The organism is Gordonia sp. GONU, assembly GCF_024733855.1.
GTDB classification, from domain to species: Bacteria; Actinomycetota; Actinomycetes; order Mycobacteriales; family Mycobacteriaceae; genus Gordonia; species Gordonia amicalis.
This window is the reverse complement of the sequence record NZ_JANRHB010000022.1, coordinates 1-57671: the sequence shown is the minus strand read 5'-3', so window position 1 is coordinate 57671 and position 57671 is coordinate 1. Positions and strand designations below refer to the sequence as shown.

The following is a 57671-nucleotide window of genomic DNA, read 5'->3' as shown; positions in this document are numbered from 1 at the left end:
TTCATGGTCGTGGCTCAGTTCCAACGTGAACGCCCTGAAGGGTGAGCCGTGTGCGCTCGCCGACGCCGTGCTGGTGGAGGGCGATCCGACCGCCGGGCTACTGGCTCCGGCACGCGTTGCCGGACAGAACAACCCGTCGCCCGGTTCCGCACTCACGGGCGCCGGCGCGGTGGGCTTCGATCCCAACGGCGTCGCCTCGGACCTCTCCGAGGACACCGAGGCAGAGTCCGACGACTCCGCCGGCACGTCGACCGCCGAAGTCGATCGCACACAGTCCGATCCGACCGAGGACAGCAGCAGCAGCTCCGACGACACCACGGCGTCGAGCGACACCAGTGGCGGACGCACCGCTCAGGCGGGCGTCAACGGTTCGACGGTGAAGCTGCCGTTCGGACTGTCACCGGCCAAGACCCCGGTGCTGGGTACCTACAACTCCCCCACCGGAACCGGCAGCCTCACCTCCGAGTGGTATCAGCTGCCCGGGAAGCGTTCCGACGACCAGCCGCTGATCACCATGTCCGTCGCGGGTTACGTCGAGTACATCGACGACCTCGCGGTGGTCCGGCCGGGCCAGAAGGTCAGGCTGCAGTTCGGCCGCGTCGCGCCGGACGGCACGGTCGCCCCCGCCGGCCAGATGGTCCCGCTGGACATCGGCGGCGCTCCCGAGTGGCGCAACCTGCGCTTCCCGCTGGACCAGGCACCTCCGGGCGCCACGGTCGTCCGGGTGCTCGCCGAGGACACCTCGCCGCTGCGCGATCAGTGGCTCGCGGTGACGCCGCCGCGGGTCTCGTCGATGGAGACGCTCGATTCGCTCGTGGGCAGCGAGGATCCGGTCCTCATCGACTGGGAGGCCGGACTCGCGTTCCCGTGCCAGCGGCCGGCTCAGGTCAAGCACGGCGTCCTCGAGACACCGGCCTGGCGGATCTCCCCGGACCGTGAGGGCGAGCGGGTGAACTCGCAGCGCTGGATGTCCGGCGACGCCGGTGGTCCGCTGGGCATCATCGAGAACGAGATGCGCGGTCGCGTCTACCCGTCGTATCTGCGCAACGACTGGGCGAAGGACTGGGGCTCGCTCCAGGCCCTCACCCCGATCCTGCCGCAGACCGACGCCGAGCTGACCCTGTCCACCGAGACCCACAACGGGCTCTGGACGCCGGGCCCGATGCGGGCGATCGGCAACTAGGGGTCCGTAGATCCACCACAAATGGGCAAACCCAGCACCCCGAGAGGTGCTGGGTTTGCCGAAAAGGGGTGGGCCTGCGCTAGATCGGCATCAGTAAGTGCTTGCGCGGGGTCTTGAGGACCTGCTTGTCGCGCAACTGCGCCAACGCCTTCCGGAGTTGCAGCCGGGTCTCGGCGGGCTCGATGACCGCGTCGACGTAGCCGCGTTCGGCCGCGAGGTAGGGCGTGGCCATCATCGTGTTGTAGAAGTCGATGAACTCGCGGCGGACCTTGTCGGCCTCCGCGGCCGAGAGTCCCTCGGTCTGACGACGGGTCAGCACCGCGGCCGCCGATTCGGCGCCCATGACGGCGATCTTGGCGGTCGGCCACGCGAAGTTGATGTCGGCACCGAGGTGCTTGGAGCCCATCACCGCGTAGGCGCCGCCGTAGGCCTTGCGCAGCACGACGGTGACCTTGGGTACGTCGGCCTCCACGTAGGCGTAGAGGAAGCGTCCGGACCGCCGGATGGTGCCCTTCTGCTCCTCGGCCAGGCCGGGGAGGATGCCCGGGGTGTCCACCAGGAAGACCAGCGGGATGTTGTAGGCGTTGCAGATCCGGACGAAACGCGTTGCCTTCTCCGACGAATCGGTGTCCAGCACACCGGACATGACGCTCGGCTGGTTGGCCACGATGCCCACCGAGCGGCCGTCGACGCGCGCGTACCCGGTGATGATGTTGGGCGCGAACAGTTCTCCCACCTCGTGGAAGGCACCGTCGTCGAACAGCCGGATGATGATGTCCTTCATGTCATAACCGGCGTTGTCGTTGTCCGGCATGAAGTCGTTGAGCGACAGGTCCGACTCGGTGATCTCCGGCTCGAGGCCCGGATTGATCACCGGCGGTTCCTCATACGCGCTCGACGGCATGTACTGCAGGTACTCGCGGACCCACTCGAAGGCGCCCTTCTCGTCGGGCGCGATGTGGTGGATGTTGCCCCAGCGGGCCTGGTTGTGCGCGCTGCCCAGGTCCTCGGCGGAGATCTCCTCGCCGTTGACCTGCTTGAGCACATCAGGGCCGGTGACGAACATGTACGACTTGTCCTCGACGGCGACGAGGATGTCGGTGTTGGCGGGGGTGTACACGGCACCACCCGCACACTTGCCGAGGATTACCGAGATCTGCGGGGCGAGACCGGAGAGCAGGTCGTTGCGGCGACCCATCTCGGCGTACCAGGCGAGCGAGGTGACCGCGTCCTGGATACGGGCGCCGGCCGAGTCGTTGATGCCGACCATCGGGCAGCCGATCTTGCCCGCCCACTCCATCAGCGAGGCCACCTTCCGGCCGAACATCTCGCCGACGGTGCCGCCGAAGACGGTCTGGTCGTGCGAGAACGCAGCGACGGGGCGACCGTGAACGAGGCCGTGGCCGGTGACCACACCGTCGCCGTAGCCGCTCTCCGCGGCACCCGGCATCTTGGCGAGCGCACCGATCTCGACGAACGTCCCGGGGTCGAACAGCATCGCCAGACGTTCGCGTGGGGAGCAGATCCCCTTCGCGGCACGCTTGGCGAGTGCCTTCTCCCCTCCCGGTTCGCGAGCAGCCTCCAGTTTCTGCCGGAGGTCGGCGAGCTTGCCTGCGGTGGTGTCAGTCACGGTCCTTCACTTTCTACGCGACCACGATGTCTCGTTGAAGCTACTTCTTACCAAGCTCGCCGAGACGCGTGGCCAGATCTGCGCCGATCTTGGCGATGTAGGGCTCGTCGACGATCGACAAGTGGTCGCCGCCGATGTGGATGATCTCCAGGTCGTCGACGACCTCACCCCACCGGCCGTCCTCGTCGATCTCGGCCCACTGCGGTTCCAGCTCGATCGCACCCGCATGCATCTTGTCCGCGCGGTACAGCACGACCTTGCCGTCGTAGGGTTCCGGCGCGATGTTGCTGAGCACCCGGTTCTCGATGAACGAGGTCCGCTGGTGTTCGATGATGCCGCCGGGGATCTTGGTGCCCGACATCGACATCATCTCCATGATGATCGCGAACTGACCCTCGTCGTCGGCCTCGACGAGCCGCTCCATCGGGATCGGCACATCCGGGTCGAGGTCGTAGTTGCGGATCGCGAAGTCCTTCCACCGTTCCAGGCGGGCCCGCTTGGTCTCCGGCGTCTCGGTCATGTCCTCGCGCGGACGCACGACGTCGATGAGACCGACGAAGGCCACGTCCTCACCGGCTTCCCGGAGAACCTGGGCGACGCCGTAGGCGAGGGCACCGCCGAACGACCAGCCCACGAGCACGTACGGGCCGTGCGGCTGGAGTTCACGCAGACGCGGGATGTACTCGCGCACACGGTCTTCGATGGTTCCCTCCACGCCGCGGTCGAAACCGACGACCGGCTGGTCGTCGGGCAGGCGCTTGAGCAGGGCCTCGTAGGCCGAGGTGTTGCCGCCCGCGGGGTGGAAGAGCAGGATCGGGGTCGGGTCGCCCGCGGACGGGTCGTAGACCTTCTTGCCCTCGGGAACCAGACGCAGGTAGCGCAGGAATCCGTCGGTCGACGCCCCGGCATCGAGGTGATCGCGAACGTAGTTCGACATCTCCTCGATGGTCTCCGAGTCGAGGATGTCCTCGACGTCGATGTCGCCACCGGTCCGCTCGTTGAGACGATCGGTCAGCTGCTGGGCCAGTTCCTCCGACAGCACCGGCAGCTTGTTGAAGATGCCGCCGGCGGACTTCTTGGTCACGACCGCGTAGGTGCCGAACGTCAACCGCTCGGCCGCATCGCGCGGCGGGACATCCGAACCGGCGGCCTCCGCGACAGCCTTCTGCGAGGTGATGTCGGTGGCCGGCTTGACGGGCTCCGGCGCCTTCACCGGTTCGGGTTCGGTGCCAGGCGAGGTGGCGACCGCATCCTCCACGTCAACCACGTCCTCGGCGACTTCCTGCTTCGGCTCCGGGGACTCCTCGACGACCGGCACGTCCGAGGTCTGATCCTTGGCGTTCTGCTCGTCGATGTAGGCGTTGAGCGCTGCGGTGTCGAGTTCACCTCCGCCGGAGGCATTCTCGGCGAGGTCGTCGAGCTGGTCGCGATGGGTGACCGCGAACTCGACGAACTTCTGGACATCGGCCAGGTTCGCCTGGCGCATCGCCTGCAGCTGCAGCTGCGGGATGTCGAACTCGTACTCGACGCGGTTCTTGATCCGCACGGCCATCAGCGAATCGAGGCCCAGCTCGATCAGCGGGATCTCGCGCGGCAGGTCCTCGGGGTCGTAACCCATCGACTCGCCGACGATGATCGCGAGGCGATCCCCCACGCTCTCACCGGATTCCGGATTCCACCTGTTGCCGATGTCGTCGACGACCTCGTCCTCGACGACCACCTTGTCGTCGGCGAAGACGGCCGGACCGGACTCCGGGGACGCCGCCGGCGCGGTGGACACCGAACCCGCGGCCTCGTCGAGGTCGCCGGTCACGACGGCTTCGAAGAGCAGACGGAAGTTATTGCCTGCCTTGACATGCACGCTCACCGACGCGCCGCCCGGATGCGGGCTCAGCGTGGTGGTGACGGTGCCGGTCGTGGGCATCTCGCCGTGTGAGACCGCCGCACCGACGGAGGCGTTGGTCAGCACCTGTGCGGCGGCGGCGTGCACCAGCGCGCGCGGGTCGCTGACGGCTGCGGCGTTGACCTCCCACGCGTGGCGTCCGTCGGGCAGCGCGACATGCGAACCCGGGACGGAGCCGGCCGAGCCGCCCGAGGAGACCTGCGCCTTGAGCCAGAACTCCTTGCGCTCGAAGCGGGTTCGCGGGACCGCCGCATAGTCGCCGGTGCCGAACAGCGACGCGACGTCGACCGGGTGGCCGTGCACGTACAGCTTCATCAGCGCGTTGACCAGGCCGAAGCTCTCGTCCTCCTTGCGACGCAGCGTCTCGATGAGCTCGGCGTCGTGCAGGCCGGCCGAGAAGGTCACGGCCGCAACGGAGATCAGGACCGCCGGATTCGGCGACAGCTCCAGGAAGGTGCGGTGACCGTTCTCCACGGCCTTCGAGATGGCCTGACTGAACCACACGCTGTGGCGCAGACCCTTGAGGAAGTAGTCGATGGTGTGGACCGGCTCGTGTCCCGCACGGTAGAACACCTCGCGGTCGACCGAGCTGTAGAAACCGGTGGTGAGGCGCTGCGGCTCGATACCGGTGAGCTCGTAGGCGAGCTCGCCCAGGATCGGGTCCATCTGAGAGGTGTGGCTCGCGCCCTTCGTGGCCAGCTTGCGCCCGAGCTTGCCCTCGCCCTCGGCGCGTTCGACGATCGCGTCGACCTGCGCCTCCGGGCCGCCGATGACGGTGTGCGTCGGTGCCGCGTAGACACAGATCTCGAGGTCGGGGTAGTCGACGAGGACGTCGTTGATGTCCTCGGCGCTGTACTCGACCAGCGCCATCAGGCGGATGTCGTCGCCTTGCAGCATCGACTCGCCCTCGCCCATCAGGCGCGAACGCTGGCAGATGACGCGGGTCGCGTCCTCCAGCGACAGTCCGCCGCTGATGTAGGAGGCCGACGCCTCACCCATCGAATGCGGCACCAGCACACCGGGTTCCGCACCATGGTGGCGGAGAGTGTCGGCCAGCGCGACCTGGATGGTGTAGATGCCGACCTGGCTGGTCTCGATGCCGTAGGTCTGCTCGTCGTCGAGGAACATCTCGGCGATCGAGTAACCCAGTTCGTTCTGGACGTATCCGTCGACGCGGTCGACGTACTTCGCGAAGATCGGGTTCTCGGTGTAGAGCTGCTTGGCCATCTTGCGGTGCTGCGAACCGAAGCCCGACAACAGCCACACCGCCGAGGCGGCGTCGGGCGAATCCGCCGAGTACACGAGGGGATTGCCCTTGCCGTCGGCGATCGCCCGGACACCGGTGATGGCATCCTCGTGCGAGCGGGCCATCACGACGGACCGAGAGCGGCCGTGGTTGCGGTGCGCGAGGGCGCGGCCGATGTCGGCGAGCGGGGTCGCCCGGCCCTCGTCGGACTCGAGCCACTCGAGCAGGTCGGCGGCGGTCTTGCGACGCCGCGACGGGAGGAAGCCGGAGATCACCAGCGGTACGACCGAACCCTCGACCGCGCACGGTGCGAAGCCCTCGGCCGGGTCCACCGCGGTCTCGGTGACCACCGGCTCGACGTTCCGCGCCCGCGCGGCCAGCACGGCGCGCTCGGCCTCGGTCAGGAATTCGTCCTCGGTTTCGAGATCCGGTTCCCCCGGCAACGATTCGGTGGCCGGGAGTTCGGAAGCCGAGGCGTCGACCGGAGCCGTCTCCGGCTTCAGGTCGCTCGGCAGGACCTCACGGACGACGACGTGCGCGTTGGTGCCGCCGAAGCCGAAGCCGGAGACGCCGGCGACGGCGTGGCCCGAGTAGCGGGGCCACTCGGTGGACTCCGGGATCACCTTGAGGTTGTTGGCGTCGAACTGGATGTACGGGTTGGGGCCGCTGTAGTTGCGCGAACCCGGGATGACCCCGTGCTTCAGCGCGAGCACGACCTTGGCGATCGCGCCGGCTCCGGCCGCCGACTCCATGTGGCCGTAGTTGGTCTTGACCGAACCGAGGAGCATCGGCTTGTCGGCGGCCCGGCCGCGTCCGACGACGCGCCCGAGAGCGTCCGCCTCGATCGGGTCACCCAGAATGGTGCCGGTGCCGTGGGCCTCGACGTAGTCGACCGTGCGCGGGTCGATCGACGCGTCGGTGTAGGCCGAGCGCAGCACCTCGACCTGGGCCTCGGGATTCGGGGCCGGCAGACCGTTTGACCGACCGTCGGAGTTGACGGCCGAACCGGCGATGACCGCGAGCACCTCGTCGCCGTCGCGGCGGGCGTCGGCCATCCGCTTGAGCACGACGAGACCGCCGCCCTCGGCGCGGATCATGCCGTCGGCGTCGGCGGAGAAGGCCTTGATGTGGCCGTCCTTGGCCTGCGCGCCGATCCGGTCGAAACCGAGGGTCGCAGCAGGCGTGATCAGCATGTTCACGCCACCGGCGAGGGCGACGTCGGACTCGCCGGTACGTAGGCTGCGGACCGCCTGGTGGATCGCCACCAGCGACGACGAACACGCGGTGTCGATCGCGATCGACGGTCCACGGAAGTCGTAGAAGTAGGAGACGCGGTTGGCGACGATGGCCGTGGAGGTACCGGTCAGCGCATAGGCCGCGGTGTCCTCGGCGCCCTCACCGAGGCCGAGGGTCGCCAGCAGCTGATAGTCGTTGGTCGACGAACCGATGAACACTCCCACCGGCGCACCCTTGAGGTCGCTCGGCGGGATGTGCGCGTGCTCGAGCGCCTCCCAGGTGAGTTCCAGGGCGAGCCGCTGCTGCGGGTCGACCATCTCGACCTCACGCGGACTCATCTGGAAGAAGTCGGCGTCGAACGACCGCACGTCGTCGAGGTAGCCGCCCTTGATGTTCGACGACTCCAGGATCTCGGCGAAACGCGGATCGGAGGTGAACTCGGTCCAGCGGCCCTCCGGCAGGTCGGAGATGCCGTCGACGCCACCGATGAGCGCGTCCCAGGTCGACTCCGGTGTGGTGCCGGACTTGGGGAAACGGGTCGACAAGCCGACGATCGCGATGTCGTCGTCCGCGCTGCGATCACGCCGCCAGAACGTGTCGGCGGTGTCGTCGAGGCCCTCGTCGGGATCGCCCTCGATGATGCGCTGGGCCAGGGATGCGATCGTCGGATGGTTGTAGACCACCGTCGCGGTCAGGATGACCCCGGTCTTGTCCTCGACGTCGGCGGCGAGCGCCACCGCATCGCGCGAGGACAGTCCCAGCTCTTCCATCGGCCGGTCGACGTCGATCTGGCCGACCGGGACACCGGTCGCCTGCGACACCCAGTCGCGCAGCCAGTCACGCAGTTCATCGACGGTGAGGTCTCCGGCGGTCTCTCCGGGGGTGGCCTGACCGGTCGAGGGTGCAGTGCTCGCGTCGGCGGTCGCTCCGTCTACCGAACCGGGGGTTTCGAGGGACGAATCGTCGGGCAGATCGGTGCTGCGTGACTCGTCGGTGTTCAGTTCAGACATCGTTTCCAGACTACTGCTCTCGTCGGCACCCGAAACCGGGTGCCGGGTGACTGTTGTGGACGATCACCGACACCGCGGCCGTGAACGGGTGCCCGGCGCGCTATTCCGCCGCGTCCGGGAACGCCGTCTGCTTGTAGCCGCCGCGCAGGCTGCCGTCGATGTAGGCGGCGCGGGTGGCCCGGCGGGCGATCTTGCCCGACGAGGTGCGCGGGATCGAGCCGGCGGGAACCAGCAGGACGTCGCGCGCCATGACGCCGTGACGCTGCGCGATGGCGGCACGCACGGTGTCGGCGACCTCCTGCGGATCGGCCTTGCGACCCGGGCCGCGCTCGGCGACGATGACCAGCTGCTCGGAGGCGTCGTCGGGGTCCGGGGTGAGACCGCTGCCGGCGAACTCGAAGACCACGGCGGGCAGCTGGTTCGCCGGTACCGAGAAGGCGGCGACGAAGCCCGGACGCAGCGCGGTGCTGGCCTCCTGGGCGCTGTACTCGAGGTCCTGCGGGTAGTGGTTGCGTCCGTCGACGATGACCAGGTCCTTGACGCGGCCGGTGATGTAGAGCTCGCCGTCGAGCCAGACACCGTAGTCGCCGGTCCGCATCCACAGGGCGTCGGCCGGGGCACCCTCGGCGTGGCTGTTCTCCGCCAGCGGCGAGACGAGCTTGTTGTGGAAGGTCTCCTCGGTCTCCTTCGGCTTGTTCCAGTAGCCGGCACCGATGTTGAGCCCGTGCAGCCAGATCTCGCCGACGTGACCGTCGGGCTGCTCCGTCGCCGTCTCCGGGTCGACGATGGTGGCCCACTGGCTCACCGCGACCTGACCGCACGACACCTGCGCGACCGCGTTCGGCGCACCCTCGTCGACGACGGTGAGCTTGCCCGCGTTGAGATCGTCACGGTCGACGTAGATGACCTTCGCCTCGTTGTCGCGCTGGGTCGCGGAGACGAAGAGGGTGGCCTCGGCCATGCCGTAGCAGGGCTTGATGGCGGTCTTCGGCAGGCCGTAGGGCGCGAAGGCCTCGTTGAACTTCTTCATCGAGCTGACCGTGACCGGCTCCGAGCCGTTGATCAGGCCGATGACGTTCGACAGGTCGAGGGTCTCGCCCTCCTTGGGCAGACCGCGCGCGGCGGCGTGCTCGAAGGCGAAGTTCGGGGCCGCGGCGTAGGTCTCCGCGCCGTCGGCGGCCGCGGCGAGTTCCTTGATCCAGCGGCCGGGCCGGCGGACGAACGCCTGCGGGCTCATGATCGTGATGTAGCGGCCGCCGAGCGCGGGCAGGATCACGGTCAGCAGACCCATGTCGTGGAACATCGGCAGCCAGGTCACGCCACGTGCGTTGCGGTCGATCTGGATGGTGTCGGAGATCTGCAGGACGTTCGCGGCGACCGCCTGGTAGGTGATCTCCACGCCCGCCGGGACGCGGGTCGAACCGGACGTGTACTGCAGGTACGCGACGGTGTCCTTGTTGTGGTCCTTGCCCGCGACTGGGGCGACCCAGCTCGACCCCACCGAGTCGGGCACCGCGTCGACGGCGATGACGCGCGGGCGCTCCTTGGCCGGCAGCGGCGCGAAGAAGTCGCGGACCGCCTCGGCGGACTTGGTGGAGGTGAGGATCGCGGTCGGCTTGCAGTCGTCGAGGACGGCGTGCAGACGATCGGTGTGGCCGGGCTCGTCGGGCGAGAACAGCGGCACCGCGACGTTGCTGGCGTACAGCGCGGAGAAGAAGCCGATCACGTACTCGAGCGACTGGGGCGCGAGGATCGCGACACGATCGCCGGGCTTCGTCACCTGCTGCAGGCGTGCGGCGACAGCGCGCAGGCGCTTGCCGAACTGCGCCCAGGTCAGGTCCTGGGCTTCACCGTCACGCTCACGGCTGTAGTCGATGAACCGGTAGGCCAGCGTGTCGGCCTGCTCGCGTACGTTCTGCTCGACGTAGTCGACAAGCGTCGCTTCCTCGGTGAACGAGATGTTTCCCGTTTCGTCGAGAAAGTCTTCGAGTTCAGTCTTCAGCATTCATTACTCCTGTGGCCCCCTCGTGGACTCCCCCACGCGAGTGCAGTTCCCCGGTGACGTCCTTCGGCGACAACACCCGGCGTTTCTGCCATCCACGTCCTGTGCCGACCGCGGGATACGGTAGCGCACGTCCAGTTACCCAACGAAAAAATTGTGATCGTCATGCTCAGCTTTGAAAAAGCGTACGTCGGCTCGGTGACGCACACCCGCGGGTTGACGACCCACCACCTCGCGGTTCACCGGCGAGACAGACGGTCATCCTACTCCCCCTTCAACTGGGCCAGAACGGGCGCAAAGGCGTCCATCTGGGTCGGGAAGACCCCGACGTAGGACATGGTCGTCCGGCGGCGGACCTCACGGATCTGATCCGCGATCTCCTCGAAACTGCCGATCGCGATGTACGGCGAGGACAGCACGTCGTCGACGGTGAACTCGGTGTCGTGCGCGATGTTCGGCGGATAGCCCTGCTCCAGGGCCTTCAGCGCCATCTCGGCGGTTGCCACGCGATCGTCGGTGATCACGATGACGGCGATGGTCCAGTTCAGCTCGATGTCGTCGAAACGGTCACCCGCGGCCTGGCGGATGCGGTCGACGCGCTCGGCCGTCTTCTCGATGGTCATGTCCGACAACTTCATCTTGCCGTCGGGCGTGGTGCCCGGGGCGACGGAGATGATGTCGGCATGCTTGGCGGCGAGCGCCAGCATCTTGGGTCCGCCACCGCCGACCGCGATCGGCGGCCGCGGTCCCTGACGGGGTCGCGGGCTCCCCTCGAGGCCCTTGATCTTGTAGAACTCGCCGTCGAAGTCGACGGTCTCGCCGCGCATCAGCCCGTCGAGGATGACGAGTGCCTCGCCGAGCCGGCGGATACGGACACCCGGGGACTCGAACTCGATCCCCGCCTTGTCGAATTCTTCCTTCATCCAGCCTGCGCCGATGCCGAGTTCGAGTCGCCCCTTGCTCAGCACGTCGATCGTGGTGGCCTCCTTGGCCAGCAACGCCGGGTGGCGCCAGCCGTTGGCCAGCACCGAGGTCGCCAGGCGGATGGTGCTGGTGGCCTGGGTCAGCGCACCGAGCGCGGCCAGCGGACCGACCTGGTTGCCCAGGTGATCCGGCACCGCGAACGTGTCGTAGCCGTATTCCTCGGCGGTCTGGGCCAGCTTGACGAACTTGCGGGCACCACCCTCGTCCTTGTTGCCCTCACCACCCGCACCGAATCGGAATGGACGCAGACCGGAGGAGCTGCCACCCGCATCGTTCGGGGGTTGCGTCATCGCTGTCCTCTCCTCGTGTTCCGGCCGTCGAGGGACGCCGTGTGGCATCTCCTGTGTCGATCGCCCGGACGAACGCCGGGCCAGCCCAACACGTTAATGCAGCGTGACGGCCCCGCAAAACGAATCGGTGGTGTCGGCAGCAGGGTTACAGCAAGTTGACGGACTGTGGGACACCGAGGGGTCAGCTGTGCTTCGGACGCGGGGCGTCGTCGATGAGGTCCTTGGCCCACGAGTACATCCACTGCGTCGCGGTCTGACCGTCGTTCTCCCAGTGCCGTGGCGTGGCGTACATGGCGTGGATCGGGTTGTTCGCCGCGTTCGCCAGCTTCGACACGGCGGCGAGCGGATTGAGGACCGTCGGCGAATCGCAGATGAGATCACCTGGCGCACATATGGACTCCACACGGTCCTCGAGATCGCCGAATCCCCCGTCGCGCGGACCGGTCATCGTGATGCCCGGGACGATGTTGCCCATGCCGCCGAGCGCGATCTCGGCACCGACACCGTCGGGGCTGGGATCCACGTCGTTCTGCTTGCCGGGCTGGCGACGCCCGTCGGCGATGAGCCCGACCCCGAGAACGAGATCCTGGTCACCGTCGGCGAGCACACCCCGGCCGTTGCCGATGTTGCTGGCGAGATCGCCCGCGATCACCGCTCCCTGACTGAATCCCATCAGCACGTAGCTCGTGAGCGGACAGCGTTTGTTGGTGTTGATGATCTTTCCGGCCGCACGCTTGTAGCCCTGGGTGCGCGAAACGTTGTAATCGACCTGACGGTCGGCGAGATTCGTCGGATTCCGGAACTGCGCGGTGTACGGCACCGTGTAGATCTCGGTCCGCGACGAATCGAACTGCTCGGACAGCCCCCGTGAGATTCGCAACATCAGCGAGTTCGGGTTGGCCGTCGGCCTGTACGGGTCGTCGCCGGCGCTCGACTCCCAGGTTCCTGGGATCACCACCGTCAGCACATCGGGACAGTCCGCGGGCTGCGCCTCGGGACGTTCCTTCGTCGGAGTCGACGGCTTCCCGGGACCGATCGGCGGCGTCGGTCCGGGCTTCAGCCAGACCAGGACGAGCAGGACGATGAGCACGATCGCGATGACCGCGAGCGCAAGCAGCAACAGGGGGAACTTTCCCAACCGCCGGGCGGGGCTCTGTCGAGCGCGGCCCGCGGTGCGTTTGGCCATCACGTCAGCAGTAGTGCTGTTCTGCCGCGCGGATCACTTTGTCCGCCTTGGCGTTCGCCTCTTCGACGGTTTTGGTGCCCGGCCCGACCGAGGCGGTGACGAAGGCCTTCACCATGCCCGGATCGGTGCCCTTCTGCCGGGCGCCGCAGACGTACTTCGCCATGGTGAGCGCGACGGAGTTGTCGCTGTCCCCCATGAAGGTGACGTTCGCCGCCTTGAGCGCGCCGAGATAGGCACGCGCCTTGTCGTCGAGCGGCGCTCCGCTGGGACCGGGGAAGCTGTCCGGGACCTTGGTGCTCGGGTTGGGTCCGGTCTCGGGCAGCTTCGAGGTGCCCGACGGCGCGTCTGACACGGCCTTGCTGGGCGACTCGGCCGATGCCGAACCCGGCGCACTCGCGGACGATCCCGCGGCCGAGTACAGCGACGTGGTGGTGACCGGGTTGTTGGTGATCGGTGCACTGGCCGTCGAGTCGTCCGAACAGGCCGAGACCGAGCCGAGCGCGAGAGCGAGGCCCGTCACGGCCAGCACCAGCCGAGCACACTTCGTTGTCATCGCCACTTCCTGTCGAACCTTCTATCCAGCCGGACGCGACGCAGTCGGACACTGCATCGCTCGCCCCGTCAGGCTACCGTCCCCGCACACCCCGACGATCCCGCTCACGGGCGCGACCTGCACGAACCCCTCGATTCCTCAGCGAAGTCTCAGCAGGTGCACACGTGCGGTCGAGGTTCGGCCCGCACTTGAGGCCCCGATCACTCCAGAACCCGTCACCTCAGAACCCATCACTTCAGAACCTTGCTGCCGTCCTTGGCCGTCCAGGTGATGCGGCCGTGCTCGAAGTAGTTGACCCGACCCTTGCCGTCGCGGGTCGGCTCCTCGTTGCTCAGCGGCTTGCCGAGACGGCCCCCGGGGCCGCCCGCGGCCACATAGGCACCGCCGATGGCGCCGGTGACGATCTTCGGACCCTTCGGACCGGTGAAGATGCGGCCGTTGGCGAAGTCCTGGGCCTTGCCACCGGGCACACCGTAGGACGGGGTCAGGCAGCCACCCAGATCGCCCTTGTTGGCGTCCCAGAGCTTGCGGAATGCACCGTCGACGCGGCAGGCGACCGCGTCACCCGAGAGGCCGAGGGCAGCCGCAGCCTGCGGCCAGGCCTGCATCATCTCGAACTCCCAGTACGGCCAGGTGTGCGTCCCGGACGGACGGTAGACCGCCTGACCCGGAATTCCCTTGCGGTTCAACTGGATTGCGAACTGCTGGGACGTGACGCGGCTGAGCATCTCCAGGCCCACGCCGGAGTAGTTGGTCGCCAGCATCGGGATGTCCGACGGCTTGTCGTGTGGGCCGACCATGCCGTTGCCCGAGGAGACGTACAGGCTCGTGCCCTGCAGCTTCTCGGCCAGCACGTACGGGTCGTGTTCCTTCCAGGCCGGGTCCGAGGGCGGTCCGAACATCTTCATCGAGTCGTAGCCGCCGCCGTCGCGCACCGCGAACTGGATGGCCTGCGGCATGCCGAAGGAGCTGAACTGCAGGATGCCGGAGAACGACGCCGCGAACTTGTAGAACCCGGGGTTACGTGCGGCGAGCATCATCGCCGCCGAACCACCCATCGACAGACCCTCGATGCCGCGGACGTCCGTGGATCGCCAGTCGTTCTCGAGGACGGGCGGCAGTTCCCGCATCAGGAACGTCTCCCACTTGTAGTTCTTGCCGCGGTCGGGTTCCTTCCAGTCGGTGTAGAAGCTCGACTCACCGCCGATCGGCAGGATCACGTTGACGTTCTTGTCCTTGTAGAAGTCGACGATCTTGGTGTTGATGATCCAGCCGCTCTGGTCGTCCTGCGCACGCAGACCGTCGAGCATCGTCAGCTGGGGGAACTTCTCCTTGGGCTTGGCGTGCCAGTCACGCGCCAGGAGGATCTGCACCTGGATGTTGGTGTTCATCGACGGCGAGTACACCCACAGGGCGACCCGGCGGTCGGTGTACCAGTAGGTGTTGGTCACCTTGCCGGGCGGGACCGGGGCCGCCGCCGGAGCCGGAGCCGGCGCACGGGGCGAGGCCGGGGGTGCCGGCGCCGCCGAGGTGGGAGGTGCGGCCGGAGAAGCCGGAGCCGGGGCCGGGGCCGGCTCGGCGCCCGCCAGGCCCTGGCCGACGACAAGCGTCACCACGGCCACGATGGCCACCACGACGGCCATCGCCGTTCGCCAGGCCACTCCGACACCGAACGGTCGTGAACCACTGTTTCGCCGCATCACTCTCCAGAACTCCTTCGCCCAAGTACAACGGCGTCCGCACATCCTGACCGATTCCCCGTCAGTCACAACTGCATCATCAATACCAAACGCCTCAGGAGTTTCTTACACGGGATTGATGCCCCGTGTCCGAACGCCACGCTGTGACTCATGGGATTTGTGTGACAGTTGATACCGACGGCCGGGGGAGCTCTGCATGACACGACGACGCCCCGCCCGGGATTCCCGGACGGGGCGTCGTGATGGCCGTGTCAGGCCGGACCGGTGCCGATCAGCGGAAGAATCCGCGGTTCTTGGCGTTCCAGACCATGTCCTGCCAGTAACCCCAGGCATGGGTGCCGTTGGCGTAGTACGTCATGAGCGGCACGCCCTGGACGAATGCGGCGGCCTCGAAGGCCTTCGACTGGGTGAACGCCAGCAGCTCCAGCGTCGAACCCTTGAACAAGTCGTCGAAGACGTTCGGCAGCGCGTTGTACCGACCGAAGAGTCCGTTGCCGGATCCGACGAAGAGCTTCATGCCACGCATGTTGCCGATGTTCCAGAAGGGATCGTTCTGGAACCAACGGATGCTCCACGGCGGGCCCCACATCGCGTCGATGTTCCACGGCTTGGGATCGACGTCGAACATGGCCAGCCGCAGCGCGGTACGCATACCGGGGGCGCTCAAGAAGTTGTAGCCCGACAGCGAGCCGGCGCGGTCGAAGTTCTGGCGGTTCTGCGCGCCGATCACGAGGGCGGCATTACCGCCCATCGACAGGCCCATGATGGCGTAGCGCTTCGACGGCCCGACGCGGTAACCGCGCCGGTCGAGCTCGCGGACCAGAGTGTTGCTGATCACGCAGTTCCAGCGGTACCGGTATGGCTGACCGTTGAAATTGCTGGGCGCATCCCAGTCCGTGTAGAAGCTGGCGGGTCCACCGATGGGCTCGACGACGTTGACGCCGGACTTCACCATCTCCTGGATGTTGGTGTTGATCTCCCAGCCGCTGTAGTCGTACTGGGCGCGCATGCCGTCGAGCATGATGACGGTCTTGTAGTTGCCGGGCCGCTTCCACGCGCGGACCTTCACATTCGGCATCCCGCAGCCGTTGACCCAGAACTCCTGCTTACCGACCTGCGTCCCGCCGATGCGGGCGCTGGCCTGTCCGGCGACGACTCCGGTCAGCCCGACAACTGTCAGCACGGCGACCAGTGCGGCGATGAGCCGGTTACCGATCCGGCCGCGCGCTGGCCTGCTCGCCTGGGTGGCAGCTTCACGCATGTACAGAATCTCCCTCTTCAGCCGGTCGAGCTGCGGATTCTCGTATCCCGCCGGTCCCGTCCGGTTCTAGTGCGTCTCACATCTCTCGGCGCCGGCGCAGTGCCGGCGCGACGATGGTTACCGAGCCGATCTCGCATGCGATTCGCCGTCGGCGAGCCTATGCGATGCCCCCCGGCGTGACAAACCATGTGATTGCGATCACAACCCCGTCACCGACGGTGTCGCGGCACTCCCGGACACCTCGGTCACGAACGAACTATCGGCCCCTGAGCCCGGGACGTTACCGATCCGAGATGTTCGGTGGCAAGTCCTCAGCACAGAACACGTGTTCTCTGTGCATTTACTTGGGTTCGTGTGCCAAGGTCGCGCGCACCCGCGTGAAGACGGATGTCCGACTATCCCGGGTTGACCGGCGGGGGCATCTCCAGACCGCACCGGGCGATCTCGTACTCCGGCTCGCGCTGAATCCGGTAGCTGTTGAACGTGAACGCCTGCTTCAGGTTGTGCTTGAAGCGGCTGAACGACCACGGCGCCTCGAAGGAGGCGAACCGGTCCTTGGTCTCGGGACACTGGAGGGCCACCTGCGCCTGACGGACGAGATCCTCGTCGAGGTATCCCGGTAGGACCGGCTTGCGCGGGTACGCCCCGGCCTCGGCGACGACCCATTCGCTCGGCAGGATCTTGTCGTGTCCGATGCGGCCGTCCTCGAGTCGCTCGGTATGAGCGGCGAGCGGGTACGCCAGCCCCATCTGGTCGATGACGCGGACGTCGAGCGGCGCGTTCATGCTCGTCATGCCGAGGTTGAGGAAGTAGACGGTCACCTGCCGCTTGGCGCCCTGCGGCATGACCGCGGGAAGTTGCGCGACGTACCACTCGTCGTAGTTGAACGACGGCAGGATGACGCCGCCGTCCTCGTGGTACTTGTCGATCTTCTCGACCATCGCACTCATGCGCGGGTAGGCGAGGTAGTCCTCGGCGGTCACCGGGTTCTCGTTGCCCATGTTCGTCACATAGAAGCGACGTTCGTCGACGATGCCGCTGCGCCCGATGTCGATGCCGGCGTTCGGCAGCACGTTGGCGTACGTGCTGATACCCCAGATCAGGACCGTGACCCACAGTCCGGCCATCGCGACCGCGCCGGCCAGACCGGCGCGGATGCGACGGCGTTCGGCCGCGGACACGGTGACGGGTTCCGGATCGTCGTCGATGACGGACTTCTGTGAGGCACGACGCCCGAACAGGGCACCGAGGTGCGCGGGGACCGTGAGCGGCACGACCATCAGCGGCAGCAACGTCACGAAGAGCGGCACGAGCAGCACCCGACCGTGCATGAAGTCGCCGCCCTGACGTATCCAGTAGACGACCAGGATGAGACCGGCGACCACCACGACGGACACGACCGCGGTCGACGACTGCAGCCGAGCCGACAACGCGGCCAGACGCGAGCGCCACGTCACCGCCTCCAGGGAGACGGTCGGGGTCTCGTCGGCCGCGTCCGCGTTTCGCTTGGCGTCCGCGCGCAGACGGGCACCGACGACCAGGATCACCCCGGCGACGACGGCCATCACGACCGGCAGCACCAGCACGTAGGGGCCGAACAGGTTGGTCAGATAGGAGAAGCCCTGCTCCCACTTGGCGCCGCTGGCGTCCTTCGCCACCGCGGGGTTGGGGACCAGCAGGGCGTAGTAGCCCATCCGGAAGATCTGGTAGCCCACCGGTAGGGCGCCGGCGACGAGGACCACGCCGAGGCGCATCTTCCAGCCCAGGGGCGCGAAGAAGACCAGGACCAGCACGAGACCGCCGAACACGGCGAGCTCGGGACGGATCAGCGGCGCCAGGCCGGCGGTGAAGGCCAGGGCGAGCGTCGCCGCCGCTGCGCGGGGTCCGGTGTGGGGACCGCGCCTCGCCCAGGCCACCAGCTGACACCACAGCACGGCGGCCCAGAAGATGCAGAGACCGTTCTCCAGGCCGCTCGTCGCGAAGTCGCGGGCCGGCGGGATGGCGACGTAGATGATGGCGCCGAACGGGAGGAGCAGGGTCCAGCCGTCACCGGTGATACCTCCCAGACGCTTGCCGTAGAGGCGTGCGCTGCCGTACATGGCGATCGGGATGGCGGCGACCGAGCAGACCAGCGCCACCCAGAGCGCGACGTACTCGAGCTGTCCGTCGGTGATCCAGGCCCAGAACCACAGCAGATAGGTCCACGCGGTCGAGGTGTTGGCCTCCACGCGCTCACCCGCGTTGAACACCGGTCCGTTGCCGGCGAAGAGGTTGCGCAGGGTACGCAACACGATCAGGCCGTCGTCGGCGATCCACCGGCGCTGCCAGGCGCCGATCGCGAAGAACGTCGTGACGGCGACGGCGCCGATCAGGAAGCTGACCGCGGCGAGACGACGCCGGCCGCGACCCACCGACGACTGCGGACGATCCGTGGTGCGGGGATCTACGACGGTGTCGGTTCCACCTTCTGACCGGACACCGTCAGTGGACTGCAGACCGTCAATTGACTGCATAGACCGCGACACCCACGCATACTAACCAGGCCACGGCCAGCAGCTGCAGTACACGGTCGCCGAGGGCGATCTCCTCGGGTTCGCCCGCCGCGCCACCGTCGACGTCGACGGCGTAGCGCAGGATCGCGACTGTGAACGGCACCATCGACACCGCGTAGGCGACGTTGCTGTCGTGGCCGTTGTCACCGCCCTTGTCGAACGCCCAGAGCCCGTAGAAGATGACCACGGCCGTGGCCGACAGTGTCCAGACGAAGCGCAGGTAGGTCGTGGTGTAGTACTGCAGCGCCTTGCGGATCTTGGCGCCGGTGCGCTCGGCGAGTTGCAGTTCGGCGTACCGCTTACCCGCGGCCATGAACAGCGAACCGAAGGCCATGACCAGCAGGAACCACTGCGAGAGCTCGATCTCGGCGGCCACGCCACCGGCGATCGCGCGCAGCAGGAAGCCCGACGACACGATGCAGATGTCGATGACTGCCTGGTTCTTCAGGCCGAAGCAGTAGCCGAGCTGGATGACGAGGTAGATCGCGATGACGACCGCGGTCTGCCAGTTCGCGAGGAACGCGACGCCGATCGAGCCGGCGAGCAGCACCGACGCGAGCGCATAGGCCAGCGGGACCGGGACCACCCCGGCCGCGATCGGCCGGAACCGCTTGGTCGGGTGATTGCGATCGGACTCGACATCCATGGCGTCGTTGACCAGGTAGATGCTCGACGCGGCGAGGCAGAACGCGATGAAGGCGATCCCGGCGTCGGCCAGCACCGACAGCTCGGTGATGTTGCCCGCCGCCAGCGGTGCGGCGAGCACCAGGACGTTCTTCACCCACTGCCGCGGACGGATCGCCTTGATCAGCCCGGTGGTCAGGTTCTTCGGCGGCCCGGCGACCTTCCCGTGCTCGATCGGCTCCTCGCTCATGCACTCTCCCTGTGTCGTGTCACCCGCGCGATGACGGGGGACGCGGCGAGTCGCAGCGGCCCGCCGGGCACTGCGGCCGTGAGGCCGAGCCGCGTCAGGACGCGCGCCGCGCGACGGGCACGTCCTGAGGCCGGAGCATTCCGGGTGGGTTCGAGCAGCACCTTATCGCCCGCGATGACGGCCGCTGCGCCCGCGGCACCGATCGCGGCGCCCGCGGTGACGTCCGTCGGGTAGTGAACACCGAGCACCAGGCGTGACAGGAGCATCGGCGGCACGAGTGCGGCGGGCAGCACCCTGGCGTCCCAGCCGGCCGCCCGGCCGATGAGGATCGCGGCCGCGGTGGTCGAGGTGGCGTGCGACGACGGGAAGCTCAGCTTGCTCGGCGTGGACACCCCGATGTCGATCGCGGGATGTGCCGGCCGCGGCCGGCGCACGATGCGCTTGATGATCACCGACGCCGCATGCGCGCCGAAGGCACCCACACCGGCTTCGATCCACAGCTGCTGGGAGCGCACGTCGCCGCGGGCACGCGCCAGCGTCCAGCCGGCCCCGGAGATGGCCAGCCATCCCAGCGCGTGCTCGCCGAAGTGCGACAGACCACGCGCCGCCGATCGCACACCCGGACGGGAACCGATGCCCGACTGGATGGCGACGAGGACCTTCTCTTCACCCGCGGGGGGTCTGGGGGCGTGGTCGGCCGGGAGCTTCATCGACTCGTCGACCTCCACCTCGGGACTACTCGATTCCGAAGACAACCGCCCAGCTCTCCTTACTGGTCAACTCACGATGTGCGGCACGGTACTGCTGCTTCATGTCGCCGAACTTCTCCTGAAGCTCCTTGATCAGCGCGAAATGCTCACGTGCGAGAGCGATCATCTTCTCGCGATCACGCTGCCGGTACACCACTCCCCGGCCGTCGGCCGTGGTGACGGTGACACCGTCGACGCGTCCGAGCGAGAACCAGCGCGCCTCGATCGGCGGGTAGTTCGCCTGCGGCACCTCATGATGCCGGGGGTCGGCGGGCCGGGCGTTGTTGACCACCGCGGCGGTCAGCGCCTTGACCTTGCTGATCGGGTTCAGAGGGATCGCCGTACCCAGATGCGTCGCCTCGCCGGACGTCCGCGGCAGCTCGGTCGCCGACGGCAACACCACCGCGTCCGGGTACTCCTTGCGCATCGCCGCCACCTTGGGCAGCGCGGTCGGCAGCAGGCTGCGGATGTGCTCGGGACCGGCGAGGAAGTCGCGGATCGCCTCGTTCTGGATTGCGACGGTCGAATACTCAAGGCACAGAAGATGTTTCGCGGTCGCTTTGGTCATCGACCGCAGGATGCCCTTGATGGGTCCGTCATGGTGGATCGACGCGACGACGAGACGGTTGCGCAGGTGGAAGTACGCCTGCCAGTCGATGGCGTCGTCCTTGTCGCTCCACGCCATGTGCCAGATCGCGATGCCCGGGATGGTGGCCGTCGGGTAGCCGGCCCGAGCCGCGCGGAGCGCGAACTCCCAGTCGTCCCACTTGATGAACAGCGGCATCGGCAGGCCGACGGTCTCGGCGCACTCCCGGGGGATCATGCACATCCACCAGCCGTTGCCCTCGACATCGATCCGGCGATGCAGGTTCTTCGAGTTCTTGCGGTCACGCAGCGGGTGTTCGGAGAAATTGTGGTCGTACTCGACGAACGGCGCCGCGGTCCACATGAAGGTGTCGCGGCGGATCACCTCACCCATGCAGTGCAGATGGCTGCGGTCCTGCAGGTTGAGCATCTGCCCGCCGACGAGCATGGGGGACTTGGCGAATCGCGACATCGCGAGCGCGCGCAGGATCGAGTCCGGCTCGATGGCGATGTCGTCGTCCATGTAGAGGATGTACGGCGAATCGGTGAGTCGCAGCGCCTCGTACATGATGCGCGCGTAGCCGCCGGAACCGCCCAGGTTGCCCTGGTCGAAGATGTGGAGACGATCCCCGAGAGCCGCTGCGGCCTCAGAGTATCCGGGCTCGTCGACCACCTTCTTGGTGCCCTGGTCGGGCATCATGACCGCGTCGATGACCTCGTCGACCATCGGGTCGGAGGTCAAGGCGGCCAACGCATTCACCGCGTCGGTGGGACGGTTGAAGGTCGGGATGCCGACGGTCACGCGCTTGGTGTCGGCGTCGGAGGTCGGTGCATCGATCGGCGAAAACCAACCGGCGGAGACGATCTCGGTGTCGGTGTCGGTGGTGATGTCGAACCAGATCCAGCCACCGTCCTCGAAGGGGCCGAGGTCGAGCTCGAACTCGGCCACACCGCGGCCGTTCTCGTCCGTGGCGATCAGGTCGCCACCGATGCCGATGCGCGAACCGTCGATCTTGGAGCGGTAGAGGTCGACGCGAGCGGTGCCGACCACCTCGACGCGCAGCACCACCGAGTCCAGGATGCTCCAGCGTCGCCAGTAGGCGGCCGCGAAGGCGTTGAAGTAGGTCTCGAAGCTGACCTCGGATTCGCCGCCGAGCAGCACCGACGTCCGGCTCGGCGCGTGCGCCCGCCGGTGATTGGAGTCCGACTCGAGCAGGTACAGCGACCGCACGTCGAGCGGCTCACCCGGGCGCGGGAAGATGACGCGCTGCAGAAGGGATTTCGCCTTCGACGGCCCGGTGCCCGCCTCGGGGATCTCGGACTGGTTCACGGGGGTCACCGTCATCTATTCGGCTCCTGCGGGGTCGGCCACCAGCGGCGCACCGTCTCGCAGATGCGGCGCCAGGGTGTTGTCGAACATGGTGAGCGCGCTGGCGATCGCCATGTGCATGTCGAGGTACTGGTAGGTGCCGAGACGACCACCGAACAGGACGTTGGCGGCGGCGGTCTCGGTGCGGGCGAGCTCGCGGTAGGCGGACAGCATCGCCCGGTCCTCGGCGGTGTTGATCGGGTAGTACGGCTCGTCGTCATCCTTCGCGAAGCGGCTGAACTCGCGCATGATGACCGTCTTGTCCGTGGGGTACGAGTCCCGTTCGGGATGGAAATGGCGGAACTCGTGGATTCGGGTGTACGGCACGTCGGCGTCGTTGTAGTTCATCACCGGGGTCCCCTGGAAGTCGCCGGTGTCGAGCACCTCGGTCTCGAAATCGAGTGTGCGCCAACCGAGTCGGCCGGCGGAGTACTCGAAGTAGCGGTCCAGCGGCCCCGTGTAGACGACCGGCGCGTCGGGGTTCTGCGCGCGCAGTTCGTCGCGGACGGCGAACCAGTCGGTCGACAGGCGCACCTCGATGCGCTCGTCGGCGGCCATGTTCTCCAGCCACGCGGTGTACCCGTCGACCGGCAGGCCCTCGTACTTGTCGTTGAAGTACCGGTTGTCGAAGGTGTACCGCACCGGGAGGCGGGTGATGTTGCCCGCGGGCAGTTCGGTGGGATCGGTCTGCCACTGCTTGGCGGTGTAGTGCTTGATGAACGCCTCGTAGAGCGGCCGCCCGATGAGGCTGATCGCCTTCTCCTCGAGGTTCTTGGCGTCGGCGGTGTCGATCTCGCCGGCCTGCTCGGCGATGAGCTTGCGCGCCTCGTCGGGCGAGAAGTAGCGGCCGAAGAACTGGCTGATGAGGCCGAGCCCCATCGGGAACTGGTAGGCCTGACCGTTGTGCAGCGCGAAGACGCGGTGCTGGTAGTTGGTGAAGTCGGTGAACTGGTTCACGTACTCCCACACCCGGTCGTTGGAGGTGTGGAACAGGTGTGCGCCGTACTTGTGGACCTCGATACCGGTCGTCGGCTCGGCCTCGGAGTACGCGTTGCCACCGATGTGGTTGCGCCGTTCGAGCACGAGGACTCGTTTGCCCAGCTGGGTGGCCGCCCGCTCGGCGACGGTGAGACCGAAGAATCCGGAGCCGACGACGATCAGGTCATATCTGCTACTGGTTGCCACGGGTCCTCAGGGTAACGGACCCACCCTGAGGATTCGCCGAGCCACGGGGGACGGCGTTCCGTCGCCGGGTACCGCCGCGTGCCGCGGTGCCCGACATCACCGACATCGTGGCGGTGGTGCCCGCCCACAACGAGCGGGCACTCCTCCCCTCTTGCCTCACCGCACTCGACGCCGCGGTCGCGGGAGTTCGAGTATCGGTGCAGGTGATCGTCGTGCTCGACTCCGGTGGCGACGACTCCGCCGGGTCGGGTGCCGACGCTCTCGTCGGCATCATCACGCCGGACGGCTTCGACGGATGGCCGCCGGGCACCGCGACGACGTTCGCCCGCGGCTACGACGCCCGGCCCGGGCACCAGCACGTGCACTGAGCGAACCTGGGGGTGTGTGCGAGCGCCTACGCCGCCGCCGGCGGATTCCGGGAGCTGGCCACCGCCAGTGAAGGGCGATCACTTCGCCGTCCGGGGTGAGTGCGGCGGGAAGCCGGGCGATCAGCCCGGCGAGTGCGTCGAGGAGTATCCGCAGTCCGGCGACGACGTCCATGCAGCTCTCGCCAGATCGCCGCTGATCGCCTCGACGTCCTACTCGGACACCGGCTTCCGACTCGATGTTCTCCGATCGTCACCCGAACGATCGGTTGCGCAACGAGAAGGACTCGTCGATTCCACGGAGTTATACGATCCGGCATAATGAGTACCTCGACAATGGGTGTTTTCTTTCCTGCGCTCAGCTGTCGGTCCAGCTGAGACGCGTGGAACGCGGTCTCACTAGGAGGCAGGAGTGACCGAGTTGGCGGATTTCGGAGCGCAGATGACGCGCATCGCCGGCGAGATGCGTAAACAGAGTGACGACACCGAGACTGCGGTGCGTGCGATGACCAAGTATGCGGTCGATGCGATCCCCGGCGCCGAATACGCGTCGGTCACGCTGGTGTCCGACGGTGTGATCGAGACACCCGTGATCGTGGGCGACCTGGGCGGTGAAGCCGACGATCTGCAGCGCCGGCTCGGCGAGGGTCCGTGCATCCGCGCCGCGATCGACGACGTGACCGTGTGGATCGACGACTTGCACACCGACGAGCGCTGGCCGCGGTTCGCCGCCGCCGCCGCCGACATCGGAATCCGCTCGATGGCGTGCTTCTTCCTCTACATGGATGGTGACGACTTCGGCGCGCTGAACCTGCACAGCACCCGACCTCATGCGTTCACGTCCGAAGCACGACTCCTCGGCGAGCTGTTCGCCGCTCACGCCGCCACCGCGTTCGGCGCCATCCAGGAGAAGCAGCAGCTTCGAGCAGCACTCAGCTCGCGCGACATCATCGGTCAGGCCAAGGGCATGATCATGGAGCGCTACAAGCTCGACGCGAACGAGGCCTTCGCACTACTCGCCCGCCTGTCTCAGGACACCAACACCAAACTGGTCGACGTGGCGGCCCAGATCGTCGTGGCGGGTCCGGAGACCTCCTAGCGCAGTTCGTCTTCCGCCGGGAATCCCAGCACCGGGATGCCGCCGCGTTCCTGGAATCGCTCGAGACCCTTGCCGGCGAGGGCGCGTGGTCCCGTCGCGGGCGTGAAGAACATCATGCCCTTCTCGAAGATCTGCGTGACGCCCGCGGCGTCGGGGGTCAGGGTCGGGAGTCCGATCGCCTGTCCCAGCGGTCCGGTGATCCCGCCGAGGTCGGTCACCTTGCCGTCCATCGCCGACGTGGCGAGCTCGAGGAACTGTGACGTTCCGGGGATGATCTGCTCGACGAACTGGCCGAAGCTGCCGAAGTCGAGTCCCTGGGATGGCCCGGAAGGCCCGGTCGGCGGCTTGACGATGCGCGGCGCCGGTTGCCCCTGCACCGTGAACCAGGACGACTTCAGTTTCAGCTTGGTGCGCGCCTCTTCGCCGGTGACCTCGGCGGTCCCGCCGGAACCCACCGCGCGCACCTTGAGAGCGCGGCCGTGTTCGGCTCCGAGTCCGTTGGCCTCGACCACCTCGAAGCTCCGGAGAGCCCCGACGCCGAAGGCGGCGCCGATGCTGCCGGCCGACACGGTTGCGGTCCAATTGTGGTTGGGCGAGACCGTGTCGCCCTCGTCGGGCACGGCCGGGAACCGGCCGCCGGCCGAGAAGCCACCCGTCGAGGCGGAGAACTCGGTGAACGCAGGCTGCCCGTTCTGCAACAGGATCTGGCCGGCGGTCGCGTCGGCCGCGACATTCGTCCGGCGGTCCTCGCCGGCCACGCCGCCGTAGACCTGGGAGTTCTGGGTGTCGTCGATCTTCTTGCCGCCGGCGATCGCGGCGAGCGCATAGGTCCGCGCGGCGACGGCCTGCGCCTGCAGAGCCGCGGCGCCGCCGGAGTCGGCCCAGGCCGGCAGGCTCTCCCGCGGGATGACGCCCTTGACGTAGTCGTCGATGTGGATGCGGTTGACCACACGTCCACCTTCGAGGCCGAGTGCACCTCGGTAAGCCTTCTCGGAACCACAGAACTTGAGGAACTCGGCCGCGGGCCGGTTCGGCAGCATACTCAGCGGTTCGACGAACGATGCCGGAACGGAGCGGATCGTGCCACCGCCGCAGCCGCTGCGGATGGTGGCGGTGCCCCCGGACAGGCTGACCGCCTGTCCGGGAGCCACCGTCTGACCTCCGACGCGCATTCCGGCGTCCGCATGCACATTCACCGAGTTCTGACCCGTGAGGGCCACGTTGATCTCGGGCCTGTCCACCTTCCCCGCGGTGGTTCCACCGTAGAAGTGGCGCAGGATCTGCTGTGCCGACCAACCCTTACGGGCGTAGCCGTACGCACCCCATTGCCCCATTCCGCGGCCGTGGCCATGACCATGTCCGATCAGCGTCACCGTCGACCCGACCGAGAGTTCGACCCCGGGGGTCGATTCCGTTGAACCCGCAGCTACGAGTCCACCGGCCAGCAGTGCGGGCGCGAGCCCGGCCGCAGCCCAGGTCAGCAACTTTCCGTGGGTCCGTGCGGGCCGGGAACCGGTCGCCGGCCTTCCCGGCAGGAGCCGTCTGGATCGGGCTTTGTTCACTGCAGAACACATCCTTCGGTCGCGACGACAACAGCCCCGGGAGTTCCAGCGAAACCGCAACTCCCGCACTTCCGTGACTGATGTGACGATTGGGACATAAGTGACACTAGTGAACCTCCTTCGCGTTCACCAAGCCGAGCTGATCACAACCGGATCACGAGTTGTGACCGCGATCGTGACCTCATGCATATCACCAGTAACACCAGCCTCAGAGGTAACAAGAATGTCACGAGTGCCCCGCCGTCGGCGTGTGTTGTGTCGCCGAGCTCCGATCCGCACCACGATGGCGGCCGACACCGAGCACGCCTCGACGCCGCCCGGCGCACGAGGCTGCGCACGTCGCACCGATGACCGGACACCCGGGCGAGGAGATCCCCTGTGCGTTACCCCCGACCGAAGCACTCGATCGCTCTCGCGGCCATCGCCGCGGCGGTCGTCGCGAGCCCGTTCGCGGTGATCGCGAGCAATGCCGGCCCACCGGCCGGTGACACCCGACTCGTGGACAACAAGCAGAAGATGGCGAACACCGAGATCGAGCAGGTGCCGCTGCGTGAACTGCCGGCTGCCATCGTCGACGTCGCATCCTCGGGTCTCGGGGCCGCGGGCGTGAAGCTCCCGCCGATCGACCCCGACGCCTTCCCCGTGCCGGACCTCACGGTCCCGCTGCCCAAGGGACTCGTGCCCACCACGGGCGAGTCGTCGGCACCGAGCGCTTCCGGGTCGAGGACACCGGAGGCGACGACCACCTCCCCCGACTCACTCCCACGGACGAACACACGGTCGGTCCCCGACTCCGCCCCGACGAGCACCACCCCGCCACCGGTCACGACGATGCGGGACGGGCGCGAGGTCGGCGCGGCGGTGACGCACATCGTGCGCGAGGACCCCATCAAGATGGTCGCCTTCACCTGGGACCGCCCCGTCGACGTCGACCTGAAGCTGCGTGCGAGGCAACGCGACGGGACCTGGAGCCCGTGGACGGTCCTGGAGCAGATCTCGAAGGGCGGTGTACCGACCGCGGACAAGCCGGCGGGCACCGAACCGGTGTGGGTCGGCGACGCGCGTGAGGTACAGGTCGCCGCGTCCAAGGACGGTCTCGCGATTCCGGCCGCCGAGACACAGGGCGGCGACCTGGCCCAGCTGGCCGTCGGCTCGGCGAGCGAAGTCGTGACGAAGCTGGCCGAGACCGCTCTCAACACTCTGAAGGCGACCCTGATCAGCCCGGAGGGTCTGCTGTCCCTGGGTTCGTCACTGCTCTCCCCGCTGACCGGCGGACCGCAGGTGGTCGCGCGTCAGCAGTGGGGTGCCGACGAGGGCATCCGCTGCTCGCAGCCGGTGTACTCCCCGCAGCTGAAGGGCGCGATCGTGCACCACACCGCCGGCAGCAACGACTACACCCCGGCGCAGTCGATCGAGATCGTGCGCGGTATCTACGCGTATCACGCACAGAGCCTCAACTGGTGCGACATCGGCTACAACGTGCTCGTCGACAAGTACGGACAGATCTTCGAGGGAGCGTTCGGCGGACTGGACCGCAACGTGGAGGGCACTCACACCGGTGGGTTCAACAAGGACACGGTCGGCTTGTCGTTCATCGGCAATCTCGAGGAGGTACCGCCGACCGCCGCGGCGGTCGCCGCGGCCGGACGCTTCCTGCGCTGGCGCCTCGGCAAAGCCGGTCTCAACCCGGCCGGCACCGCGACCCTGATGTCAGAGGGATTCGCCGGCACCAAGTTCGCAGCCGGAACACAGTCCAGCCTGCCGATGATCTCCGGCCACCGCGACTACAACAGCACCAGCTGCCCCGGCGTGCACGGGTACGCGGCACTCGCCCAGGTCCGTGCGCTCGCCGGTGGTGCTGCCGCACCGGCACCGGAGTCGACGCCGCCCGCTGAACCGGGAGCACCCGAATCGGCCCCCGCACCCGCCCCCGAACAAGCACCCGCACCCGCCCCGGAGGCAGCACCGCCAGCAGCCTGACCAGCGCGAACCGAACGATTCAGGCGAACCAGCGTTCGAGGACCCGGGCGACGCCGTCGTCGTTGTTGCCAACGGTGACCTCGTCGGCGGCGTCGAGCGCGGCCTGGTGGCTGTGTCCCATGGCGACACCATGACTCGCCCAGCTGAGCATCTCGACGTCATTGGGCATGTCGCCGAAGGCGATCAGTCCGTTGTCCGGCAGACCGGTGGCCTCACAGAGACGCGCGAGTCCGGACGCCTTGTGCGTACCGGGCACCGACAGTTCCACCAGGCCGTTGTCGGTGGAGAAAGTCACCTGGGCGAGGTCGCCGACGAACGGCTGCAGCCGTCGGGCCATCTCGCCGCTCGGCATATCCGGTTTGCGTACGAGCAGCTTCACGGCAGATTGGCTGAAGACCTCGTCGTCGCCGACCTCGACGTGGTCCGGGTTGAGCCAGGCGTGTTCGTAGCCCGCACTCGCGACGAACGGGGCCGTCGCGGCGTCGTGCGCGGATCGGCCGGCACGTTCGGCGGCGATCCCGCATCCCGGGATCTGCTGGTAGGCGATCTCCCCCAGCTTTCCCAGGACGTCGGGTTCGAGATTGGCCGACCACAGCACCCGGTCGTGCTCGACGTCGTAGATGATGGCGCCGTTGGCGCACACCGCATATCGGACGAACGCATCGGTTCCGGCGAACTGGTCGGTGATCTCGGCGATCCACCGGGGCGGGCGTCCGGTCGCCAGCACGAACTCGACACCGGTCGCGCGGGCCGCCGACAACACGGACACGGTCCGCGACGACACCCGGTTCTCGTCGTCGATGAGCGTTCCGTCCACGTCGCTGGCGATGAGGGTGGGTGGACCGAATGTCATCTGTTTCCTCTGTCTCGGGGTTGTGCGGTCTCGCGTTGTCGTCGGGCGGCCTTGCGGGCGCGGGCCTCGGCCTTGCGGAGCGCTTCGTCTGCTTCGATGACGGCGGCCTCCGGCGGCGTCGGGGCCGAACCTCCGAGCCGTGACGGCACCCAGAACTCACCCGCCGGATGCGGGCCGTAGGCGTCCTGGACCTCGAGAAGCATGGAGTTCATCGTGTCGCGCAACCGAAGCGTTTCGCGTTCGGGCTCCTCGGCGGCGTCGACTGTGAACGGCAAACCGTACCGGACGTGTACCGGTAGCCGGCTGCGACCCATGTTCCGCGCACCGCCCTTGGTCCACTGCCGGTGGGCGCCCCACACGATCGCCGGGACGATCGGGACGCCGGCCTCGGCGGCCATCCGCACCGCCCCGCTTTTGAACTCCTTGAGCTCGAAGCTGCGGCTGATCGTCGCCTCGGGGTAGACCGCGACGATGTGACCGTCGCGCAGGCGCCCGAGCGCCGCACGGTAGGCGTCGGCACCGCGGGATCGGTCCACCGGAACCGTCATCGTGTGGTTGACCAGGAATCGCATGATCGCGACGTCCATGACCTCGGACTTGATGAGGAACCGCGTGCGCCGGCCCGCACGCTGGACGCCGAGCGCGGCCGGGATGAAGTCGACGTAACCGGTGTGGTTGACGCACAGCACGGCACCGCCGGTCTCCGGGATGTTCTGGACCCCGGTGAAGTGCAGGTCGAGGCCCTGGGCGCGGACGAGCGTGTTCGCGATGATCTCCAGGGCCCGGTAGACCGGCTCCCGGTGTCGACGCGCCCCGCTGCTCATGCCTGCAAGGTTAACGGTCAGGGAGTGTCGCGCTGAGCGCGCTTCGCGGCCCGTTCGGCCTGTTCCTCGGCGTCCATGCGGTTGGCCTCCTCGAGGGTGGGCGCCGACCCGCCGAGGCGTGCGGGCACCCAGAACTCCCCCTTGGGGTGTTCGCCGTAGGCATCCTGCAGTTCGAGCAGCTTGGCACTCATGACCTCGTGCAGCTTCGCGGTGAGGGCGTCGGGGTCTCCGGTGGGCTCGAGCGGTTCGCAGACCCCGATCGAAATCGGGTAACCGGTGCGGCCGAGCCTCTTCGGATGCCCCTTGGTCCACACGCGCTGGGCACCCCAGATGACGGTCGGGATGATCGGTGCACCGGATTCGAGTGCCATCCGCGCGGCACCCGACTTGAACGCCTTGAGCTCGAAGCTGCGGCTGATCGTCGCCTCCGGGTAGACGCCGACGAGTTCGCCGCGTTTGAGATAGTCGACAGCCGCCCGGTAGCTGTCCGCACCCGCGGTCCGGTCGACGGGAATGTGCTTGAGCGAGCGCATGATCGGGCCGGAGATCTTGTTGTCGAAGACCTCCTTCTTCGCCATGAACCGCACCTTGCGACGACCCTGCAGGTGTGCCGGGATGCCGGCGTAGGTGAAGTCGAGGTAGCCGGTGTGGTTGATCGCGACGACGCCGGGCCCCTCGGCCGGGACATGCTCGACGCCCGACACCTTGAACTTGAGACCTTCGGCGAGCCAGAGCAGGCGCGCGGTGGTGATCACGGCGTCGTAGACGGGTTCCATGCCGCAAAGCTTAGCGATCGCACTTCCGGCACAGGTCAGGCGTCGGTCGCACCGATTCGGGTGACGGCGAACACCAGGTCGACGGCGGCGTCGGAGAGTTGTGCGGGAGTCAGGGCGAGCCGGCCGTCGATGTGGTCGAGGTAGAGGGCCACGAGCGCACCGGTGAGCGCCGAGGAGATCACCGCGAGGCGTTCGGGGGCGAGCGAGTTCTCGTCGGCGACCATGCCCAGGACGGTTTCGACGAATCCGGGAACGGTGGCCGCGCGATGTGCGCGGAGGACGTCGTCGGCGAGCGGTTCGCGCAACAGGATGCGGGCCCGGCCCGGGTTGTCCTGGAAGAATTCGCGGAAGACCTCCAGCAGGGCACGCACGCTTCCCCGGAGGTCGGCGGGCCGCTCGATGCCGGCGATCTGGGCGAGGAGCTGTTCGGTGACGCGGTCGTACACCGCGGTGACCAGCTGCTCGGTCGAGGAGAAACTCTCGTAGAAGTAGCGCGGACTCAGGTTGGCCTCGCGCACGACCGCCCGCATCGTCACCGCGCCGGTGCCGCCGTTTCCCAGCAGGGTCTCGGCGACGGCCAGCATCTGCTCGCGCCGGTCGGTGGACCGGTCCTCGAGCGTCTGCCCGCGCCACAGCTTCCCCGAACTCATCTGAACATCGTCGCATCCCGGGCCGTCGTGTCCATTGACATCACCTGATTCAACATGAATCATGCGATTCATGTTCGATGAACAAGCATTCCAAGAAGCACTGGCCCGACCACGCCTAGCCAAGCCAGCACCCGAATACCTCGACGCCAACCGCGGCGTGGAGATCCGGGCCATCTCCGATACACCGACGTCACGACCTTCGGCCGCACGATCGTCGGCATCGACGATTTCGTGACCTACAACTTCGCCTTCTTCGACGCCATCCCCGACTGGCGCTACGACCCCCTCCCCGACCAGGTCTACGTCGACGTCCAGCCGGACGGAACCGTGCGCACGGTCATCCGGTACATCGGCAGCGGCCATTTCAGCGGCGGGTTGCGGATGTATCCCTACGACGAGTCGGCGCCGACCATCTACGGCGACGGACGGTTCATCCAGGCACCCGCGGTGGACCGGTACCACTTCAACGCCGACGGCCTGATGGAAGAGGGCGAGACGCTCTACGACTTCATCGACGCCGTCCAGCGCGCCGGGATCATGCCCCGCGACGACAGCAGGCTGGTCCGCTCCCTGTTCGCGGCGTCGAAGCTGCCGGTCCTCGCCCGCGGCGCCCTGAAGCGGCTCAGGAGGTAGTGAGACCCGTCACGCGGGCGCCTCGTCGGGACTCATGGCCCACGCCACGGGAAAAGGCGGCTCGATACCCTGGAGGCCTGAAGTGCTCGCCGCGGCAGCCCCGCGCACACCAGGAGAGGCCCCTACGTGCAGATCACCAGCATCGGTCATGCCGGTTTCCACATCCAGACCACCGCCGGATCGATCCTCTGCGACCCGTGGGTCAACCCGACCTACTTCGCCTCGTGGGTGCCGTTCCCGGACAACTCGGAGCTGGACTGGAAGACGCTCGGCGACTGCGACTACCTCTACGTCTCGCATCTGCACCGCGACCATTTCGACGAGCGCAACCTACGCGAGAACGTCAACAAGGACGCGACCGTCCTGCTCCCCGACTACCCGGTGCCGGACCTGCGTCGTGAACTCGAGAAGCTCGGCTTCACGAAGTTCGTCGAGACCACCGACTCGGTGAAGACCACCGTGACCAACGAGAAGGGCTCGCTCGACGTCATGATCATCGCGCTGCGCGCCCCGGCCGACGGGCCGATCGGTGACAGCGGGCTGGTCGTCTCCGACGGCGAGACGGTCTGCTTCAACATGAACGACGCCCGCCCGATCGACCTCGACGTCATCGACGAGGCCTTCGGTCACGTCGATGTCCACCTGCTGCAGTACTCGGGCGCCATCTGGTACCCGATGGTCTACGACATCCCACGGAAGTCCAAGGCCAACTTCGCATCTCAGAAGCGTCAGCGCGGCATGGACCGTGCACGTTCCTACATCGAGCAGGTCGGTGCGACCTGGGTCGTGCCGTCGGCCGGCCCGCCGATGTTCCTCGACGAGGACTTGTTCTACCTCAACGACTTCGGCTCCGCCGACACCGCCGACGACACCTCGATCTTCCCGGACCAGGAGACCTTCCTGGAGCAGATGCGCATCCACGGCACTGACGACGGCGAGAAGCATCGCGGCCTGATGATGGTGTCGGGTTCGGTTGCCGACTTCAGCGGTTCGACGCTGAACGAGGTCACCCACCCCTATGCACCCGCCGACGTCTTCGGTGAGAACAAGAGGGCCTACCTCGAGCGGATGAAGGAGAAGTTCGCGCCGGTCATCGCCGCGGACAAGGCCACCTGGGCGCCGGCCGAGGGCGAGCCGCTGATCGGCGCACTGCGCGAGCTCTTCGAGCCGATCATGGCCCAGTCGGATCTCATCTGCGATGGCATCGGCTATCCCGTCGGGCTGGTGATGACCCCGGGCGGCGGTCCCGCGAACGACGCCACCGAGACCGTCGTGCTCGACTTCCCCAACCGCATCGTGCGGGAGCCGAAAGAGGGAGAAGGCAAGTACCGCTACGGCTTCCGCATCGCCACCGAACTCGTGCGCACCGTCCTCCGCGACAACGAGCCGGACTGGGTGAACACCATCTTCCTGTCCACGCGCTTCACCACGTGGCGCATCGGCGGCTACAACGAGTTCCTCTACACCTTCTTCAAATGCCTGACCGACGAGCGGGTCGCCTACGCCGACGGCTGGTTCGCCGAGGCCCACGACGACTCGGCGTCGATCACCAAGGACGGCTGGGAGATCCAGCGCCGCTGCCCACACCTGAAGGCCGATCTCGGCAAATTCGGAGTGATCGAGGGCGAGAAGCTCACCTGCAACCTCCACGGCTGGCAGTGGGACCTCACGTCGGGGCGCTGCCTGACCTCGAAGGGTCACGAACTGCGCGCGGAGCGTCTGGGGAACTGAACCGTCCCGGACGGGACCGCGGGACATGTTTACCGATCGGACGTCGAGGCAACGCTGCACTGCGGTCGCACCGACGTACAGGCGGGAGTTCCATGACCCACAACGATCTGACGGTCACCATCGGCCGCGAGGAATTGGTCGTACGACAACGCTGGGAAACGGCGAGCATCGCCAACGACGCGCTCATCGCGATCTGGTTCGTCATCGGCAGCATCCTCTTCTTCTGGGAGGACACGACACTCGCGGCCACCTGGTTCTTCCTCGTCGGAAGCATCCAGTTCCTGGCGCGCCCGGTTATTCGTCTACGCAGGCGCATTCATCTGCGTCGGTTGCGGGGAGACCGCTACACCGACGACGCCGAGGACTATTGACGGTCGCCGCTGGTTCGGCTCGATCAGCCGGCCACGATCTGTGGCGCGAGGATCTTGATCATGTGGTTGCTCCACCGGAGCTGACGCAGGGTGTCCGGGTGACAGTCGGACACCATCGCCAGCAGATCGTGGTTTTTCAGCGCCTGCGCACTCTGTCCGAGCACGACCCAGTCGATCGACACGCCGGCCGTCGTCTGATGGAGTCGGCGTAGGTCGACCAGGAGGAGCATTCCGGGCTCCGGTCGCCTGCCGAGCAGGTCGCTGATCTTCTCCTGCGCGGAGCCCGTCCGCGCGGTGGTCCGCGGCTCCGGGTCCAGGTCGACACCCAGCGCGGATGCCGCGTCGGAGATCCGCACGAGGTGTTCGCGCGACCAGCGCGCGAGGTCCTGGGCGACGTGACGGACCTCGTGATCGGCGGCGTGGCGGTGCGCGAGTGTGTCGAGGTCGACGGCCAATGCTCGTTCGGCACGGTGCAGTTCGCGGAGTACGAGTCCGAGTTTCGTCATCGGCCATTCTCCTGGTCACGCGATACCCGCGTCAGCTTCGCCGCGCCGGTCTTGAAGATGGGCTGTTTGGATGCCGGGTCCCAGTCGGTCGGGGTCAGTTCATTGGCGGCACGTTCGTGCGCGGTGTCCGCATCGGTGCCGGCATGGCCATCGATGTCCCAGTAGCCGTAATGGAACGGCACGAACAGAACGCCCGGACGGATGTCGGTGATACGCGCCGTTGCGGTGATCGCGCTTCGGGGGCTCGAGATCTCGACGAGATCTCCGTCGCCGATCTCGCGCTCGGCGGCATCGTGTACCGAGAGTTCCACCCACACGTCCGGCGCGGCGTCGTTGAGTTCGCTCGCACGTCCGGTCTTGGTGCGGGTGTGGAAGTGGAAAACGGTCCGCCCGGTGATCAGTGCGAACGGATAGTCCTCGCTGGGTTGTTCATGCGGTGGAATGTACTGTGCGGCTTTGATGATCGCGCGCGCATCCGGATTGAGCGCACGATACTCGGTGGGTTCGAGTGGCGTGCCGGTCACCAGGTCCTTGCCGTAGGCCTCGCAGTAATCTGGTGCACTCCAGAACTTTCCGTTCGCGTAGAGCCGCTCTGTCCCCTCGGGGGCGTCTTCGTTGCAGGGCCACTGGACTCCGCTGCGCTCACGGAGCATCTCATACGACAAGCCACTGTAGTCACACGGCCGCCCCGCACTGCACCGGCGCCACGCGTCGAAGGCGCTTTCGGCATCTCCCCACTGGGGCAACGGGTTCCCGTCGCGGTCGCGGAAGTCCATCCGCCGGGCATAGTCGAGAAAGATGTCGAGATCGGCCCGGGCCTCGCCGGGCGGGTCGATCGCCTTCTCCGACAGGTGCACCGTGCGATCGGCATTGGTGAACGTACCCGTCTTCTCGCCCCAGCCCGCGGCGGGCAACACGACGTCGGCGAGTTCGGTGGTCTCGTTGGCGAACATGTCCTGCGCCACGACGAACAGACGCTCCTGTGCCAGGATTGATCGCACACGCGGCAGTTCCGGCAGGGAGACAGCCGGATTCGTCGCCGATATCCACAGCATGCGGACGGTTCCCTGTTCGGCGTAACGGAAGATCTGCATCGCGTGAGTGGGCGGGCCGTAGTGCGGGATCTGGTTCTTGTCGATGTTCCACAGCTCCGCCAGCTCGGCGATGTGATCGTCGTTCGACCAGTTGCGAAAGCCTGCGAGATCTCCGTCGGCCCCGCATTCGCGCGTGTTCTCCGCTGTCGGTTGCCCGTTCATCTCCAGCAGACCACACCCCGGGCGTCCGAGCATCCCGCGGATGAGGTGCAGGTTGTTGACCTGGACCGAGGCCGCGGTTGCCTGATGTGACTGGTAGAAGCCTTGCAGCACCGTCGACATGAGCCTCTCGGCGGTCCCGAGAACGCGAGCCGCGTGCCGAAGGTCGTCGGCCGGGATCCCACAGATGTCGGCGACGACCTCCGGCGTGTACTGCTCGACCCGCTGCCGGAGTTCGTCGAAACCCACTGTGTGCGAATCGATGTAGTCCTCATCGATCCACCCGTTGGTGATGATCTCGCGGAGCAGCCCGTTCATCAGCGCGACATTGGTGCCGGACAGCGGCGCCAGGTGGACGGTGGCGTGCCGCGCGACCGGTGTCGGACGAGGGTCCACACAGACGATTCGAGGCGGGTTCGGGCCGGCAAGGCGGTCGAGGATGCGCATCCAGGTGACCGTCTGGGTCTCCGCGATGTTGTGTCCGAACAGGGCGATGACGTCGGCGTGATCGATGTCGGCGTAGCTGCCCGGCTGGCCGTCGCTGGCGAAGGATTCCTTCAGGGCTTCCGCCGCGGTCGCCGTGCACAACCGGGTGTTGCCGTCGAGGTGGTTGGTCCCGATAGCGCCGTGGGCGATCACACCGAGCGTGTAGTACTCCTCGAGGAAGAGCTGTCCGGAGGTGTAGAAGCCGATGGACGACGGCCCCCGCTCCGCCAGCAATTCACGGGAACGGCTCACGATCCGTTCCATCGCCGCGTCCCAGGAACATTCGACCAGGACGCCGTTCTCCCGGATGCGCGGTCGGGTCAACCGGTCGCGGGACGAATTCGCCTGCCACCCGTACAGGTCCTTGATGTCGACGCGTCCGTGGTTCACGCGGTCGTCGGCCCGGCCGCGAACACCGACGATGCGGTCGTCGGCCACCGCGATGTCGAGACCGTCACCATTGGAGTGCAGCACCGACGCCGTTCGAACCCACCGGTCGACGGTCTCCGCGGAGACCCCGTCGGCAAGGTGCTCGTCGACGCGGGTGGGCCAGTCCTCGCCAGGACCGTAGGGGGTCCGCGGCCCCCAGGGATCACTGATTCTGCTGGTTACCTCGTCGCCGGCCACGTCCCAACGGGTACCCAACGGCGGCGGTTTCATTCCGATGGACGCCGGGTACGCGATTTCCATGTGCAATCGACAGGAGGAAGTCCAGTGACCATCGTGACCGAGATACTCGAGTCCCATCCTGTACACGACGACATCGACAACGCCGCGCTCGCGGCCTGCATCGAAGCGTGTGCGGAGTGCACTCAGGCCTGCACCTCATGTGCGGACGCATGTCTCGGAGAGAGCGGCGTCGACCAGCTCGTCGAGTGCATCCGCGCCGATCTGGACTGCGCCGACCTGTGCTCGGTCACCGAGCGAGTGCTCCTCCGACGCACCGAAGCCAACGTCACGGTGGTGCGGGAGACGTTGGAAGCGTGCGCAACCGCATGCCGTGTCTGTGCCGAGGAATGTGACCGGCACGCGGACATGCACCAGCACTGCAGGATCTGCGCGGACGCGTGCCGGCGCTGCGAGGAGGCCTGCCGCACGCTGCTCGAGGTGCTCGGCTAGCACGACCCTGCGCTCGGCCCAGGATGCTTCGGCACAACCGCCGAAGTCGAACCCGACAATGAGGAGAGAAGATCATGGCTCAGTACCGCGTCGTGGATTCCGACGAAACAGTCATCGAGGAGAAGGGTTTCGATGACGCAACCAGTGCCTACGACTGGTTCAAGACCGTCGCCGCGCCCGATGACAGCCTCGGCACCGTCATGCAGGTCCACGACAACGGCGAGTGGAAGAACTTCGAGGTGTCCGACGGCGGCACCAACAAGCATCCGTCCGCGGACGCCTAACGTCCGGCGAAACGGCCGTTCAAGAAGGTCAGGGCCTCGACACTCCACGGGATGTATGCCGCCGTGTGCGTCTGCCCGCGGTATTCGGTGAAGGTCGTCGGCACACCTCGACTGCGGTAACTCTCGGCGAGACCGGCGACGTCGGCGGCGATCATCACACCGTCGCCGATGCCGTCGGAATTGCCGACGCCGAGCATCATCGGAACCCGCGGGGTGCCGAGTGTTCCCATCACGTTCTCCGAGATCGCCTGCCGCACACCGGGTACGTCGAGAACGCCACCCACCAATGGTTTGAGGAGTTGGTGGTCGGTGAGTCCCGGGTACTCGTCGGCGAACTGTTCGATGCACTCCCCCGCGACCCGGCGCAGGATTCGCTCACCCTTCGGGGACAGATAGCTCGCGAGGTCGATGTCGTAGGTCTCGGCATAGACCGCCATCAAAGCGGGGATGAGTCCCGTCCATTCGGGTTTGCCGTTGATGTAGCCGAGGTTGTGTGCGGGATCCACGGGAATCCCGCCCGCCGCCGCGCCGATGATGTTGAGTTCCGGTGAATAGGTGGGCGCCAGTTCGGCGCCGAAGCCGGTGGGTACCGACCCGCCCGAGTATCCGTACAAGGCGATCGGGGTGCTGGCTGGTGCATGGAGCTGCCTGAGCGCGGCACGGATCCCGTCCAGGGCGGCATAGCCGGATTCCCTCGCGATCGTCCATCGCAACCCGCGACCCTCATAGTCGGGGACCGCGACCGTGTAGCCGGCCGCCATCAGTCCGGTGATCAGGGCCAGATCGATGGGCCGCTCGGACATGTTGCCGCCCCGCAGCGTGTACGACGGATCGCACTGCGCGCCCAACGCGTCGTAGAAGGAGTGGTACGACACCATCCGACGCGGCGCGCCCGGGCCTACGCCGGGCGGTGAGATCACCGTGGTCACCGTCGAAGTCGGATGACCGGAGTTGTTGGTACTCCGGTACAGGATCTGCGTCGCGGTGATCGGCACATCGGTTCCGCGCCAGCCCAATCCGACCTGACGCGTGCGCAGGATGGCGCCCGGGGCACGCTTCTCGTAGCCACGCGGAGGCTCGTAGAACGGGTCTTGTGTCGGCAGCAGCGCCGGTGCCGCGACGGGTGCCGGGAGCGGGGCCGACGACGCCGTAGGCGTGAGAACACACAGGGAGGCCGCGGCCCCGATTACGGCGATCAGCGTGGTGAGGGGTCGCGAGATCTGGCGCATGAGCAGTGATCATGCCCGGTTTGCCTTGTTCGCGGTGAGATCCGAGCAAGGTGGGCACGGATTGCTCGCGAGAAGGCATTCAAGCGACGGGGGCGTTCTCCCCTGCCCGCTCCACCTGTTCCACCACCGGCGACATCGCCACCACGACCGCGCCGACGACTGCCGCGACGAAGGCGATCACCGCGACCGGTCCCCAGCCGGCACGGACGGTGTCGCCGAGGACCACGATGCCGACCACACCCGGCACCACCGTCTCGCCGACCACCAGGGAGGCCGACGCCGCGCTCACCGCACCCTTCTGCAGGGCCACGGTGAACATGTAGAAACCACCCGGACCGCTGAGGATGATCGCGTACAGTGCCGGGTCGGTGAGGAGTTCGCCGAGGTCGAAGGGGTCGAGACCGTCGAGCACTCGGACCGCGACTGCGAGCACGCCGAACAGGACGCCGCCGGAGAGACCCGCCAGCACCGCGACCCGACTCTGCATTCGCGGCAGGATCGCCGCGCCGAGCCCGAGGATGACGACGGCCGCGACGAGAACCGCCCAGTGCAGCCACCATTCGTGTTTGCGTCCCTCGTCACCGGCAGCGAACCCGAGCAGGACGAGCGCCACCACGACGACACCGATCGCGGTCCAATCACGCTGGGACAGTCGCGCTTTCAACACGACGGTGGCCAGCACCACCGTCACGACAAGGTTGGCACTGACGATCGGTTGCGCGAGGAACAGCGGGATCATCCGCGCGGCCACGAGGTTGCCGAGGAAACCGATGCCGTCCAACGCCATTCCCGCGATGAACGCCACGGTCAGCATGGCGGCGATGGTCGACCGCAGGGACGGCGCCTCGCCCGGCCCGGCACCGGTGTCGTCGACGCTCTGCGCGCCTCGCGCCTGCAGCACCGACGCCGTGCCGTAGGCCAGCGCGGCGAACACCGCGGCGAGAATACCGATCAGCATGATCGAACAGTAGTCACCGCGGCGTCGCGCGACCAGACGTAAACTTTGACCAGGACTTTCCCGGGGCGGACGCAGTGTTCGGAATAGACACCGACCGCGCGGCCTCGCTGTCGGAGTCGGGGTGGTCACCAGCCTGTGCCACTTCGGCTGTCGAGAGGAAGACGTGGACAAGCGGTTTCGGAGAACTCCGGTGAGGGCGACTCTGCCATCGTCGACCGGTGCCGATGTCCAGCCCCCGGACGCTGTGGCCGGCCATTTCCCGCAGATCCGCGAGGTGCGGGCGAGGTCGCCGCGGCACGACCGGCGAAAGACGGGGACACGATAGATGGGTCTGTTCCACATCCCGTTGCGAGTAACCCACTTCGCGGTCGGCGCCGCACTGATCAGCGGTGAGGCCGCGGTCGGGACCACGCGCAGCGTCGCGGGCCTCACGCGCACGGCCGCAGGTATGGTCGCCGAATCCTTCGCTGGTCCCCCGGTGCGTCGAAGCAGTTCGCACGGTGCCAACCGATGGATCGAGGTGCGGGGTCTCGATGGCTCGGCAGCCCACACGATCGGCACCACCATCGTGGCCGATCTGCTGAACACGCCCGGCGTCCGGGACGCGGTCCTGAACGAAGCCCTGTCCCGGGTCGTGGTGACGGTCGAGTCGAACGGACCGACCGTCGAGGAACTCGTCGAGGTCGTCGAACAGGCCGAGAGTCGGGTCGCCGCATCCCCGGACGCCCCCCGGCGACCGTCGGCGAGCCTACCCGGCGACGACGCTGCCCTTGCTGCGCGACTGCTGAGCGCATCCGCGGCCGGGGTGGGGCTGATCCTCGGAACCGGGGCGGCCGCCTTGCGGGTCACCGGGGTCACGTCTGCGCTGGCCGCACCGGTGTCGATGGCGCAGAACTCCCCCTCGATCCGACGCCGCGTCGAAGCGCGCCTCGGACCCGACGCAGCGCAGGTGTTCTTCTCCGCTCTCGGCGCCGGCATGAGTGTGCTGACCGTGTCGCCCGGCGCGCTGCTTGCCGACAGTGCCGTGCAGGCGTTGCTCGTGGCCGAGACGATCAACGCCCGACGCAACTGGGAGCGTTTCGAGCCCGAGTTGACCCGGCAGGCGTTCAAGTCCGCGGGGCTCGTGGGTGTCAGCCCGAGAGCGGCCCGACCGTCGGTCGGTGCCGCCGATTCCTACGCCGACCGCTCGACCCTCGCGGGGATCGGAGCCGCCGCGATCGCCGGCATCGCCTCCGGGAAGACCGCGACCGCTGGTTCGGCGGCACTGGCCCTGGTCCCCAAACCCGTCCGCAGCATCCGGGAGTCGTTCGGCGTCGCCCTCGGTCGCGGCCTGATGCTCCACCACCACACCGTGGTGATGCGCCCGGATGCGCTGCGCTCCCTCGAGGCGGTCACCACGGTCCTCATCGATCCGCGCGTGCTGTTCACCGACGAGCTCACGGTGACGCGTATCGAAGGGGTGCCGCCGGAGGTGCGCTCCACGGCATGGTCGGCGGCCCGGGAGGCCCTGCACGAGGGCTTGCTCGCGCCCGGATGGCACAAGCTGTCGGACATTCCCGGCGCAGGTGGCGACGGCGAGGCCCTCATCAGCGCCCTGCGTGACCCGTTCGCGTCGGCGGTGGTCACCGAGTCCCGGCGCGTCGGGATACGCGTGATCTCGCTCGACCACGACGGCCTGCGCTCCCTCGGCCAGGGGTTCGATGACCTGTTGCCCACCGACGGCGGGATCGACCGGGAGCTGGCGAGGGCGCTCACACAATTGCACGCCGACGGCCGGCAGGTGCTCCTCGTCACCGGTTCGACCGTATCGGCAACGCTGCCTGCGGAGGTGGTTGTCGGTGTGTGGCAGGACAATTCGATCCCGCCGTGGGGTGCGGATCTACTGGTGCCGGACCTGCGCGCCGTGTGGCGAATCCTGCACGCCGTCCCCGCAGCCAAGAAGTCGGCGACCAAGGGCATCGAACTGTCGGCGAGCGCGTCGGTGATCGGTGCCGTCATGCTGTTGCCCGAGGTCGTCGGCAACGGTCCGACCTCGGTGAACATGACCGCGGTGGCCGCGCTGTGGTCGGGGTACCGCCTCGCCGACGGCGTCTTCGATGACCCACTCCCGCACCCCGAGCCGGGTCACGACTGGCACGCGCTCCCCGTCGAGGAAGTGCGTGCGCTGCTGCCCCGACCGGAGCCGCGGACGACGAAGACCGCCGGCACCGACAAGCGCCGCTTCCCCGGGATCCTGTCCCCGGTGACCGGCCCGCTGGCAGCCACGTGGCGCATCGCCGGAGAGTACTTCGAAGCCTTCCGGGAGGGTCTCGACGAACCGATCACCCCCATTCTGGCCACCGGCGCCCTGGCGACCGCGCTGCTGGGATCCCCGTTCGACGCCGTCCTCGTCGCGAGTGTGCTGCTGGTGAACACGGCGACCTCCACCGAACAATCCCTGCACGCGGAGAAGGTCCTCGGCGGTCTGCTGGCCGCTCAGGAACCGCTGGCCCATCGCGTGACCGGAGCCGCAGTCGACGCCGACTTCGAGCGGGTGCCGGCCGGGGACCTGCAGTCCGGCGACCTCATCAGGGTGGGTCCGGGCAAGGTCATCCCGGCCGACGCGCGGATCATCGTCGCCGACGGCGCCGAGGTGGACGAGTCGGCGCTCACCGGCGAATCACTACCCGTCAGCAAGGCCACCGATCCGACGCCGGGTGCGCCGCTGGCCGACCGGACCGGCATGGTGCATGCCGGGACGACCATGGTCGCCGGTCGCGCCGTGGCCGTGGTCACCACGGTCGGCGCCGGCACCCAGATGAACCGGGCGTCGGCGATGACCGCCCGAAAGGCCCGCAAGGTCGGTCTCCAGGCCCAGCTCGTGCACATCACCGGGAGGGCACTGCCGTGGAGCATCGCCGGCGGCGTCGCCGTCGGCGTGTTGAGCCTGCTGCGGGGAACCCCGCTGCGCCAGTCCGCGGGCACGGGCGTGGCGATCGCGGCGGCCGCGATCCCGGAAGGCCTGCCCCTGGTCGTGACGCTCGCCCAGCTCGCCACTGCGCGACAGCTGACCAGCGACGACGTGCTGGTCCGCAATCCCCGCGCCGTGGAAGCCTTTGCGCGGTTGGACATCGTCTGCTTCGACAAGACCGGCACCCTCTCGGAGAACCGCCTGAAGGTCGTCGCGCACCGTGGCGTGGGCGGTGTCGCCGACGACGACGTGCTGGCCGCGGCGGCCCGGACCGTCAAGGCCACCGTCGGGAAGGTGGAGCACGCCACGGACGAGGCGATACACGTCGCCGCTTCTGAACGTGGGATGACACTGGACGACGCCGACGCGCACCTGCCGTTCCAGTCGGATCGCCCCTACGCGGCCGCTCTGGTCGGTACGACGCTGTTCATCAAGGGCGCTCCCGAGATCCTCGGTGCTCGTCTGACCGTGGTGGACGACGGACTCGATGAACTCATCGAGGAGATGGCCGCATCGGGCCTACGGGTGCTGGCGGTGGCCGGGCGTGAGCTGACATCGGAGCAGGCCGCCGCCGCTCGCGACGACCAGTCGGCGCTGGAGGCGTTGTGCGACGGGGACCTGATCCCGGTCGGAGCGATCGGGATCGCCGACACGCCGCGCCCCAGCGCACGCCCACTGCTCGCAGAGCTCCGTCGGCGCGACATCGGCGTCCGGCTGATCACCGGGGATCACCCGCTCACCGCCGCGGTGGCTGCGCGAGATCTCGGCCTGCCGGTGACGCTCGACGACGTGATGACCGGGCCGGTGTGGGACTCGCTCACCGCAGATGCACGTATCGACGCCGTGCAGCGTTTCCAGGTCTTCGCGCGCATGGCTCCCGAGCACAAGGTGCAGGTGGTGGAAGCGCTGGAGGCCGCCGACCTGGTGAGTGCGATGGTGGGCGACGGCGCCAACGACGCCGCGGCCATCCGTGCCGCCACCGTGGGCGTCGGCCTGATCGCAACCGGCAGTGACCCGGCGAGCACGGCGGCGGACGTGCTGCTGCTCGACGGCCAGATCGGTGCGCTCATCACTGCGATCGACGAAGGCCACCAACTGTGGCGTCGCGTGCACGCCGCGGTGTCGATGCTGGTCGGCCACAATCTCGGCGAGGTCACCTTCTCCCTCATCACCAGCGCGGTGACCGGACGTCCGGCGATGTCCGCGCGTCAGATCCTGCTCGTCAACATGCTCACCGACGCCTTCCCGGCCGCAGCCCTGGCCGTGAGCCCCCAGGTGGCCGGCGATCTGGCCGACTTCGACGAAGCCGCGCTGTGGCGAGCGACCTACACACACTGCGTTTCGACGGTCACTGGTGCCACCCTGTCCTGGCTTCTGGCTCGCCCGATCGGGACGCAGCGGCGCGCGGCGACGGTGGGATTGGCCGGTCTGGTGCTGACACAGGTCGCCGAGATCGTCTCCGAATCGCACGGGCCACTGGTCGTCGCCACCAGCATCGGAACCTTCGTGGTGCTGGTCGGAGTGATCAGCACGCCGGGTGTGAACCGGTTGTTCGGATGTACACCGCTGGGGCCGATCGGATGGGGTCAGGCAGCGGTGGGCGCCGGCGCCGCGATGGCGGTGTCCAAGGTTGCACCCAGCGTGTCCGTGTGGCTCGGCGAGTGGTACCGAGAGACGTTCGCGTCAGCGGCCGCCGAAGGTGGCGTCGATGAACAGGGTTCAGTCGTCGATGACGAGGACACCGGCACGCACCAGCAGGGCATAGAGCCCGCGGATGGGCGGGGCCAGAACCCGGACACCGGCCGAGACAAGGCTGTCGGTGTCAAACGACCGGGCGATCTCAGTCATGTAGGGAAGCCTAACCGAATAACCCTGGGCCAGGCAATGGCGCACAGCCGATTGGAGTCGGAAATGTTGACATCGGTGAAGTCCTTCGTGGATTCCCATCGCGATGTGTCAAAGCTCGTCGAAGAAGCCGAAAGCTTCTCGATTCAGCTTCCGGTGGTCGGACGGGTGGGTGTTCCGCCGCCGGAGAAGCTCGCCTTCTATGGCGCACTCGGCCTGCTCGCCGCCGTCGAGATCATCGACTGGCCGGTCGCCGTTGCCCTCGGCATCGGCCACGCGGTCACCACCGGTCAGCTCGAGCATCGTGCAGAAAAGGCAGAGCTCCACGTGCGCGAAGTCGTCGACGAGGCTGTCGAGGAAGCTTTCGAAGAGGCGACCGAGCAGCATGCGCTGCCTGCCACCGCGAAAGCGCCGGCCAAGAAAGCGGCCCCGCGGAAGAGCGCCCCCAAGAAGACAGGGACCACCAAGACCGACGCCAGGGCGGGGGCCACCAAGGCACCGGCGAAGAAGACGGCCGCGAAGAAAACGGCTGCCAGAAAGACAACCGCCAAGAAGACGCCGACCAAGAAGGCTGCACCGAAGAAGCCGTCGAACGGCTGATGGCCGGACCGGGCGTGCGGCGTCAGTCGTCGATGACGAGGACGCCTGCTCGCAAGAGCAAAGCGTAGAACCCGCGAACAGGCGGGGTGAGCAGCCGAACCCCGGAGGCGACCAGGGCGTCGGGTCCGAGCGACCGAGCGATCTCACTCATGAAGGTCAGGCTAATTGCGCCGTGCCCGAACAGACAATGGCAGACGGGCGAACGTCAGCTGAACACTTCACGTCCCGAACAATGCTGCCTGGCGAGTCGCGCCCACCGCTGCCACGATTCCGTCAGTCCCGGTGCTCCGCCCGCGGCGGATGCCCGTATCCCCGCGGCGCGTTCGTGGCGTCGGCCGTTTCGACCGCGGTCACCGCTCCCGACGATGCGAGTACCACTCCCCCGCCGACGGCGGCGACGAAGGCGACGATCGCGGCCGGGCCCCAACCCGCGCGCGTGACGTCGCCGAGGAAGGCGATGCCGACCGCACCCGGCAGCACCGTCTGGCCGACGACGAGCGCCGCGGCGGCGCCGTTCACCGAGCCGGTCTGCAGCGCCACGGTGAACAGGTAGAAGCCGCCGATCCCGCTGAGCAGCAACCCGTACAGGGCGGGGTCGGTGAAGAGCACGGTGAGGTCGAGGGGGTCGAGGCCGTCGAGGATCCGGGACGCCACCGCCATCACGCCGAACACCGCACCGGCGATGAGTCCGGTGACCGTCGCGATGTGGGTCTTCAAGCGCCGCATCACGATCAGACCGATCAGGAAGAGCGCCGGACCGGAGACGAGGACCGCCCAGTGCATCCACGCGGTGTGCTCCACACCCTCGCGACCGGCCGACGCCGCAAGCAGGATCAGCGACGCCACGACGACCGCACCGGCGATCCAGTCACGCAGCGTCAGGCCGACTTTCAGCACCACCATGGCGAGGAGCGCAGTGGCGACCAGGCGCGCCGAGATGATCGTCTGCGACAGGAACAGCGGGATCAGCCGGGCGGACGCGATCGTCGCGATGAACCCGATGATGTCGAAGACGAATCCGATCAGGAACGGGACCGTGAGCATCGTCAGCGCGGTGGACTTCAACGACGGGTGCGCCGCCGCGGACCGTCGACGTTCCTCCCGGATGGCAGCGCGCTGCGCGACCTGTTCGGCGCCGAGCGCCTGGAGAACCGCGGCCGCGGCGAACGCCAGCGCACCGATCACCGCGATGACGATTCCGCTGGTCACGGCGCAGGCTCAGATCAGCGAGGGGTGAGGACGTCGGTACCGACGAATTTCGCGAGCTCGGCGGGCAGCTTCACCGAACCGTCGGGCTGCTGGTGGTTCTCCAGGATGGCCACCAGCCAGCGCGTGGTGGCCAGCGTGCCGTTGAGCGTCGCCGCGATCTGCGGCTTCCCGTTCTCGTCGCGGTAGCGAATCGAGAGACGGCGGGCCTGGAAGGTGGTGCAGTTCGACGTCGAGGTGAGTTCCCGGTAGGTGTTCTGGGTGGGAACCCATGCCTCACAGTCGAACTTGCGCGACGCCGACGACCCGAGGTCGCCACCGGCGACATCGATGACGCGGTACGGCACGTCGATCGCGGCCAGCATGTCCTTCTCCCAGCCCAGCAGTCGCCGGTGCTCGGCCTCGGCGTCCTCGGGCTTGCAGTAGATGAAGCCCTCGACCTTGTCGAACTGGTGCACGCGGATGATTCCGCGGGTGTCCTTGCCGTAGCTGCCGGCCTCACGGCGGAAGCACGTCGACCAGCCGGCGTACCGCTTCGGGCCGTCGGACAGGTCGAGGATCTCGTCCATGTGGTAGCCGGCGAGCGGCACCTCCGAGGTCCCGACGAGGTACAGGTCGTCGTCCTTGTCGAGGTGGTAGACCTCGTCGGCGTGCGAGCCGAGGAAGCCGGTCCCCTCCATGACCTCGGGACGCACCAGCACGGGCGGGACCATCAGCGTGAAGCCGTTGGCCGCCGCCTTCTGCGCGGCCATGTTGAGCAGGCCCAGCTGCAGGAAGGCGCCCTGCCCGGTGAGGAAGTAGAACCGCGAGCCCGACACCTTGGCGCCGCGCTCCATGTCGAGCAGGCCGAGTGACTCGCCCAGTTCGAGGTGATCCTTCGGGTTCTCGATCTCGCGGGGTTCACCCACGTGCTCGAGGACCACGTAATCGTCCTCGCCCCCGGCGGGTGCCTCCGGAGCGACGATGTTGGAGATCGCACGATGGGCCGTGGCGGCGGCCTCGTCGGCGGTGGACTGGCGCGCGACCGCCGCCTTCACCTGCTCGGCGAGCTCCTTGCCCTTGGCGAGCAGCGCCTGCTTCTCGTCGCCCTGCGCCTTGCCGACCTGTTTGCCGAGAGCCTTCTGCTCGGATCGCAACGTGTCGGCGTCGACGATGGCCGCACGACGGGCCGCATCGGCATCGAGCAGAGCATCCACCAGGCCGGGGTCCTCGCCGCGCGTGCGCTGCGAAGTACGGACCAGATCCGGGTCGTCACGAACAATCTTCAGGTCGATCACGCCTTCAAACCCTACTTGAGCGTGCGATGCGAATCCGATCACGCCACCGACGAGACGCCCGCCGGGGCCGGGCCGTCAGCTCCAGAGCGCCCGCAGATCGTCCCGGCCGAACATCGCGGCGGCATCGGCCGCCGAGGGGGTGCCGGCGTGTGGATCGGCCCCGGCATCGACGAGCACCCGGACCACGTCGTCGAATCCCTTGAACACCGCGCCGGCCAGTGGGGTCTGTCCCCGGTCGTTGGCGAGGTCGGGATCGGCGCCGCGGGACAGCAGAGCCGAGACCGCCGACGCCTGCCCGTGATAGGCCGCGAGCATGAGCAGCGAGTCGCCGGACTGATTGCGCAGGTTCACCGGTACGCCGGCGTCGACGTAGCCGCCCAGCGTGGCGGCGTCGCCGGATCGGGCCATGTCGAACAGCCGGGTGGCCAGTTCGACGACCCCCGGGTCGGGTGACGGACCCGGGCCGGGCGCGGACTGAGGGGAATCGGCGGACACTCCCGCGAGTGTAGGCAGCGTCCCTCGCATGACCCCCGTCCCCGCATCGGCTGATGCGGGTGTGCCAGGTCGGATCGACCGGGCATGATGGATCCCGATGAACGAGCCCGACCCTGACCGCGACAAGCCCGGCCCCGACGCCCGCGACCTCACCGACGACGACTTCACCGCCGTCGACCCGGTCGAACGGCACGACGAGCCGGTCGCCGGACGACCCGCCCGACGCGCCCCGCGCAACCCCGTCTTCGTGGTTCTCGCCGCGATCGTCGTAGGCGCACTCGCCGCGGGCGGTATCGCCTTCGCAATGGGTGTCTTCGACGACTCCGGCAGCGTCGGCGGCAGCGACATCGGTGAGGGCGAACGACTCGTCCAGAACGCTTTCACCCGGTCGGTCGCCGGGGACTGCCTCGATTGGCCGGCGGGGAATCCCGGTCAGCCGACAGCGGTCGACTGTGCACAGAAGCACCGCTTCGAGGTGGCCGGCGGCATCGACACCTCCCTCATCCCCGGCGTCGAGTTCGGTGAGGACGCACTGTGGCCGGGACCCGAGCGCTTCGCCGCCATCCGCGACGAACAGTGCCCGGTCGCCGTCGATCAGTACCTCGAGGGTCGACTGGATCCGCAGGGACGCTTCTCGGTCGGCATGATGTACCCGTCGCAGGCCCAGTGGGACAAGGGTGCCCGCCAGTTGCGATGCGGAATCCAGGAGAACGGCGCCGACGGTCAGCCCGCGCAGTTCTCCGGCCGCGTCGCCGACCAGAACCAGTCCTACGTGTGGCCCGAGGGAACCTGCATCGGCATCGACCCCGAGAACCGCACACCCACCGGCTTCCCGGTGAACTGCGCCGAACCACACGCCTTCCAGGCCACCGGCATCGTCGACCTCGCGGTCCGCTTCGGCGACCGGATGTCGAACAAGCCGTGGCCGGCGACCGGCGCCCAGAACAGCTACCTCTCGTCGATCTGCCCGAAACAGGCGGAACGTTTCGTCGGCGGCGCGCCCGCCCTCGACGCGACCACGCTGAACGTGCAGTGGTCGGTCCTCAGCGAGCCGAGCTGGCTGGCCGGGAGCCGCAAAGTGGTCTGCTACCTCGGTCTACCCGACAAGCGGGGCGGATTCGCGACCCTCGTCGGCGACGCCAAGGGCGGCGCGCTGCTGATCAACGGGAAGGCGCCCGTCCCGCCGCCCGCCGCCCCGCCCGGCCGCGCGCTGCCCACGCCGGTGCCGCTTCCCCCGGGCATCGCGCCGAACCCCGACGAAGCCCCCGCCCCGGCGGGCTGACGCATGGCCGTTCCGATGTCCGACGACGAGTTCGACGGGCTGGTCTCCGACGCACTGGACACCATCCCGTCGGAGCTCACCGGCGCGATGAACAACGTGGTGATCCTCGTCGAGCCGCACAACCCGGAGGAACCCGGCATCCTCGGGCTCTACCAGGGCGTCGCGCTGACCCTGCGCGATCACGACTACGGCGGGTTCCTGCCGGACACGATCACCATCTACCGGGACCCGATCCTGGCGATGTGCAGTTCCCGCGACGAGGTGGTGCGCGAGGTCGCGGTCACCGTCATGCACGAGATCGCCCACCACTTCGGCATCGACGACGCCTGGCTGCACGCCAACGGGTGGGGCTAGGGACCCACCGAATCCCGGCCCACGCCGCATGTTTCATCTCCCGCGGAATGCGGAATACCGAGGCACCGATGTCCAGCCCACATCCAGGAGTCCCGCATGTCCACTGATGCCATCGTCATCTTGAAAGACGACCACAAGGAGATCCGCAAACTGTTCCGCGACTTCAAGTCCCAGGGTCCGAACGCCACCAAGACCAAGGGCAAGATCGTCGACCAGATCATCGAGGCCCTGACCGTGCACACCTACATCGAGAACGAATGCATGTACCCCGAGATCCGTAAGCGCGTCCCCGATCTCGAGGACGACATCCTGGAGTCCTACGAGGAGCACCACGTCGCCGACGTGCTCGTCGTCGAGCTGGCCGCGTTGAAACCGGACTCCGAGCGGTTCGACGCCAAGACCACCGTGCTCATCGAGAACGTGGAACACCACATCGAAGAGGAAGAGGACGAGTGGTTCCCCAAGGTGCGGGAGGCGCTCGGACGCAAGGACCTTCAGGAGATCGGCGAAGAGATGCTACGTCTCAAGGAGAAGGCTCCGCGTCGTCCGTCGCAGCCGTCGGCACTGAAGAAGACGGTCGACGCGATCATCAAGTAGGGAGCAAGGCTAGCCCATCGGGTCGTCCACCAGCGGCTCGTCGACCCGCTCGAACGGCGCGGTCTTCGCGCCCCAGCGATGGCAGACCCAGATGCCGTCGACGTACTCGAGTTCGATGGAGCCGGTGTTGCCGAGGTGTGTCGCCGCGGCGAAGCGGGAGTCGATGCCGGCCAGGCGCGCCGCGATGAGGCGGATCGCCGCCCCGTGGCTGACCAGGAACACGTCCCGCGGGTCGGTTCCCGTCAGGTATGAACGCGCGAGGTCTTCGACGGTCGGGATGTAGCGCTCGTAGACCATCGCGAGCGACTCACCGCCGGGGATGCGCACGTCGAGGTCGCCGGCGTGCCACTTCTCCATGACGTCGTGGAAGACGTCGTGGGCTTCACGGTCGGTGCGGTCCTCGAGTTCGCCGGCCTGGACCTCGTGCACGCCCTCGACGGACTCGGTGGCGACCTCCCACACCGAGCTGATCAACTCCGCGGTCTGCCGGGCACGCTTGGCCTCCGAGCTGAGCAGCACGGCCTCCTGCTCCGGACGGTTCTCGAGTCCGAACCGGACGCCTTGTCGCGCACCGAAATCGGTGAGCGCCGCGCCCGGGAGCGCGGTGTCGAGGCGGCGCATGACGTTCGCGGTGGTCTCGCCGTGACGGACCAGATGCAGGCGCGCCATCACACCTCTCCCTGTCGCATCGCATCGATCCAGGCCAGCGACTCGGCGTGGTCGGGCGGCGTCGTCCCGGTGGTCCGCACCGCGGGCCACGAACCGAGATAGACGACCCGCTCGCACCGACGATGGAGTGCCGCAAGGGCTTCGGCGACCGCCGCGTCGTCGATGTGGCCCACGGCGTCGAGGAAGAACCGGTAGCGACCGGCGATGGCCCGGCCCTCCGCCTCGTCGCGCTGCGGCCGGGATTCGATGCGCGTGAGATCGATTCCGCGGGAGGCGAACTCGTTCATCGCGGCCATCAGGCTGCCGGGCTCGTTGGGCAGGTCGAGGATCACCGACGTGCGGTCGGTGCCGGTACGCCGCGTGGGTACCGCGGGACGACCGAGGACGAGGAACCGGGTGGTGGCCTCCCGGGCGTCGCAGACACCGTCGGCGATGACCGTCAGATCCGACAGGCCCGCCGCGAGACCGGTCGTGACGGCGGCGTCGGCCTTGCCGGACGCGACGTCCAGGGCGGCAGCGGCATTCGACCCGGCCGTGATGAACTCGGCGTTCGGGAAGAGCTTCGCCACCGACTGCCGCACCTGGGCGGCCGCCACCGGGTATGCGGCGATGGTTCGGACGTCCTCCGGGGCGAGGGGTGTGGCCGCGGCGATCGCGAACGCGATGTCGACCACGGTCTCGGCGAACGCCTGCACACGTGCACCGGCGCCCGACCTCGCCGGCGGCACGAGGGCGTCCATCGTCGCCGGCACCGATCCCTCGAGCGAGCTCTCGATGGGCACACAGCCGTAGTCGGCCTCGCCACTACGGATCATCGCGATGGTGGCACTCGGACTCGAGGCATCCACCTTGGTGACGTCACCCGATAGGTCGAGACCCCCGAGGGCGGGGTCATGGGCGGCGAGAACCGCGTCGAGTGCCATCTCGGTGAAGGTTCCGGGCGGGCCGAAGTAGGCGATCACAGGCACCACACGAGCCTAGTGGACGCGGGCGACCACTCCGGGCCGGGCGCTTCCCGGGACGAGGAGTCCAAGGTCCCATTGACGGAGAGGGCAGATCTATTTAGGTTAGGGTTACCTTCCAAGGCTCCACCGCAGCCGCCCGCGCCGACCGGAGAGACAGACATGACGCGTACGACGACCGACCGACCGACGGATGCCGAGATGATCCAGACGGCTTGCCGCCGGGTGGGCTCGGCCATCCTCGCCATCGAGGGCGCCGACACGACACCGATCGACGTCGTCCACCTCTTCGAATCCCAGGCCTTCGTGCTCGTCCCCACCCACGGTGAGGCGATGGCCGCCGTGGACGCCGCCGAGGGGACGCCCGCGATGCTCGAGGTCACCGACTGGGCACCCGTCGACCTGCGTGAACGGGTCCGATCGATCATCTGGCTCAACGGCACCCTGCACGCGGTCCCCCGCGACCTCGAACGCGACCTGGCCATCGAGATCGCGGGCGAGCACCCTGACGACGGCCTCCTCGACATCGGCCACGGGGCGTCGATGCTGCGCCTCCAGGTCGATTCCGCGGTGATCGCATCCGGCGCCGGTGCATCGTCGGTCTCGGCCGTCGAACTGGCCGACGCCGACCCCGACCCGTTCTGGGAGTGCGAGGCGGGTTGGCTGGAACACCTCGACCTCGACCATGCCGATCTCGTCGGCCAGCTCGCACGCAAGGTGCCCACCGACCTGCGCCAGGGCCGTGTACGCCCGCTCGGCCTCGACCGGTTCGGCATCCGCTTCCGCATCGAGGGCGTCGACGGCGACTCCGACGTGCGCGTGCCCTTCCCCCGCCCGGTGTCGGACGTCTTCGAACTGTCCCGAGCGCTGCGCAACCTCGCGGGCTGCCCGTTCATGAACTCCATGCCCGACTGACTTCGCTCGTACCCCGGGGAGCGAGGGGTCCTAGGCTGACCGGCATGTCCCTGCGCGAGTACCTGCGGCCGTCACCCCACGGCATCCCGGTCGTCACCGACCGTGTCGAGCGTCGCGGTCTGATCGCCGAACTCGTCATCGTCGGCGTCCTGACGTTCGCCTTCTCCGCGGTGTCGGCCGCGCTCGCACTTCTCGAGGCCCAACTCGCCGGGGGCATCGGCGAGACGACGGTCGCCCTCAACCCGAGCCGCTCCGACCTCGCCCTCATCGACGCCGCGCGTCAGGTGATGAGCGTCCTGAGACTGTTCGCCATCGGCGCGCTCGGCGTCTACCTGCTGTGGCGGAGCGGGGTCGGACTGTCGCGCGTCGGCCTCGGACGCTTCACGCCCCGACGCGACGTCCCCGCGGGACTCGTCCTCGCCGCCGTCATCGGGATACCCGGGCTGGTGCTGGTCGCGGCGGCCCGCGCATTCGGCCTCAACGCGAGCCTCGTCCCCAGTCAGGCCGACACCTGGTGGGAATGGCCGGTGCTCATCCTCATCGCGATCGGGAACGCGGCCGCCGAGGAGATCGTGGTGGTCGCCTACTTCATCACCCGGCTCCGGCAGCTCGGCGTCTCGGACACCAGGTCGCTCGCCGCGAGCGCCGTCCTGCGCGGTGGCTACCACCTCTATCAGGGGTTCGGCGCCGGCCTCGGGAACGTGGTGATGGGCGTCGTCTACGGCCGGTTCTACCAGGTCACCGGTCGCGCGTGGCCGCTTGTCGTGGCGCACGGCGTCATCGACGTCGTCGCCTTCATCGGCTATGCGCTGCTGCGCGACCAACTGTCCTGGGTCGGCTGACGCCGGGACAGGTCACCCGCGAGCCTTCGAGTGCTTGCCCCCGGATCCGGTGGCCCGGGCCAGCCCGAAGAGGGCCAGCCCGACGACCATCAGGATGCCGGCGCGCAGCCAGGTCTCCGCGCTCTGCTGCGTCAGCAGGACGATGCACGTCCCGATCGCCAGCACCGGCACGATCGTCCACGTCCGGAAGTGATCGGTGTCGGCGCGCTCACGTCGAAGTACCAGGACCGCGATGTTGGTGCTGAGGAAGACGAACAGCAACAGCAGCACGACGGTCTCGGCGAGTGCCGCCACCGAACCGGTCGCCGACAGGACCATCGCGATCGCCGTCGTGGCGATGATCGATGCCCACGGGGTGCGACGACCGGGCAGGACCTTCGCCAGCGTGGCGGGCAGCAGTCCGTCGCGGGCCATCCCGAACGTCAGACGGGACGCCATGATCATCGTGAGCAGCGCGCCGTTGGCGACGGCGATCAGAGCGATCAGCGAGAACAGCCGATCGGGTACGCCGGCATCGGCGATCGAGACCACCTCGAGCAGCGGACCGGACGAGCCGGCGAGCTGGTCCGGCGACACGACCACCGAGACCGCGAGGCCAACCATCACGTACACGATGCCCGCGGTGATCAGCGCGCCGAACAGTGCCTTCGGGTAGACCCGTCGCACGTCGCGAACCTCCTCGGCGACGTTGGCCGACGTCTCGAACCCCACGAAGGAGTAGTAGGCGAGCAAGGCCGCGCTGAGCACCGCGAGCGCGGGCGTCGACGAACTGTCGAACTCGAGCACGCGATGCGCTTCGCCGTCTCCCCGCCCGAGGACGATCCCGGCCAGGACGACGACGAGCACCAGACCCGACACCTCGATCACGGTCATCACGACGTTCGCCCGCACCGACTCGCTGATGCCTCGGGCGTTGAGTGCCGCGATCGCGAACAGGAAGACGAGTGCGGCGGCGGTGGTCGGCACGTCCAGGAAGGACTTGAGGTAGTCACCGGCGAACGCCAGCGCGAGACCGGCTGCGCTGGTGACCCCGGCGGCCAGCATGCAGAACCCCACCAGGAACGAGACCAGCGACGACCGGTAGGCGTGCTGCGCGAAGACCGCGGCGCCGCCGGCGTGCGGATACTTGGTGACGAGTTCCGCATATGACCCCGCCGTCAACAGCGCCATCACGAGGGCCACCACGAGCGGCACCCAGATCGCACCGCCCACCTCGCCGGCGATCTCCCCCACGAGCGCGTAGATCCCGGCGCCGAGCACGTCGCCGAGGATGAACAGGAACAGCAACTTGCCGGTGATCGCGCGCCGGAGCGGACTGCGCTGGTCATCACCCGTTTCGGTGTCGGGCCGTGCGGCCACATCGTCGGTCATGGCGTCCCGGATACCCCGACGCGTGCCGATCGAGTCCTGTGATCTGCGTCGGATCCGTGGCGGCCGGCCGTGCATGCGTACATTGGTTGGGATGAACGAGCAGGACCCGCCGATCATTCGGCGCGGTCGTCCGGGGCCTCAGGTACCGCCCGGGCGGCCGGCGGGAGGCACACCGCCACGTCAGGGACCACCGCCCGGTGCACCTGGACGCCCTCACCCGCAGGGTCCGGCTCCCGCCGCACATCCCCAGGCGATGCCGCGGATTCCGGCGCAGGGTCCTCCACCGAGGCGGTCGGCCGTTCCCGCCGGCGCGGGCCCCGGACAGTACGCGCCCACCCAGAAACCCGAACCGATCCCGGCGGGCGACCGGTCGCGCGAACACCGGCCGCCGCGCGACGACCGGCGCGTCGATCACGGTCGGTCCTCGACGAGACCGCCCGCTCCGCCGGCGGGCACCCCGCCCGCGCCCACACCGCCACGCCGTCGCCGCCGCCGTTCGGTGCGGGTCGGCAAGATCGTGCTGATCCTGCTGCTCGTGTTCGTGCTCGGCAGCATCGGACTGCTCTTCTACTACGACTCGAGACTCGACCGCATCGACGCGCTGCCCGCCTACGCCGGCCGGCCGTCGGACACGCCCGGCACCAACTGGCTCATCGTCGGCACCGACAGTCGATCCGACCTCTCCGACGCGCAGCGCACCAATCTGTCCACCGGTGACGCCGACGGCTCCCGCACCGACACGATCATGCTGGTCCACAATCCACCCGGAACCGGGAAGGCGACGGTTGTCAGCATTCCGCGCGATCTCTACGTCGAGATCCCCGGCCACGGAAGCCTGAAAGTCAACGCGTCGTACAACATCGGCGGACCGGCGCTGCTGGTGCAGACCGTCGAGAACCTGACCGGCATCCACATCGACCACTACGCCGAGATCGGCTTCGGTGGCTTCGACACCCTTGTCGACGCCGTCGGCGGTGTCGACATGTGCATCGACCAGCCGCTCAACGACCCCAAGGCCGGCCTCAAACTGGCCAAGGGCTGCCACCACCTGAACGGTCGCCAGGCGCTCGGCCTCGTACGCACCCGAGCCTTCCCGCGCGCCGACCTCGAGCGCGTCATCAATCAGCGGAAGTTCCTGGCCGCATTGGTCTCCCGCGCCACGAGCCCGGCCGTGTTGTTCAACCCGTTCCGGCTGTTCGGCTTCATCGGCGGCGCGATCGACTCACTCACCGTCGACGAGCGCGATCACATCTGGAACCTCGCCTCGCTGATGTTCGCCCTCCGTGACCCGGTGACGACCACAACACCCACGGGTGAAAGCGTTTACACCGACGACGGTCTGGCACTGCCGGTCACCGAGACGACCGAGGAGTTCTTCGGCCGTCTGCGTGCAGGTCAGCCCATCCCCGACGAGCTGCTCGTCGACGCCGGGTGACGAGGTGGCGAGCCTGCCCAAAGACAGGTCAGACTAGCCTTAGTTAGCCTGAACTTGCTGGTAGAAGCCACTTTTCGGCACCTACCATGGGCACATGACCGAATTCACCAAGTTCCATCAGCTGCTGCACGACCAGATCGGCAACGAGTTCTACGCCTCGCAGCAGTACATCGCGGTCGCCACGTACTACGACAACCACGACATGCCACAGCTGGCCAAGCTCTTCTACCGCCAGGCAGTCGAGGAACGCACCCACGCGATGATGATCGTGCAGTACTTCCTCGACCGGGACATGGACGTCGAGATCCCCGGTATCCCGGCCCCCAACAACAAGTTCGAGGATTACAAGGCCCCGATCAATCTGGCCCTCGAGCAGGAGAAGACGGTCACCCAGCAGGTCGTCGACCTCGCGAAGTCCGCACGGGACACCGGGGACTACCTCGGCGAGCAGTTCGTGCAGTGGTTCATCAAGGAGCAGGTCGAGGAGGTCGCCATCATGACGACCCTGCAGACCATCGCCGAGCGCTGCAACGGCAACCTGTTCGACCTGGAGAACTTCGTCGAGCGGGAGTTCAACGGTCCCGCGGCCGACGACCCGACCGCACCTTCCGTCGCCGGCGGCAACATATAGGCACCACCGGGCAGACATTAACTCGGCGGCGCGACATCACTCGAAGTCGCGCCGCCGAGGTGT

The 57671-nt window shown here is 67.8% G+C and carries 46 protein-coding genes (1 of these 46 running past the window's edge); 17 read left to right on the top strand and 29 right to left on the bottom strand.

Annotated elements, in window-relative coordinates; genetic code table 11:
* Positions 1-1183: the final stretch of an arabinosyltransferase domain-containing protein gene (locus tag NWF34_RS17820; protein WP_096272754.1), read on the top strand. It extends 2183 nt beyond the left edge of the window; 1183 of the gene's 3366 nt are visible here — the last part of the coding sequence; its start codon lies beyond the left edge, outside the window; it ends in the stop codon at positions 1181-1183.
* A gap of 79 nt (positions 1184-1262) precedes the next feature.
* Here NWF34_RS17820 and NWF34_RS17815 read toward each other — a convergent pair whose 3' ends face one another.
* The 13 genes from NWF34_RS17815 to glf all read right to left on the bottom strand — a co-directional run bounded on the left by NWF34_RS17815 (position 1263) and on the right by glf (position 23498).
* A complete protein-coding gene (locus NWF34_RS17815) occupies positions 1263-2813 on the bottom strand; it encodes an acyl-CoA carboxylase subunit beta (protein ID WP_258325673.1) in 1551 nt (516 codons plus the stop codon).
* Positions 2814-2853: 40 nt separating this feature from the next.
* Positions 2854-8208 carry a polyketide synthase Pks13 gene (gene pks13, locus NWF34_RS17810; protein ID WP_258325672.1) on the bottom strand — a complete coding sequence of 1785 codons (5355 nt, stop codon included), beginning with the start codon at positions 8206-8208 and terminating at the stop codon, positions 2854-2856.
* Between the two features lie 100 nt (positions 8209-8308).
* On the bottom strand, positions 8309-10213 hold the full coding sequence (gene fadD32, locus NWF34_RS17805; RefSeq protein ID WP_258325671.1) for a long-chain-fatty-acid--AMP ligase FadD32: 1905 nt from the start codon (positions 10211-10213) through the stop codon (positions 8309-8311).
* A gap of 260 nt (positions 10214-10473) precedes the next feature.
* Positions 10474-11484 carry an LLM class F420-dependent oxidoreductase gene (locus NWF34_RS17800; RefSeq protein WP_258325670.1) on the bottom strand — a complete coding sequence of 337 codons (1011 nt, stop codon included), beginning with the start codon at positions 11482-11484 and terminating at the stop codon, positions 10474-10476.
* 181 nt (positions 11485-11665) lie between these two features.
* Entirely contained in the window at positions 11666-12673 is a 1008-nt protein-coding gene (locus tag NWF34_RS17795; RefSeq protein ID WP_375295683.1) for a cutinase family protein, read from the bottom strand.
* A gap of 1 nt (position 12674) precedes the next feature.
* Positions 12675-13223 (bottom strand): DUF732 domain-containing protein, encoded by a 549-nt coding sequence (locus NWF34_RS17790; protein WP_258325668.1) that lies wholly within the window; start codon positions 13221-13223, stop codon positions 12675-12677.
* A gap of 230 nt (positions 13224-13453) precedes the next feature.
* On the bottom strand, positions 13454-14923 hold the full coding sequence (locus NWF34_RS17785; protein WP_375295682.1) for an alpha/beta hydrolase-fold protein: 1470 nt from the start codon (positions 14921-14923) through the stop codon (positions 13454-13456).
* A 271-nt stretch (positions 14924-15194) separates the two neighbouring features.
* The gene (locus NWF34_RS17780) at positions 15195-16184 is read right to left on the bottom strand and encodes an alpha/beta hydrolase family protein (protein WP_258325667.1); all 990 of its coding nucleotides are present in this window, start codon (positions 16182-16184) and stop codon (positions 15195-15197) included.
* A gap of 395 nt (positions 16185-16579) precedes the next feature.
* Positions 16580-18697, bottom strand: coding sequence for a flagellar motor control protein ZomB (gene zomB, locus NWF34_RS17775; RefSeq protein ID WP_258325666.1), 2118 nt, complete (start codon positions 18695-18697; stop codon positions 16580-16582).
* Entirely contained in the window at positions 18684-19610 is a 927-nt protein-coding gene (locus tag NWF34_RS17770; protein WP_024498801.1) for a decaprenyl-phosphate phosphoribosyltransferase, read from the bottom strand. Before NWF34_RS17770 ends, zomB begins: the two co-directional genes overlap by 14 nt.
* Positions 19607-20365 (bottom strand): phosphatase PAP2 family protein, encoded by a 759-nt coding sequence (locus tag NWF34_RS17765; RefSeq protein ID WP_258325665.1) that lies wholly within the window; start codon positions 20363-20365, stop codon positions 19607-19609. The genes NWF34_RS17770 and NWF34_RS17765 overlap by 4 nt, the downstream gene beginning before the upstream one ends.
* Positions 20346-22289: a glycosyltransferase gene (locus NWF34_RS17760; protein WP_191834653.1), complete on the bottom strand. Its 1944-nt coding sequence runs from the start codon at positions 22287-22289 to the stop codon at positions 20346-20348. The genes NWF34_RS17765 and NWF34_RS17760 overlap by 20 nt, the downstream gene beginning before the upstream one ends.
* Positions 22290-23498 (bottom strand): UDP-galactopyranose mutase, encoded by a 1209-nt coding sequence (gene glf, locus NWF34_RS17755; protein WP_006437672.1) that lies wholly within the window; start codon positions 23496-23498, stop codon positions 22290-22292.
* Positions 23499-23584: 86 nt separating this feature from the next.
* Here glf and NWF34_RS17750 point away from each other — a divergent pair, with 86 nt between their 5' ends.
* Both NWF34_RS17750 and NWF34_RS17745 read left to right on the top strand, forming a co-directional pair.
* A complete protein-coding gene (locus NWF34_RS17750; protein WP_258325664.1) occupies positions 23585-23866 on the top strand; it encodes a hypothetical protein in 282 nt (93 codons plus the stop codon).
* Between the two features lie 409 nt (positions 23867-24275).
* Positions 24276-24962, top strand: coding sequence for a GAF and ANTAR domain-containing protein (locus NWF34_RS17745; protein WP_258325663.1), 687 nt, complete (start codon positions 24276-24278; stop codon positions 24960-24962).
* Here NWF34_RS17745 and NWF34_RS17740 read toward each other — a convergent pair.
* The gene (locus NWF34_RS17740) at positions 24959-26446 is read right to left on the bottom strand and encodes a SpoIID/LytB domain-containing protein (RefSeq protein WP_258325677.1); all 1488 of its coding nucleotides are present in this window, start codon (positions 26444-26446) and stop codon (positions 24959-24961) included. The genes NWF34_RS17745 and NWF34_RS17740 overlap by 4 nt on opposite strands.
* A gap of 456 nt (positions 26447-26902) precedes the next feature.
* Here NWF34_RS17740 and NWF34_RS17735 point away from each other — a divergent pair, with 456 nt between their 5' ends.
* Positions 26903-28504 carry an N-acetylmuramoyl-L-alanine amidase gene (locus NWF34_RS17735; RefSeq protein ID WP_258325662.1) on the top strand — a complete coding sequence of 534 codons (1602 nt, stop codon included), beginning with the start codon at positions 26903-26905 and terminating at the stop codon, positions 28502-28504.
* Between the two features lie 19 nt (positions 28505-28523).
* On the opposite strand, the gene NWF34_RS17730 is transcribed toward NWF34_RS17735, so the two are convergent.
* The 4 genes from NWF34_RS17730 to NWF34_RS17715 are packed head-to-tail and all read right to left on the bottom strand — an operon-like array spanning position 28524 to position 31607.
* Complete coding sequence (locus NWF34_RS17730) at positions 28524-29357, bottom strand: HAD family hydrolase (protein ID WP_238064103.1); 834 nt, start codon at positions 29355-29357, stop codon at positions 28524-28526.
* Positions 29354-30181, bottom strand: a complete 828-nt coding sequence (locus NWF34_RS17725) for a 1-acyl-sn-glycerol-3-phosphate acyltransferase (RefSeq protein WP_258325661.1) — start codon at positions 30179-30181, stop codon at positions 29354-29356. Before NWF34_RS17725 ends, NWF34_RS17730 begins: the two co-directional genes overlap by 4 nt.
* A gap of 17 nt (positions 30182-30198) precedes the next feature.
* A complete protein-coding gene (locus tag NWF34_RS17720; protein WP_238064105.1) occupies positions 30199-30957 on the bottom strand; it encodes a 1-acyl-sn-glycerol-3-phosphate acyltransferase in 759 nt (252 codons plus the stop codon).
* Positions 30958-30992: 35 nt separating this feature from the next.
* Entirely contained in the window at positions 30993-31607 is a 615-nt protein-coding gene (locus NWF34_RS17715) for a TetR/AcrR family transcriptional regulator (RefSeq protein WP_258325660.1), read from the bottom strand.
* A 231-nt stretch (positions 31608-31838) separates the two neighbouring features.
* Here NWF34_RS17715 and NWF34_RS17710 point away from each other — a divergent pair, with 231 nt between their 5' ends.
* The 3 genes from NWF34_RS17710 to NWF34_RS17700 all read left to right on the top strand — a co-directional run bounded on the left by NWF34_RS17710 (position 31839) and on the right by NWF34_RS17700 (position 34342).
* On the top strand, positions 31839-32240 hold the full coding sequence (locus tag NWF34_RS17710; protein ID WP_258325659.1) for a hypothetical protein: 402 nt from the start codon (positions 31839-31841) through the stop codon (positions 32238-32240).
* Positions 32241-32366: 126 nt separating this feature from the next.
* Complete coding sequence (locus NWF34_RS17705) at positions 32367-33971, top strand: Rieske 2Fe-2S domain-containing protein (protein ID WP_258325658.1); 1605 nt, start codon at positions 32367-32369, stop codon at positions 33969-33971.
* Between the two features lie 92 nt (positions 33972-34063).
* On the top strand, positions 34064-34342 hold the full coding sequence (locus NWF34_RS17700; RefSeq protein ID WP_258325657.1) for a YrhK family protein: 279 nt from the start codon (positions 34064-34066) through the stop codon (positions 34340-34342).
* Between the two features lie 23 nt (positions 34343-34365).
* Here the strand turns inward: NWF34_RS17700 and NWF34_RS17695 are convergent, their stop codons facing one another.
* Both NWF34_RS17695 and NWF34_RS17690 read right to left on the bottom strand, forming a co-directional pair.
* Positions 34366-34848: a hypothetical protein gene (locus tag NWF34_RS17695; RefSeq protein ID WP_258325656.1), complete on the bottom strand. Its 483-nt coding sequence runs from the start codon at positions 34846-34848 to the stop codon at positions 34366-34368.
* Positions 34845-37247: a molybdopterin oxidoreductase family protein gene (locus tag NWF34_RS17690; RefSeq protein ID WP_258325676.1), complete on the bottom strand. Its 2403-nt coding sequence runs from the start codon at positions 37245-37247 to the stop codon at positions 34845-34847. Before NWF34_RS17690 ends, NWF34_RS17695 begins: the two co-directional genes overlap by 4 nt.
* A 54-nt stretch (positions 37248-37301) precedes the next feature.
* Here NWF34_RS17690 and NWF34_RS17685 point away from each other — a divergent pair, with 54 nt between their 5' ends.
* Positions 37302-37706 (top strand): four-helix bundle copper-binding protein, encoded by a 405-nt coding sequence (locus tag NWF34_RS17685; RefSeq protein WP_006437686.1) that lies wholly within the window; start codon positions 37302-37304, stop codon positions 37704-37706.
* A 74-nt stretch (positions 37707-37780) separates the two neighbouring features.
* On the top strand, positions 37781-37990 hold the full coding sequence (locus tag NWF34_RS17680) for a hypothetical protein (RefSeq protein ID WP_258325655.1): 210 nt from the start codon (positions 37781-37783) through the stop codon (positions 37988-37990).
* Here NWF34_RS17680 and NWF34_RS17675 read toward each other — a convergent pair.
* Complete coding sequence (locus tag NWF34_RS17675) at positions 37987-39219, bottom strand: lipase family protein (protein ID WP_258325654.1); 1233 nt, start codon at positions 39217-39219, stop codon at positions 37987-37989. The two genes, NWF34_RS17680 and NWF34_RS17675, sit on opposite strands and share 4 nt — an antisense overlap.
* Positions 39220-39298: 79 nt before the next feature.
* On the bottom strand, positions 39299-40177 hold the full coding sequence (locus tag NWF34_RS17670) for a DMT family transporter (protein WP_258325653.1): 879 nt from the start codon (positions 40175-40177) through the stop codon (positions 39299-39301).
* A 325-nt stretch (positions 40178-40502) separates the two neighbouring features.
* On the opposite strand from NWF34_RS17670, the gene NWF34_RS17665 reads away from it, so the two are divergent.
* On the top strand, positions 40503-45572 hold the full coding sequence (locus NWF34_RS17665) for a cation-translocating P-type ATPase (RefSeq protein ID WP_258325652.1): 5070 nt from the start codon (positions 40503-40505) through the stop codon (positions 45570-45572).
* A gap of 22 nt (positions 45573-45594) precedes the next feature.
* Here the strand turns inward: NWF34_RS17665 and NWF34_RS17660 are convergent, their stop codons facing one another.
* The 4 genes from NWF34_RS17660 to NWF34_RS17645 form a co-directional block, all read right to left on the bottom strand.
* Entirely contained in the window at positions 45595-45723 is a 129-nt protein-coding gene (locus NWF34_RS17660) for an Rv1535 domain-containing protein (protein ID WP_243828617.1), read from the bottom strand.
* A gap of 122 nt (positions 45724-45845) precedes the next feature.
* Positions 45846-46781 carry an EamA/RhaT family transporter gene (locus NWF34_RS17655; protein ID WP_258325651.1) on the bottom strand — a complete coding sequence of 312 codons (936 nt, stop codon included), beginning with the start codon at positions 46779-46781 and terminating at the stop codon, positions 45846-45848.
* Between the two features lie 14 nt (positions 46782-46795).
* A complete protein-coding gene (gene serS, locus NWF34_RS17650; RefSeq protein WP_258325650.1) occupies positions 46796-48055 on the bottom strand; it encodes a serine--tRNA ligase in 1260 nt (419 codons plus the stop codon).
* Between the two features lie 75 nt (positions 48056-48130).
* A complete protein-coding gene (locus NWF34_RS17645; RefSeq protein WP_258325649.1) occupies positions 48131-48550 on the bottom strand; it encodes an ankyrin repeat domain-containing protein in 420 nt (139 codons plus the stop codon).
* Positions 48551-48647: 97 nt separating this feature from the next.
* On the opposite strand from NWF34_RS17645, the gene NWF34_RS17640 reads away from it, so the two are divergent.
* The 3 genes from NWF34_RS17640 to NWF34_RS17630 all read left to right on the top strand — a co-directional run bounded on the left by NWF34_RS17640 (position 48648) and on the right by NWF34_RS17630 (position 50783).
* Positions 48648-49832 (top strand): septum formation family protein, encoded by a 1185-nt coding sequence (locus NWF34_RS17640; RefSeq protein ID WP_258325648.1) that lies wholly within the window; start codon positions 48648-48650, stop codon positions 49830-49832.
* Positions 49833-49835: 3 nt separating this feature from the next.
* Positions 49836-50186 (top strand): metallopeptidase family protein, encoded by a 351-nt coding sequence (locus NWF34_RS17635; protein ID WP_024498823.1) that lies wholly within the window; start codon positions 49836-49838, stop codon positions 50184-50186.
* Positions 50187-50282: 96 nt separating this feature from the next.
* The gene (locus NWF34_RS17630; RefSeq protein ID WP_024498824.1) at positions 50283-50783 is read left to right on the top strand and encodes a hemerythrin domain-containing protein; all 501 of its coding nucleotides are present in this window, start codon (positions 50283-50285) and stop codon (positions 50781-50783) included.
* Between the two features lie 9 nt (positions 50784-50792).
* Here NWF34_RS17630 and NWF34_RS17625 read toward each other — a convergent pair whose 3' ends face one another.
* Both NWF34_RS17625 and pheA read right to left on the bottom strand, forming a co-directional pair.
* On the bottom strand, positions 50793-51452 hold the full coding sequence (locus tag NWF34_RS17625; protein WP_258325647.1) for a histidine phosphatase family protein: 660 nt from the start codon (positions 51450-51452) through the stop codon (positions 50793-50795).
* Positions 51452-52423, bottom strand: a complete 972-nt coding sequence (gene pheA / locus NWF34_RS17620) for a prephenate dehydratase (protein WP_258325646.1) — start codon at positions 52421-52423, stop codon at positions 51452-51454. Before pheA ends, NWF34_RS17625 begins: the two co-directional genes overlap by 1 nt.
* 153 nt (positions 52424-52576) lie before the next feature.
* Between pheA and NWF34_RS17615 the strand changes: the two genes are divergently transcribed.
* Together NWF34_RS17615 and NWF34_RS17610 are read left to right on the top strand one after the other, a co-directional pair.
* Positions 52577-53329 (top strand): DUF2470 domain-containing protein, encoded by a 753-nt coding sequence (locus NWF34_RS17615; protein ID WP_258325645.1) that lies wholly within the window; start codon positions 52577-52579, stop codon positions 53327-53329.
* A gap of 44 nt (positions 53330-53373) precedes the next feature.
* Positions 53374-54171 (top strand): CPBP family intramembrane glutamic endopeptidase, encoded by a 798-nt coding sequence (locus tag NWF34_RS17610; RefSeq protein WP_258325644.1) that lies wholly within the window; start codon positions 53374-53376, stop codon positions 54169-54171.
* 12 nt (positions 54172-54183) lie between these two features.
* Here the strand turns inward: NWF34_RS17610 and NWF34_RS17605 are convergent, their stop codons facing one another.
* Positions 54184-55542: an APC family permease gene (locus NWF34_RS17605; protein ID WP_258325643.1), complete on the bottom strand. Its 1359-nt coding sequence runs from the start codon at positions 55540-55542 to the stop codon at positions 54184-54186.
* Between the two features lie 535 nt (positions 55543-56077).
* Between NWF34_RS17605 and NWF34_RS17600 the strand changes: the two genes are divergently transcribed.
* Positions 56078-56977, top strand: coding sequence for an LCP family protein (locus NWF34_RS17600; RefSeq protein WP_309148647.1), 900 nt, complete (start codon positions 56078-56080; stop codon positions 56975-56977).
* Between the two features lie 94 nt (positions 56978-57071).
* Positions 57072-57608 (top strand): ferritin, encoded by a 537-nt coding sequence (locus NWF34_RS17595; RefSeq protein ID WP_024498830.1) that lies wholly within the window; start codon positions 57072-57074, stop codon positions 57606-57608.
* Positions 57609-57671 lie beyond the last annotated feature (63 nt).

Coding starts and splice junctions, on each gene's coding strand:
- pks13 (WP_258325672.1), bottom strand. CDS start 8,208: ATGTCTGAACTGAACACCGACGAGTCACGCAGCACCGATCTGCCCGAC.
- fadD32 (WP_258325671.1), bottom strand. CDS start 10,213: ATGCTGAAGACTGAACTCGAAGACTTTCTCGACGAAACGGGAAACATC.
- NWF34_RS17800 (WP_258325670.1), bottom strand. CDS start 11,484: ATGACGCAACCCCCGAACGATGCGGGTGGCAGCTCCTCCGGTCTGCGT.
- NWF34_RS17790 (WP_258325668.1), bottom strand. CDS start 13,223: ATGACAACGAAGTGTGCTCGGCTGGTGCTGGCCGTGACGGGCCTCGCT.
- NWF34_RS17785 (WP_375295682.1), bottom strand. CDS start 14,923: ATGCGGCGAAACAGTGGTTCACGACCGTTCGGTGTCGGAGTGGCCTGG.
- NWF34_RS17780 (WP_258325667.1), bottom strand. CDS start 16,184: ATGCGTGAAGCTGCCACCCAGGCGAGCAGGCCAGCGCGCGGCCGGATC.
- zomB (WP_258325666.1), bottom strand. CDS start 18,697: ATGCAGTCAATTGACGGTCTGCAGTCCACTGACGGTGTCCGGTCAGAA.
- NWF34_RS17770 (WP_024498801.1), bottom strand. CDS start 19,610: ATGAGCGAGGAGCCGATCGAGCACGGGAAGGTCGCCGGGCCGCCGAAG.
- NWF34_RS17760 (WP_191834653.1), bottom strand. CDS start 22,289: ATGACGGTGACCCCCGTGAACCAGTCCGAGATCCCCGAGGCGGGCACC.
- NWF34_RS17730 (WP_238064103.1), bottom strand. CDS start 29,357: ATGACATTCGGTCCACCCACCCTCATCGCCAGCGACGTGGACGGAACG.
- NWF34_RS17725 (WP_258325661.1), bottom strand. CDS start 30,181: ATGAGCAGCGGGGCGCGTCGACACCGGGAGCCGGTCTACCGGGCCCTG.
- NWF34_RS17720 (WP_238064105.1), bottom strand. CDS start 30,957: ATGGAACCCGTCTACGACGCCGTGATCACCACCGCGCGCCTGCTCTGG.
- NWF34_RS17715 (WP_258325660.1), bottom strand. CDS start 31,607: ATGAGTTCGGGGAAGCTGTGGCGCGGGCAGACGCTCGAGGACCGGTCC.
- NWF34_RS17700 (WP_258325657.1), top strand. CDS start 34,064: ATGACCCACAACGATCTGACGGTCACCATCGGCCGCGAGGAATTGGTC.
- NWF34_RS17695 (WP_258325656.1), bottom strand. CDS start 34,848: ATGACGAAACTCGGACTCGTACTCCGCGAACTGCACCGTGCCGAACGA.
- NWF34_RS17690 (WP_258325676.1), bottom strand. CDS start 37,247: ATGAAACCGCCGCCGTTGGGTACCCGTTGGGACGTGGCCGGCGACGAG.
- NWF34_RS17680 (WP_258325655.1), top strand. CDS start 37,781: ATGGCTCAGTACCGCGTCGTGGATTCCGACGAAACAGTCATCGAGGAG.
- NWF34_RS17675 (WP_258325654.1), bottom strand. CDS start 39,219: ATGCGCCAGATCTCGCGACCCCTCACCACGCTGATCGCCGTAATCGGG.
- NWF34_RS17670 (WP_258325653.1), bottom strand. CDS start 40,177: ATGCTGATCGGTATTCTCGCCGCGGTGTTCGCCGCGCTGGCCTACGGC.
- NWF34_RS17665 (WP_258325652.1), top strand. CDS start 40,503: ATGGGTCTGTTCCACATCCCGTTGCGAGTAACCCACTTCGCGGTCGGC.
- NWF34_RS17660 (WP_243828617.1), bottom strand. CDS start 45,723: ATGAGTGAGATCGCTCGGTCGCTCGGACCCGACGCCCTGGTCGCCTCC.
- NWF34_RS17640 (WP_258325648.1), top strand. CDS start 48,648: ATGAACGAGCCCGACCCTGACCGCGACAAGCCCGGCCCCGACGCCCGC.
- NWF34_RS17635 (WP_024498823.1), top strand. CDS start 49,836: ATGGCCGTTCCGATGTCCGACGACGAGTTCGACGGGCTGGTCTCCGAC.
- NWF34_RS17630 (WP_024498824.1), top strand. CDS start 50,283: ATGTCCACTGATGCCATCGTCATCTTGAAAGACGACCACAAGGAGATC.
- NWF34_RS17625 (WP_258325647.1), bottom strand. CDS start 51,452: ATGGCGCGCCTGCATCTGGTCCGTCACGGCGAGACCACCGCGAACGTC.
- NWF34_RS17615 (WP_258325645.1), top strand. CDS start 52,577: ATGACGCGTACGACGACCGACCGACCGACGGATGCCGAGATGATCCAG.
- NWF34_RS17610 (WP_258325644.1), top strand. CDS start 53,374: ATGTCCCTGCGCGAGTACCTGCGGCCGTCACCCCACGGCATCCCGGTC.
- NWF34_RS17605 (WP_258325643.1), bottom strand. CDS start 55,542: ATGACCGACGATGTGGCCGCACGGCCCGACACCGAAACGGGTGATGAC.
- NWF34_RS17595 (WP_024498830.1), top strand. CDS start 57,072: ATGACCGAATTCACCAAGTTCCATCAGCTGCTGCACGACCAGATCGGC.